Here is a 49,635-nt window from a genome sequence, read left to right on the forward strand (position 1 = left end):
CGTTCGCCGATCACCTGCGAGGTCCGCCTCTACGACGACGAGGATCAGCAGGTCAAGACGCCGGGCGCGCGTGGCCGGATCTTCGTACGCAGTGGCGCGCCGTTCGAGGGCTACACCGACGGCAGGCACAAGCAGATCATCGACGGCTTCATGTCCAGCGGCGACATGGGCCATTTCACCGACACCGGGCTGCTCATGGTCGACGGCCGCGACGACGACATGATCGTCTCCGGCGGCGAGAACGTGTACCCGCAGGAAGTCGAGAACCTGCTGGTCGAGCGGCCCGAGATCTTCGACGTGGCGGTGATCGGCGTCGACGATCCGGAGTTCGGAAAACGCCTGCGCGCCTTCGTCGTCCTGGAAGAAGGTCACACCCTCGACGCCGCCGAACTCCAGGCGCACGTCAAGGCGAATCTGGCCAGGTTCAAGGTGCCGCGCGAGGTGATCTTCCTCGACGAACTGCCCCGCAACGCCACCGGCAAGATCGTGCGCCGCACCCTCATCGACTATGAGGTCTCACAGGGATAGGCCCTGGCTACTACGGAGTAGACAGCGCGGCCGGATCGCTTGCTAGTGTTAGCGACAGCACTGGATCTCGAAGACGCGGTCCGGCCTGCGGTTCTGCGTGGGCTCGGTCTGCCGGAAGGCTGTTCGATGTCTCTGTCTCTGCCCGCGCTAGGTACTACCGCCCGACGTGCCGGTGACTTCGCGCTCGGCGTCAAGGTCATGGTCGATCGCAAGCTGTTCAATCCGCTGCGCCTCGACCACGCTGCCCGTTCGTTCCGCAATGTCTCGAAGTTCGGCCCGTTCGCCGGCGTCGTCATGCACGCCGCGCAGAGCAGGCCGCAGGCGGGCGCGATCGTCGACGAGCTGGGCGAGATCACCTTCGGCGAACTCGACGCACAGTCCAACGCCTTCGCCCGCGGCCTGCGCGCCAGTGGGATCAGCGAGGGCGACGTGATCGCGGTGCTGGCCCGTGACCATCGCGGCATGGTGCTGAGCCTGCTCGCGGCGGGCAAGCTCGGTGTGCGCGCGGTGCTCATGAACACCGGGTTCGCCAAGCCGCAGTTCGCTGATGTCGCCGCCCGCGAGAAGGTCAAGGCGGTGCTGCACGACAGCGAGTTCCTCGACCTGATGAGCGCCATCCCCACCGAGATCCCGCGGGTGCTCACCTGGGTCGACGAAGCGCACGGGGCCGACCCGTCGATCCCGACCGTGGCCTCGCTGTCGGCGGATCGTTCGACCGCCGCGATCACCGCACCGAGCAAGCCCGGCGGCATGGTGATCCTGACCAGCGGCACCACCGGCACCCCCAAGGGCGCACCGCGCGACAAGGTGAGCCCGTTCGCGTCGGCGCAGTTCGTGGATCGGGTGCCGCTGCCCAACAACGGCACCATGATCATGGCGGCGCCGATCTTCCACGGCACCGGCCTGTCGCAGTTCACCCTCGGGCTCGCCTTGGGAAACCGGGTCATCTTCCAGCAGCGCCGGTTCGACCCGGAGCAGACGCTCGCCAATGTGGTGAAGTACCAGGCGGATTCGCTGGTCGTGGTGCCGACGATGCTGCAGCGCATCCTCGATCTGGACGAGCAGGTGCTGGCGAAGTACGACCCGTCGACGATGAAGGTCATCTTCGCCGCGGGCTCGGCGATCGCCCCCGACGTGGTGACCCGCACCCTCGACTACTTCGGCGACTCGCTCTACAACCTCTACGGCTCCACCGAATGCGCGGTGATGACCGTGGCCACCCCGGAGGATCTGCGCAAGGCGCCGACCACGGCGGGCAAGGCACCGGTCGGCATCCGGATCGTGCTGCTCGACGAGAACCGCAAGCCGATCACCGCGCCGAATGTCACCGGAACGATCTTCGTGGACAACGGGTTCGCGTTCACCGGTTACACCGATGGCCGGACCAAGGAAATGGTCGACGGCATGATGTCGAGCGGTGACGTCGGCCATTTCGATGCCGACGGTCTGCTCTACATCGACGGCCGCGACGACGACATGATCGTCTCCGGCGGCGAGAACGTCTTCCCGCTGGAGGTGGAGAACCTCATCGCGGGCCGCGCCGATGTGTTCGAGGCCGCGGTGGTCGGCGTCGACGACCACGACTACGGCAAACGGCTGCGCGCGATCGTGGTGCCCGGCCCGGAGTCCAAGCGCGACGCCAAGGAGATCAAGGAATACGTCCGCGAGAACCTGGCCCGCTACAAGGTGCCGCGCGAGGTGATCTTCGTCGACGAGCTGCCGCGCAACGCGACGGGCAAGCTGCTGCGCAAGCCGCTGATCGAGATGCCGGTCGAGTCCGACTGAGAACGGCTGGACGTAGCCCGCTCTATTGCCGCCGAGCGGGCCTCGTCCGTCGACTATCATCAGCGCGTGATCATCGGGTTCGAGCAGGCGTCCGCGCCGTCGCGTGCGGTCGGCGCGCGGCTGCGCGGCGCCTGCGCGGGCTCGATGTCGGGCGCGCTGTCGTTGGCCGCGCACGGGCTGGCCGCCGGTGGGGCGCTGCCGGGCAGCACCGCGATCGTGTTGCTGGCGGCGGCCTCGGCGGTTGTCGGCGCACTGGTCGCCGGGATCGGACCACTGCGTCACGGTGCGCTGGGTTTGGCGGCGGTGCTGCTGGGTGGTCAGCTGGTCGGCCACACCACGATGAGCTGGTCGGGGCACTCGCACTCGGCTGACGATTCGCTCGGACTCGGCATGCTCACCGCCCACACCGTCGCCGCGCTGCTCGCGGCCGTCGTCATCGTCGGCGCCGAGGCCGCCTACCGGGTCGGCGGCGCTGTGCTGGCGCGCATCCTGCCGCTGCGCTACCGCACTCCCCGCATCCCCGACCCGGCGCCGTTGCGCCTGGCCCACCGCGACCGCGTCATCCTGCGAATCTTCGCCACGTCGTCGCTGCGAACCCGCGCTCCCCCGCTCGCTGTTCCTTTCTGACCTTTCCCTCACCCGGTGCACGGGCTCGTCGTGCGCTGTCCCCGTGTCGAACACGCGCCTCATTGTCGCCTCCCTACGCTGACGTCACCCGTTCTCTCGACGTGGGCGTGGCACTCGACGTACGCCGCCGATCGGCCGTGTTCGTCCGGCTCCGCTCGGACGAAGACCGCGCCTGACGATCGGCAGGCTCCACGCCGCACCAGGTCGACGGCCTTCGCGCGCCGTCGTCGATGCGGGTGCCGAGCCGTGCCTTGTCCGCGCGCACCGGGTTCCAGTACTCCAGAAATGAATCAGCATGAGCATCACGGACACTCGTCCGGCCGAGGAGAACTCCCCCTCGGCACCACCGATCCCCGGTGACAGTCCACGTTCCGGCGCACGCCGGGGCTTACGCCTGTCTCCGCTGGCCCTGCGCCTGCACTTCTACGCGGGGTTCTTCGTCGCCCCGTTCATCCTGATCGCCGCGCTCACCGGCGCGCTGTACGCGATCGCGCCGACGATCGAAGGGTTCGTCTCGCGCGATCTGCTGCAGGTCGACACCACCGGGCCCGACCAGGCCCTGTCCGCCCAGGTCGGCGCGGCGGTCGCGGCGCGCCCCGACCTCGCTCTGGTCGCGGTCGCCCCCGCCCCGAACGAGGGCGACACCACGCGCGTGCTGTTCAACGATCCGGCGCTCGGCGATTCCGAGCGGCTGTCGGTGTTCGTCGACCCGCACACCGCCCAGCCGGTCGGCGAGTCGGTGGTCTACGGAAGTGGTGGCGCGCTGCCACTGCGCACCTGGCTCAGCGAGTTCCATCGCAGCCTGCACCTGGGCGAGCCCGGCAGGCTCTACAGCGAGCTGGCCGCGTCGTGGCTGTGGGTGATCGCGCTGTTCGGGCTGGTGCTGTGGGTGCACCGGGTGCGCAAGCGGCGCGACCGCAGGTCGGCGCAGTGGCTGCTCAAGCCGGATCTGTCCCAGACCAGGCGTCGAAAGATGAACTGGCACGGCGCGATCGGCGTCTGGATCCTGCCCGTGGTGCTGCTGCTCTCGGCCACCGGCATGACGTGGTCCACCTATGCCGGTGAGAACGTCACGACGCTGCGCGAAGAACTCAGCTGGACCACCCCCGCGGTGAGTGTGAAACTGCCGGGCACCGCCGGTCCCGCCCAGTCCTCGGGCGGCGACCACCACAGCGGGGGACAGACCGGCCCGGCCCCGGTCGACCCCTCGGCACGGATCGCGCAACTCGATCGCGTCTACGAGGTCGCTCGCGCCGAGGGCATCACCCAGGGCGCCGAAATCGCCATCCCGGCGACGCCGGAGAAGGCGTTCGGCATCAAGGAACTGCGCCTGCCCGGCACCTACACCGTCGACTCGCTCGCCGTCGACGGCGCGACCGGCACGGTCACCGACCGGCTGGCGTTCGCCGACTGGCCGCTGATGGCCAAGCTCACCAACTGGGGCATCGCCTTCCACATGGGTCTGCTGTTCGGCCTGGTCAACCAGCTGTTGCTGCTCGCGATCATGGTCGGCCTCGTCACCGTGATCGTGCTCGGTTACCGCATGTGGTGGCAGCGTCGACCCACCCGCAGGACTGCTCTGCCCGTCCCGCCACGGCGTGGGGTGCTGCGCCGCACGTCGCCGTGGATCACCGTTCCGCTGGTCGGCGCGGCGGTCGCCGTCGGCTGGTTCCTCCCGCTCATCGGCGTGAGCTTGATCGTTTTCCTGCTCATCGATGTCGCATTGGGCCTGGCCGCTCGCGCGGACACGGTGTAACGCATGGCTAACTATCGAGGAAACATCCCATGTAACCCCTGACCCTCGATGATCGGAGCTTGCCCATGAGAACCTCAGCTCGCGCAGTAGCGATGTGCTTGGCCGCTCCGGCCATCGCGGTCGCCTTGACCGGTGTCGCCGCGGGGACGGCCGCCGCTGATCCCGGCTGCCAGGGGTCGATGAACGGCCCGTGGGCGTTCAATGGTGGGTGTTACGGCGGCGAGGGCACCTACCGGCTCGAGGTCGACTGCATCGGTTACAACATCGCACCCTTCGCCGTCGGGCCGTACACGATCCGCCAGGACCTGCCGGTCGGCCAGGCGGGCACCGTGGCGTGCTTCGGTCCGAACTGGTCCAGCGCGGGGTGGGCCGTCGGCTCGCGGATCTTCCGGCTCTGACACCCGCATCGCGACGCCGAACCCGACACGATCGGTGGCTGGTTCGGATTTGCGGTGAAAGGATCAGCGGATGACGCTGTCTCGCCGACAACTCCTGCACGGCGGCATCGGCGGTTCGATCGCCGCTGTCGTGGGGGTATCCGCGGTGAGCAGTGCGCGGTTCGCCGCGCCACGGCGGCTCGGCGAACCGTTCTCGCTCGGGGTCGCGTCCGGCGAACCGACCCCGGACGGAGTGGTGCTGTGGACGCGACTCGCCCCCGATCCGCTCGCACCAGACGGGTACGGCGGGATGACGGTCGCCCCGGTGACCGTCGACTACGAGGTCGCCGAGGACGAACGATTCACGAAAGTCGTGGTCACCGGCTCAGCGGTGGCGACCCGCGAGCTCGGGCACAGTGTGCATCCCGAGGTCGCCGGGCTGGCACCGGATCGGTGGTACTACTACCGGTTCCGGGCCGGTTCGGCGATCTCGCCGGTCGGGCGCACCCGCACCGCGCCCGCGCTCGACAGCCCGACCGCGCGGCTCCGGTTCGCCTTCGCGTCGTGCCAGTCGTGGAGTTCGGGGTACTACACCGCCTACGAGCACCTCAGCGCCGAAGATCTCGACCTCGTCGTGCATCTCGGCGACTACATCTACGAATCCTCCTGGGTGCTGGCCCGCCGCGGTGCGCACCTGCCACCGCAACTCGCCGGCGAGGCAGTGGATCTGGCGGGCTACCGACTGCGCTATGCCCAGGCCAAAGGCGAAGCGCCGCTCCAGGCCGCGCACGCGGCGTTCCCCTGGCTGGTCACCCTCGACGATCACGAGCTCGACAACAACTGGGCCGGTGACAGTCCCGGCCTCGGCTTCGACGTGTACCGCCTCGCGCCGCTGTTCCGCCGTCGCAAGGCCGCTGCGTTCCAGGCCATGTACGAGCACCAGCCGATGCGCTTGGCGCAGCTGCCCGCAGGCCCGTCGATGCACCTGCACCGCCGCTACCGGTTCGGCGATCTCGCCGAATTCACCATGATCGACACCAGGCAGTACCGCACCCCGCAGGCGTGCGGTGACGGCTCGGCGGTCGTCGGATGCGCCGACCGTTTCGCCACCGACCGCACCATTCTCGGTGCGGCCCAACGCGACTGGCTCGTCGACGGCTTCGCCACTTCGCCTGCCCGCTGGCAGGTGCTCGGCAATCAGGTCGCCATGGCCCAGTCCGATTACGACCCCGGCCCCGACCTGCTGCTCGGCACGGATGCCTGGGACGGCTATGTCGCAGACCGTAATACGGTGCTGGCCGCAGCCACCGACCACGCGGTCGACAACCTGGTCGTGATCACCGGCGACCGCCACGAGAACTACGTCGCCGACCTACGCCGCGACTACGCCGATCCCGAATCACCGGTCGTGGCAACAGAATTCACCGGCACATCGATCAGCACCGGCAGCGACGGCGCGGATCTCACCGACGCGGGTCGTACGCTGCTGGCCGCCAACCCGGACCTGAAGTTCTACAACCGGCAACGCGGCTATGTTCGCGTCGACCTCGACCATCGCCAGTGGCGCAACGACTTCCGCGTGGTCCCCTACGTGAGCCGTCCGGGTGCCCCGATCAGCACGCGGGCGAGTTTCGTTGTCGAGGACGGGATCCCCGGCACGGTCAGGTCAGCCTGAGGTCAGCTGCCCTTCGGCGGCACCGGTCAGCAACGCGCGCATCGTGTCGCCATAGCCTCGACGCTACCCGCGCCCCGCACACCGACCCGGGCGCGCACGCGTCACGGATCCGGGGTGAATTCCTCCATCGTCATCGCCGCACCCTCGGGGACCTGGACCGGGCGTAGCAGCGCCCAGCCGATGAACACGACGGCGAACCCGATCATGCCGAGCCCCGCCCAGAGATTCACATCGATCCCGCCGGTCTTGACCTCCTGGGCCGCGCTGTCCTGCACCAGCGAGGTGATCACCAGGACGACGCCGTAGCTGCCGAGCAGCGCACCGACAATGGTGCGGATATCGAAAAGCATGGTGCTGACTCCTTATCCGACGATGATGTTGAGGGCGATCACCAGCACGAGGGCTATCCCGGCGAGCAGGGTCGGCCGCTGGTACCAGGGCAGCGAGTCGGCATCGGCGTCGGTGCGCATCGCCTTCGGTGTCTCGGAATACACCAGGCCGACCAGTTCGGCGGGCGGCTTCGGCCTGGTCACCAGGGTGACCGCGACGCTGACGGCGATGTCGACCACGAACGCGGCGCCCGCGGCAACGAAGCTGGCGCCCTGCCCGGACAGGTTCGTCACCCCGGTCTCGTTGAGCAGGAACACGAACACGGCGGCGAGCGTGCCACTGACCAGGCCGACCCAGCCCGCGGTCGGCGACATCCGCTTCCACAGCATGCCGAGGATGAACGTCGCGAACAGCGGTGCGTTGAAGAAACTGAACAGGGTCTGCAGGTAGTCCATCATGTTGCTGAACCCGCCCGCGATGAACGCGGTGAAGATCGCCGCCACCGTCGCACCGACCGTGGCCAACCTGCCGACCTTCAGGTAGTACCCGTCGGGACGACCCTTACGGACGTACTGCTGCCACAGATCGAAGCTGAACACGGTGTTGAACGCCGAGACATTGGCCGCCATTCCGGCCATGAACGCCGCCAGCAGACCCGCGATCCCGACACCGAGAAGGCCGTTCGGCAGCACCTCTTTCATCAAGAACAACAGCGCCTGGTTGTAGGTGACATCGCCCTCGAAATCGGGATTCGCGGTGACCTGCTGCTTGTACTCGATCATCTGTGGCACCAGGACCGCGCTGATCATGCCGGGGATCACCACGATCAGCGGGATGAACATCTTCGGATAGGCGCCGATGATGGGGGTGCGCTGCGCGGCCGAGATCGAGTGAGTGGCCAAGGCACGCTGCACTTCTACGAAGTTGGTTGTCCAATACCCGAAGGAGAGAACGAATCCCAGACCGAACACGATGCCCATGATCGAGGCGAAGTTGTCGGTGAATCCGCTCATCGCGTTGCCCGGCCAGGTCTGCAACTGGTCGGCGCCACCCGGTGAGCCGGACACCTTGTCCTGCAAGCCGTCCCAGCCGCCGACACGGTGCAGGCCGACCAGGGTCAGCGGCAGCAGTGCGGCCACGATCACGAAGAACTGCAGCACCTCGTTGTAGATCGCGGCCGAGAGCCCGCCGAGGGTGACGTAGGACAGCACGATCACCGCGGCCACGACCACCGAGATCCACAGCGGCCAGCCCAGCAGCACATTCACGATGGTGCCGAGCAGATAGAGGTTCACCCCCGCGATCAGCACCTGGGCCACCGCGAAGCTCAACGCGTTCACCAGGTGCGCGCCGGTACCGAAGCGCCTGCGCATGAATTCCGGCACCGACCGCACCTTGGAGCCGTAGTAGAACGGCATCATCACCACGCCGAGGAACAGCATCGCGGGCACGGCGCCGATCCAGAAGTAGTTGAAGGTGGGGAAGCCGTATTGGGCACCGTTGGCCGACATGCCCATGATCTCCACCGCGCCGAGATTGGCGGAGATGAACGCGAGACCGGTGACCCACGCGGGCAGCGAGCGCCCCGACAGGAAGAAGTCGATACTCGACGACACCCGGCGCCGGGCGATGAGGCCGATGCCGAGGACGAAGACGAAGTACAGGGCGACCAGCGCGTAGTCGACGGGGGCGGCGTCGAGCCGCAGTGTCGACGAGGCTTCTAGGGTGGCGGGCGAAAAGGCAAGCGGCACAGCGTGTCCCTCCTGGCCTGGAGCCGGACGGCACACGAGCGTCGTTCACACGGCGCGGGTCGCGTCGTCCGTCGAACTGTTTCGGGTGCTTCCCACTGTGCGCGCCCGTCCTGCGCCGCACAGCGAAATCGCACAGAACAAAATGGACAACTGTTCACTCCAGTTTGCGCGCACCCGCGGCAGGCTCGACGGCGAAGACGCGGGGCGGGGCGAAACCAGTGGTAGCGAACCGGTTCATGATGTTCTCGGCCACCCGGTCGGCGTGCTCGACCAGGGCGATGATGCTGCCGCCGAAGCCACCGCCGACCATGCGCGCACCGTGTGCGCCCGCGTCGAGTGCCGCGTCGACCGCGAGATCCAGCGCGGGCGCGGAAACCTCGAAGTCCTCGCGCAGCGAGTGGTGCGAGGCCGTGAGCAGCGCACCGATCGACCGCGGGTCCGCACCGGCGCGCAGCCGGTCGACGACCGCGAGCACCCGCGCGTTCTCGGTGACCACGTGCCGCGCGCGACGCCGCAGCACTCGATCCCGTAAGTGTGGCAGGTCTTCGGAGGTGGCATCGCGCAGGGCGGACAGCTTCAGCGCGGCGGCGGCGGCTTCGCACTGGGCTCTCCGCTCGGCATATCCGCCGTCTGCCAGATCGTGCGGGTGGCCGGTGTCGGCGACGATCAACGCCAGCCCGGCAGTGGCGAGATCGAACGGAATCTGCTCGGCGGCAGTCGATTCCGAGGCGGTGAAGGCGCGGATGTCGAGGAACAGGGCGTGGCCCTCGGTACACAGGATCGAGGCGGACTGGTCGAGCAGGCCCGTCGGCACTCCGGCGAAGCTGTTCTCCGCCGCCCTGGCGATCTCGACCATGCGCCGATCGGTGAGCGCGGGCACGAACAGGTCGCGCAGCGCGATCGTCACCGCGCAGCACAGGGCCGCCGACGAGGACAGGCCCGCGCCGATCGGCACCGCACCGTCGAGTTCGAGGTCCACCCCGCTGAAGCGATGACCACCGCGGATGAATTCGTTGACGACGCCGAGCGGATAGCGGGCCCATCCGGGCAGCCGATCCCGTTGTGCCGCAAGAGCATCTGCGCCCACCTCGACGACCTCACCGGGCCGCTGCGCCGAGGTGAGCCGCACCAGCCCGTCACCGCGCGGTCCGGCCGCGCAGACGACGCCGAGCGGCAGGGCGATCGGCAAGACGAACCCGTCGTTGTAGTCGGTGTGCTCGCCGATGAGGTTCACCCGGCCCGGCGCGATCCACTTCTCCACCCGTACTTCCCTTCCGCTTCCTGCGACGATGTCATCACCGAACACCGCGGCGGGCAACTGTCGAGCACCGGGTACCGAATCGGTATGCGGGAATGCTCTCAACGCATCGACAGCAGGGCCGTGGACGTGTCATGATCGACTGAGTTGTAAAGGTTTTGAGCGTCGGCACTGCCGGCTGGGGATCGTGCTCGGACAACAACACTCGGTGCTCTCGGCCGATACTTCGAGTGATTCACCGGCCTCACATTCGAATCGACGCTCGTCGCGTGCGCAGCAAGATCGAGGGGGGCTGATGACCATCAGCGAGACACGCTACGGGAGCCTGCGACGGTGCGCGGTATCGCTCGGCGCGGCGGGGGCCGTGCTGATCGCGCCGCTGGCGGGCGGCCGGGCGCTGCCGTTTCTGCTGCTCATCGTGATCGTCGCGGGATCGCTGGCGATGATCGGGTACGGCATGTACCGCCATCGGCCCGCGCACCGGCTGCCCTGGTACCTGCTGGCCGCGTCGGTGCCGCTGTTCGCCACGGGCACCGCGATACGCGCGCTCGGGCTGCACCCGAGCTGGCACCCGGTCGACGATCTGTGTACGTTGGCGGCCTCGCTGTGCCTCGGCGTGGCCGCCGTCGGCTGGTTGCAGCCGCACCGACTGCGCAATGCCCGCGACCTCTGGCTGGACTCGACGCTCATCGGGCTCAGCGCGCTGCTGGCCTCGTGGACATTCCTGATCTCGCCGATCCTGCGGCACAGCACCGGGTTCGTCGATACCGCACCGGCCGCGAGCTATCCGCTGATCCACGCGCTGCTGGCTACCGTGCTCGCGCATTCGCTGGCGACGGTGGTCCGCTCGGAGACATCGCTGCGGTTGTTGCAGGCCGCATTGATCGCCGTACTCATCGGTGGGTTGATCGAAAGCCTCACTGCCGCAGGCACGATCGCGGTCGATCCCGAATTCGCGCTGGTGCCGCAGCAGTGGGCGTACCTGCTGGCCGGGCTGGCCGCGGTGCAGCCGACGATGGGCGGGTTGCGCGACGCCGAGAGTGTGGGACCGCATCGATCGCGGCAACGGGCCGGGATGATCGCGGTGGCACTGGTGGCGGCCTCGCTGGTGAGTGTGGTCGGCGCCGACCTCGGCGTGGTCGACCGCGTGGTGATCTGCGCGCTGCTCACGTTGCTGTTGGCCGGTGTCCTGGTGCGCAGCGAACGCGCCATCGCGCGCAGCACACGCAGCGAACGCCGCGCCCAGTACCAGGCCGACCACGACCTGCTCACCGGGCTGTTCAACCGGGCCGCGCTGCTGCGCGCACCACACCGCTATCGCGATCAGTGGGCCGGAAAACCACTGTGTCTGCTGTTCATCGACCTCGACGGCTTCAAAATGGTGAACGACAGCTACGGTCACGCCGTCGGCGACGAACTCATCGCCAACGCCGCGTCCCGCATCCGCCGCACCACCGCCAGCGCCGACCTCACGGCCCGCTACGGCGGCGACGAATTCGTGGTCCTGGCACCACGCAGCCGCACCGAAGCCGCCGTGCTGGCCGAACACATCCTCGGCGCCTTCATCCGCCCCTTCGAACTGAGCTGCGGTGAAATCCCCATCACCGCCAGCATCGGCGTCGCCTGCCTGACCACCCGCCCCACCGAAACAACCATCTACGACCTGATCCGCACCGCCGACGCCGCCATGTATCACGCCAAGGAATATCGCCTCGGTCTCAGCTTCCACGACGAACTGAGAAAGCCGTCGACGCGGCGGCGCATCTCCGCCTCCCCGCGGATTCAGCGGGTGGCCCAGTAGGTCAGTCCCCCAACTCCTCCAACAGCTTCCGAGCCGCCTCCAGCTCGGCCTGCAACTGCGCGACCTTCGCCTGCTGAGCCCCCCGAGCAGCCTCCAGAATCCCGGCCACCACTTCCTCTACCTCGGGGTGCAGGATCTTCGCGGCCTGAGCGACGGCCGCACTGCTGACCGCCAACCCCTTCACACTGCGCTTCTTACCGTTGATCACATCGACAGTCCACTCACCGTCGGCGGTTCCGGTGAGGGTCACGGTCACCTCGGCCACCTTGGCCTTGCGCACCGCGGGAGCCTTCGCCGGCCGCGGCGCTGCCGGGGCGGGCTTGGGATCATCGGCTACCGGGGCGAGCGACCTCGGCGCGGGCGTAGCAGCGCTCGGCAGGGTCGACGGCTGGGTCACAGTGTTGTCCTTTCGGTTGCTCGGCGCGGGGGCACTGTCCGGGCGGGTCCGTGCGGATCCGCCCGGCGCTACGGTAGTCCCGCGGGCCGGCTTGGTCAGCGTCACCTCGCTCGGGCCGAACGAGAGCACATCTTTGGAACCGGTGGGCCGCACCTGCAGGAAGTCGCCCGCGGACGGATCGTCGAGCGCGACAACCTTGCCCGACTTCCCCTCGGCGACACCGACAGCGGCGGCGGTGAACCACACCATCGGCGGTTTGCCCTCGGCGAGCTCGCCTGCGATACGCGCGAGCTCGGCGTCGGATAGTACCGGCGGTGCTGATCGGCGGGATGCGGACTTGGTGCTCGGCGAGGACATCGTGGACTCCGGGGGTTGGTGCTACAGCGTGGTCTTCGCACCGATGATGCCGCACAGCACCGACAAGTTCTCCCCCGAGCCGCCCACACGGCCCGAAACACCCTCCTGCGCGAGGATTCCGGGCCGCGCCACTCTCAGCCGAGAGTGGCGTTGCCGCGCGTTGTCGGCCGGATGTTCTCGCGCACCGCGGCCACATCGCGATAGCCGTTGACCGCCATCAGCAGGTCCGCTTCGGCCGCGTAGCTGCGCAGCAGATGCACCAGGCCGCGCACTCCACCCAGTGCGAGCGCGTACACATACGGCCTGCCGAGCCCGACCATCGTCGCGCCGAGTCCGAGCGCCTTCACCACATCGGCGCCCGAGCGCACCCCGGAGTCGAACAGCACCGGCACCCGATCGTCACAGGCGGCCACGACCGCGGGCAAGGTCTCCAGCGCACTCAGCCCGCCGTTGGCCTGGCGCCCACCGTGATTGGAGCAGTAGATGCCGTCGGCGCCGAAGTCGATCGCCTTGCGCGCGTCCTCGGGATGGGAGATGCCCTTGAGGATCAGCGGCAGATCGGTGATCGACCGCAGCCAGCCGAGGTCATCCCAGGTCAGCGAATTGCCGAAAGTCGCGATCCAGTGCAGGACAATCAGTTTGGGATCGTCGGAGCCGACCATCTGCTGGAAGACCGGGTCGCTGGTGTAGTTCTTCAGCACGTGCCCACGCAGCTGCGGGAAGTTCCCACTGGCCAGGTCGCGCGGACGCCAACCGGGCACCCAGGTGTCGAGGGTGACCGTGATCCCCGCGTACCCCGCGGCCTCGGCGCGGTGCACCAGGCTCTCGGCGAGCTCACGGTTCTTCGGCGTGTACAGCTGGAAGAACGAGGGCGTGTCGCCCGCGTGCGGGCGGACGTCCTCGAGCGGATCCTCCATCAGCGTCGAATACATCGCGGGCACACCGGTCTGTGCCGACGCCTCGGCCACCGCGATGTCACCGTGGCCCTTCTCGCCGACCAGACCGATCACCCCGACCGGTGCGAGGAACAGCGGACTGGCGAACGTGTGACCGAAGGCGGTGACGGCGAGGTCGCGCTCGGTGGCGCCGACCAGCATTCGCGGCACCAGACCCCAATCGGCGAACGCTTCGGCGTTGCGCCGCTGCGTGAGCTCGTCGCCCGCCCCGCCTGCGATATAGTTCAGCAACGAATCCGGCAGTGCCGCAGTGGCTTTGCGCTCGAGCGTCGCGTAATCCATGGGAAATTCGGGCTGGATCCCCCCGAGCGCGGCCAGGTAGATCTCGTTCTGATAGTCGGCGAACTGACTCATTGCTGCACTTTCGCACGCCGACCGGGGTTCACGGACCGCAGGGTGGATGTAAGGTGCGTCATACTCGAAAATACGAGATTGTGAGTGCCCCTGCCGTGACCGTCGTCGAACACTCGGCCGCGCCCGCCGACCCGGACGCTCTACTCGCCGACCTCTTCCATTGCGATGCCATCCGTCACCTGACCCGCCTCGCGCTCGGGCTGTCCCAGGATTCGATGGATCTGCTGACCTCGGTCACCGATCGTCTGCGGGCGGCCGAGGGCGCCCTACGCGATCCGCTCACCAGCGACCTCGGCTTCGACTGAACGTCACTGTCGCCGCGCGGTGAGCACCGCCAGATCGGCGAGCCGATGCGCGCGGGCGATCTCCGCGGGGGTGAACGGTTCGTCGGGGCGTACGAAACCCCAGCGACGATCGTCACGGTCCAGTTCCAGCAGCGTGCCCTCGCCCGGTTCGCTCACCTGGGGCGTACCGGGCGCGAGGTAGCGCGCGCCCAGCAGTTCGGCGACGGCCAAGGGTAATTCGTCCGGATCGCCGACGATGCGGGCGGCGATGGCCAGTGCCTTGGTCTGACCATCGATCAGCGACAGCACGGTCGCGGGCCAGACCCGCACTCCGGACCCTCCCGCGTGTTCCGCGGCGGAGGTGATCGCGTGCGCGGTGACCTCGGCGGGCGCGGCGACGACGAGTTCGTCGAGGACGGCGTCCTCCAGCTGGTGCACGTGCACGGTGAGAATGTTGGCGTCACGGTGGGCGAGATGTTTGGCCAGTGTCTCGAGCGCGCCGGGACGGTCGGCCAGGCGCACCCGGATCCGCCAGAGCGCGGGCGCGGAGTCGATGCGGTCGCGGTGCCGTAGTTCCGGGCTGTGCAGCCAGCCGCCGAGCATGCGCATCGCCGACGGCTCCACCACCCAGATCACCAGGATCGTGGTGGTGACCGTGAGCAGGGCGACGGTCAGCAGGTACGGCGGGTGCACATGGACGACCAACGCGTGCAGCGCCAGCTCCACCGGGAACACCGCCGCGAGTTTGGCCAGCGTGAGCCTGGTCCGGCCGGGATGCGGCAGTCTGCCGCATACCTCGCAGGCCAGGACCGTGACACGGGGTCGCACTGCGAATCGCCACATGGGATCAGCGTCTCCGGCCTTCGTGTCGATCTTGGACGAGGTGCGTAACAGCGACGTGAAAGCGCGCGCCAAAGCCGTTGACCTGCACCGATTTCCGCAGTGATGTCGAGCACCCGCGCTGTTCGGGTGTGACTGCCGGCACCATTTTCTCGATAGTCGAAGAGCAACATTTGTGACTCGCCTCACCAAAATCCATTGACAAACCCACATAAATGGGCATAAAACAACATAAGTAAAGATTCACCGAGACCGGAGGAACTCCATGTACGCCGAGGAACGGCAGCAGGCGATCGCGACCCTGATCGGGCATCGCGGGCGCGTCTCCGTCGCCGAACTCGCCGACCAGTACGGGGTCACCACCGAAACCGTGCGTCGCGATCTGGCGGTGCTCGACCGACTCGGGGTGATCCGGCGGGTGCACGGGGGCGCGGTCGGTTCCGGCGCGCTCACGACCTTCGAACCGGGCACCGCCGAGCGCGACAGCACTCGCGCCGCGGAGAAGGACCGGATCGCCGAACTCGCGCAGCGGTACCTGCCGCGAGCGGGCGGCAGCGTGCTGTTCGACGCGGGCACGACGACCGTGCGGGTGGCCGCGGCCATGTCGGCCGACCTCGACCTGGTCACCGTCACCAACTCGCTGCCGGTCGCCGCGCGCCTCACCGGGTTCACGGGTGTGCGGTTGCACCTGCTCGGTGGGCGGGTTCGCGGCGTCACCCAGGCCGCCGTCGGCGCCGAGACCTTGCGACTGCTCGGCGAATTGCGGGTCGACGTCGCGTTTCTGGGCACCAACGCGCTGACCGTGCGACACGGGCTGTCCACCCCCGATCCGGAGGAAGCCGCCGTGAAACGCGCGATGATCGCCGCCGCCGACCGGGTCGTCGTGGTCGCCGACGCGAGCAAGATCGGGCGCGAGGACTTCGTGCGCTTCGGCCGTGCCGCCGAGGTCGACGTCCTGGTCACCGATACCGACATCCCGGCCACCGCACACGCGGAACTGGTCGCCGAAGGAATCGAGGTGGTGCTCGCATGATCGTCACGCTGACTGCGAACCCGAGTGTCGACCGCACGATCACCCTCACCGAGCCGTTGCGGCGCGGGCAGGTGCATCGCGCGGCGAGTGTCACGTCGCACCCCGGCGGCAAGGGAGTCAATGTCGCGCGGGTGGTGTCCGGGGGCGGGGCGGCGGTCACGGCGGTGCTGCCGGGGGCCGACGACGACCCCGTGGTGCACGGATTACGCACGGCGGGCATCGAATTCCGCGCGGTGCAGGTGACCGGTGGGCCGAGGGTGAATCTGACCATCGCCGAATCCGACGGCACCACGACCAAGATCAACGAGCCCGGCCGTCCCTTGACTGCGCGCGATCTGGCCGAGCTCACGGCGCTGCTCGTGGAGGTGGCCACGGGAGCCGAGTGGATCGTGCTGTCCGGATCACTACCGCCGGGCGTGCCCGTCGACTGGTACGCGCAGCTCGTCGCGACGTTGTCCACACCGTGCCTGTCGCCGAACAGAACGCGTGGCCCCCGCGTCGCCGTCGATACCTCCGATGCTCCGCTGCTCGCCCTGTTCGCCGAATCAGTCGGCGCCACACCGGATCTCATCAAACCCAACTCGGAAGAGCTGGCTCAGCTCACCGGTCTCGACGCCGTCGACCTCGAAAACCCCACGGCCGCGGCCGAAGCCGCCGTGAAACTGATCGACCGTGGCGTCGGCGCGGTGCTGGCAACCCTGGGCGCGGCGGGCGCCGTCCTGGTCACCGCCGAGGACGCGTGGTTCGCCGCCGCCCCGCCGATCGTCGCGCGCAGCACTGTCGGCGCGGGCGACTCGGCCCTGGCCGGCTACCTGCTCGCCGACCTCGCGGGCGAACCCCCCGCCGACCGCCTGCGCACCGCCGTCGCCTACGGCAGTGCCGCCACCGCGCTCCCCGGCACCGGACTACCCGGCCCCGCCGACATCGTCCTCGAAGCCGTCACCGCGCACCCACTCACCGCCGACCGACCATCGGCCCCGGCATGAGCGTCCCCACGATCGGCGTCCGGCGCCTTCGCCCATCGCCGAACTCGGACCGCTGCGACTTGCGCGTTCGTCCGCCGCTGATCCGAGATCCGGCCGCAGACGGCGATCACCACCGCCACACGTCCATCACCCAGCGCTACCCCACCGGCCGACGCCGATAACCGCGCCGATCGACACCGCTGGACCCGACAAGCTCCTGCTCCACCCCCACTCCGGAAAGACACGACGATGGCCGATTCGATCATCACCCCAGACCTGATCGCGCTCGACGCCGATCTCGGCGCCGACAAGGGCACCGTGATCACCGCGCTCGCGGACAAGCTCGCCGCCACGGGCCGCACGACCGACGTCGCCGCGGTGGCCGAAGCCGCCCTCGCCAGGGAGTCGCAATCGGCCACCGGGCTACCCGGCGGCATCGCGATCCCGCACTGCCGATCGACCGCCGTCACCACCGCCTCGCTGGTTTTCGCCCGACTCGCACCCGCCGTCGATTTCGGCGCTCCCGACGGGCCCGCCGATCTGGTCTTCCTGATCGCCGCTCCGGAAGGCGCGGGCGCGGAGCACATGAAATTGTTGTCGTCGTTGGCTCGCGCACTGGTCCGGCCTGCCTTCGTCGCCGACCTACGCGCCGCCGCGACACCGGCAGACGTGGTCGCCCTGGTCGACGGCGTCATCAATCCCCCACCGGCCGCGACCACACCTTCCCCCGGTGGCACAGCGGCGACGGGATCGGCTGGTACGGCCGGGTCCGGTTCGCCCGCCGACGGCGGAACGGGGACCTCCTCCGCTGCGGGCGAGAGGGACGCGACTCCCGTCTCCGAGTCATCGGCCGCCGGAGTCGGCGCGGCGGCAGCCGGTACCGCCGCAGTGGGCGTGGCTGGTTCCGGCGCGACAACCGATGGCGCGACGACGGCCCCCACCGGACACCCGGGCGACAACCCAGCGTCAACTGGAGGCGATGCACCGGCCGTCGGCACGGCGAAGTCCGGTGCGCCGAAGAGGATCGTCGCGGTCACCGCCTGCCCGACCGGCATCGCCCACACCTACATGGCCGCTGACGCCCTGGTCGCCGCGGGCGAACGCGCCGCCGTCGACGTGGCGGTGGAAACCCAGGGCTCGAGCGGGGGCGACACGCTCGACCCGGCCACGATCGCCGACGCCGACGCCGTCATCTTCGCCACCGATGTCGGGGTGAAGGACCGAAGCCGGTTCGCGGGCAAGCCGGTGGTCGAGTCCGGCGTCAAACGCGCCATCAACGAGCCCGACACGATGATCGCGGAGGCCGTCGCGGCGAGTACCACCGCGAGTGCCGCCACCGTCGGCGGTACCGCGCCCGCGCCCTCGCAGGCGGCGGCCAAGGGCATCGGCTGGGGCACCCGCCTGCGCCAGATCCTGCTCACCGGCGTCAGTTACATGATCCCGTTCGTCGCCGCGGGTGGTCTGCTGATCGCCCTGAGCTTCCTGCTCGGCGGCTACGAGATCTCCGACAGCGCGAAGACGATCGTGCTCGACAACTCGATCACCGACCTGCCCGACGGCGGTCTGGCCACCTATGTCGGCGCCGTGCTCTTCCAGATCGGCTCGCTCGCCTTCAGCTTCCTGGTCCCGGCGCTGGCCGGGTACATCGCCTTCGCGATCGCCGACCGTCCCGGCCTGGCGCCGGGTTTCACCGCGGGCGCGATCGCGGTCTTCGTCGGCGCGGGTTTCCTCGGCGGCCTGGTCGGCGGTCTGGTGGCCGGATTCGCGGCGCTGTGGGTGAGCAAGCTGTCGGTGCCCACGTGGGCGCGCGGGCTCATGCCGGTGGTGGTCATCCCGCTGCTGGCGTCGGCGATCGTCGGCATCTTGATGTTCGTCCTGCTCGGCAAGCCCCTGGCCGCCGTGACCAACGGGCTCACCGACTGGCTCAACGGCCTGTCCGGCACCTCCGCCATCGCGCTCGGCGTCATCCTGGGCGTGATGATGTGCTTCGACCTGGGTGGTCCGGTCAACAAGGCCGCCTACTCGTTCGCCGCCGCCGGACTCTCGGTCACCGATACCGCGACCCTGCGGATCATGGCCGCGGTGATGGCCGCGGGCATGGTGCCGCCGCTGGCGATGGCCTTGTCGACCGTGCTGCGCCCGCGCCTCTACACCGAGGCCGAACGCGAGAACGGCAAGGCGGCCTGGCTGCTCGGCGCCTCGTTCATCTCCGAGGGCGCGATCCCGTTCGCCGCCGCCGACCCGCTGCGGGTGCTGCCGTCGATGATGGTCGGCGGCGCGGTGACCGGCGGACTGATCATGGCCACCGACGTCACCTCGAGCGCACCGCACGGCGGCATCTTCGTGTTCTTCGCGATCGGGCACCTCGGCTGGTTCCTGGTGTCGCTGGTCGCCGGCACGCTCGTCGCCGCGGCCTGCGTCACCCTCGCCAAGGAACTCACCGGTAAGCAGTCCGTCGCCCCCATTCTCACCACCGCGTAATCCATTCGCACACAAGGAGATATCCCATGGCAAGCACCACCGTCACCGTCGGCTCCTCGGTCGGCCTGCACGCCCGCCCCGCGGCCCTCATCGCCGAAGCGGTCGGCGCGGCAGGCGTTCCCGTCACCATCGCGGTCACGGGCGGCGACCCGGTAGACGCGGGCTCCGCGCTGATGATCATGACCCTCGGCGCGGGCCAGGGCGCCGAGGTGGTGATCACCAGCGACGATCAGCCGACTCTGGACAAGATCGCCGAGCTCGTCGCCAGCGACCTCGACGCCTGAACCGACCCGGAGAAACGGAAAAGGCCCGGAACCAGTGGTTCCGGGCCTTTTCTTTGTAGCGGGGACAGGATTTGAACCTGCGACCTCTGGGTTATGAGCCCAGCGAGCTACCGAGCTGCTCCACCCCGCGTCGGTGTGAACACAACATTACACACAGGTTCACGCAGGCGCCAAATCGCGAGGTCAACACGGGTTTTATCACCAAAAAGCTCAATCATCGACGGGCAACACCGCATATCGAACCCCGCGACTGTGGCAGCCATCACATGTTCCGGCAATCGCCCGCGGCGAGGCCGAGTTTCAGTGAGTGGCGTCACTATCACCTCGTGATCCCGAACACATAACGGCGCAATAACAGACTGATCGGAATCTAGGTATTCCCACTGGTTATGCAGTGTAAACATCGAAAAGACGACTATTCCATTCATAGAATCCGCTAGTTATCAAGATGTGATCGGCGTCGATTCTTTGGTTAGCGTCTCCCCCATGACTGAGACCCGGAAATTCAGCACCCGCGCCCTTGGCGTCGCCGCCATCGCCGGCGCCCTTGTTGCCGTTCCGTTCGGCCTCGCCACCGGCACCGCCTCCGCCGCCGCCTACAACTGGGACGGCGTCGCCCAGTGCGAGAGCGGTGGCAACTGGGGCATCAACACCGGCAACGGTTACTACGGCGGCCTGCAGTTCTCGCAGAGCACCTGGGCGGCCAACGGCGGCCAGGGTTCGGCGCACAACGCCAGCAAGGATGAGCAGATCCGCGTCGCGGAGAACGTGCTCGCCAGCCAGGGCGTCGGCGCCTGGCCGCACTGCGGCCAGTTCCTCCAGTCGGGCGCATCCGAGCCCGAGGTGGTCGAGGAGCCCGCCGTCGAACTGCCGGTCGAACTGCCCGCCGGGGCCAAGACCGACGTCCAGGCTGCCGTCGACCAGGCCAAGGCCACGGGCAAGGCGCTGGCCGACCAGTACGGTGTCGCGGGTCAGTACCAAGCCCTGCTCGACGCCAACGCTCCGCTGATCGCCTCGATCGGCGGCTGATCCACCGTTCCCCCTGCACAAGAAAGGCCCCGTCGACCAGACGGGGCCTTTCTTGCTGCTATGCGGCGGTCGGCTACCGGCCGCCTGCGTCCTGATACGCCTTCACCGCGGCGTCCAGCTCTTCCAGCGCCTTACCGAAATCGGTGAAGTTGCCCGTCCGCATCGCCGTGCGCACCGCCTCGATCTTGCGGCTCAGCTCGGCGGCCGCGGCCTCCTGCGTCGATCCAGCGGGCGGCGTCGTCCCCGGCTGCGGCGTGGTGCCGTTACCGGGCGGAGTGACCGTGCCCTGGTCGACCGGCGGGATCGCCCCCGGTTTCGGCTTCACCGACGGATCGCCACCGAACGGCGTCGCCAGCGAACCCGCACCCGGCATCACCTGGTTCAGCGCCTCGGCCAGCGTCGGCGCGTAGCCCACCTTCACGCTGCCCGCCGCGTCGCGATAGCTCACCAGCACGCGAAGCAGCTGCGGGAAGGTCGACGAACCGGTGTTGCGCTCGTTGTAGAACGGCTCCACGTAGAGGATGCCGCCGTCGGCCACCGGCAGCGTGAGCAAGTTGCCGTAGCGGATCTTGTTCGAGTTCGACAGCAGGGTTTTCTCTCGGGAGACCGCGTCGGCGGTGGTCATCGAGTTCTGTGTCTGCTGCGGGCCCTGCGTCTGCGTTTCCACCGGCAGCTGCAACACGGTGAACTTGCCGTACCCGTCGGGGTCCGACCGCACCGAGATGTAGGCCGAGAGGAACTGCCGGTTGTAGCCGACCATCGCCGAGGTCAGGTTGAACACCGGCTTGTTGGTCTTCGGGTCACCCAGCAACACGTAATACGGGGGCTGGTTGAACGTGCCGCCCTCGATGGTCGGATCACTGGGCACCGACCAGAACGCGTTGTTGGTGAAGAACTCACGCGGGTTGTCCACGTGGTACTTCGTGAGCATGTCGCGCTGGACCTTGAACAGGTCCTCCGGGTAGCGGAAGTGCGCGCGCAGCTCGGGCGAGATCTCGCTCTGCGGCTTCACCGCATCGGGGAACACGCCGCGCCAGGCCTTGAGCACCGGGTCGGTGGTGTCGGTCTCGTACAGGGTGACGGTGCCGTCGTACGCGTCGACGGTGGCCTTCACCGAGTTACGGATGTAGCTGACCTCCTTGCGCGGGATGACCCGCCCGGTCTTCTTGTCGATGCTGTCCTCGACCGCGCCGTCGAGCGACGTCGGCTGGGCGTAGGGGTACTTGTCCAGCGTGGTGTAGGCGTCGACGATCCAGACCACGCGCTCGCCGACGACCGCGGGGTAGGCGTTGCCGTCGGTGGTCAACCACGGCGCGACCTTCTGCACCCGGTCGCGCGGACCGCGGTTGAACAGGATCTTGGAGTCCTCGCTGATCGCCGACGAGAACAAGATGTTGCGCTCGGCGTACTTGGCCGCGAAGGCCAACCGGTTGAACCAGTTCCCGATCGGCACGCCACCGCTGCCGTCATAGGTGAACTGCGCCTGATCGGAGTCGTACTCCCGCGGCGCCTGGCCCTCCGCGGTGCCGACGATGGCGTAGTCGGGATCGGTCTGCGCGATCAGCTCGCCGTAGTAGATCCGCGGCTGCTCGACCTTGATCTGCTGGTCTTCGACCTTGGTGAACAGGTCGCTCACCATGAACAGCGGATAGCCCGAATCACTGCCGCCCGTGGCACTCTGGGCCTCGGACTGCGGCTTGTTGACCCGGTTGGCGGGCGCGGCGACGAAGCCGTTGCCGTGGGTGTAGACGGTGTGCTGGTTGATCCAGTCCTTCTGGTTGCCCGACAGCGCGGCCGGATGCAGCTCACGCGCGGCCACGATGTAGTCCTGGACGTCGCCGTTGAGGCTGTAGCGGTCGATGTCGAGCGACTCGGGGAAGCCGTAGAAGTTCTTGCGCTGCTGGAGCTGGGTGAAGGTCGGCGAGAGGATATTCGGGTCGAGCAGTCGGGCGTTGCCGATGGTGGCCGCGTCGGCAGGCACCTCGAGCGGGCTCTTCCTGCTCTCACCCTGGTAGTTCTGATACTCGACCTTGTCGTCGGTGATCCCGTACGCCTCGCGAGTCGCCTGGATATTGCGCTCGATATACGGACTTTCCTTCTCCGCGGCGTTGGGGCGCACCGAGAACTGCTCGACCACCATCGGCCACACCGCACCGACCAGGATCGACGACAGCACCAGCAGCGCGGCCGCCATCGCGGGAACCCGCAGATCGCGCAGCACGATCCCGGCGAAGAACGCCATCGCGCAGATCACCGCGATCGACAGCAGGATCAGCTTGGCGGGCAGCACCGCGTTGATATCGGTGAACGACGGACCGCCGAACGTCGGCTCCTTACGCGTACTCGACAACAGGTCGTACCGGTCGAACCAGTACGCCACCGCCTTGAGCAGCACGAAGATTCCCGCGATCACCGCGAGCTGCACGCGCGCTGCCCTGGTGAGGGTGCCTTCACGCCCGGCCAGCCGCAAGCCGCCGAACACATAGTGGGTCACCAGGTTCGCGAAGAACGCGATCACCACGGCGACGAACAGCCAGTTCAGCACCATCCGGTAGAACGGCAGATCGAAGGTGTAGAAGCCGATGTCGAGATGGAACTGCGGGTCCTGCTGACCGAACTCGCCACCGTGCAGGAACAGCTGCACCGTCGCCCAGTTCGACTGCGCGACCAAACCCGACAGTACGCCGAGCAGCACCGGGATACCGACGCCGAACAGCCGCAGCTTGCTCATCACGGTCGTGCGGTAGCGCGCGATCGGATCGTTGGGCCCCGCGACCGGCACGAAGACCGGACGTGACCGATAGGCCAGCAGCAGCGCCGCCCAGACCACCAGGCCGACGAGCAACGCGACGACCACGAACAGCATCAGCCTCGTGCGCAACACGCCGAGATACACACTGCGATAACCGACCTCACCGAACCACAACCAATTGGTATAGGCATCGGTGAAGCGGGGCCCGAGCAGCAGCAGCGCCGCGAGGACGACTGCTGTCACCAGCAGCACACGGCTGCGTCGGGACAACGAAGGTAAGCCGGTGGGGGGCCGCATGCCCACGGTGCCACTCTCCATGCTCCGGCGGTTCCACACCGTGATCGGCGCAGTCACCGCAGTCCGAATATTGCGGGTGATCCGTTGCCGGACCGTTTGCGCCCACTCTACGGAAATCGGACACCGTGCAAGCGTCTGGGCCGAAAATGATTGGATGTGCGGGTGACCGAAGACGAGCACGCCGAAGTTCTCCTCGCCCGCTGTGTGCGCGAGGTCGTCGAGTTCGCCGACGCCGAGGGCTGGGGAAACCCGCCGCAGATGTTCGCGTTGGTGCCGACCGCCGACCTGGCCGCGGCCGAACCGGACCTGCAAGACCAGCTCGACGACGGCAGCGAGCTGACCCCCGTGGCCCAGGAAGCCTTCCCCGACGACATCACCGGCGGGTCGATGGCGCTGGACGAGTTCCTGGCCACCACCACCTGGCCGCCCGCGGTCGAAGGCTGCGTGCTGGTGCAGGAGATCGTGGTGCTGCCGCCCGACGCCGAGAGCGATCTCGACGAAGCGCTGGTTCCGCTACTCGCCGATGACGAGGCCGCCGACGCGGCCGGGCGCGCCGCCGCGCACGCGCACCCGGGTCGGCGCGACGCCCGGCTCATCGCGGGTGTGCTGCGCCAGGGCGCCACCCTGTGCCTGCTGCAGATCCGTCCCGAGGACGACGACGGCTTCGGCGACCTCGACCTGCGCACCTACCCCAACCTGGCACCGGGCCTGGTCGAGGCCCTGCATCACACGCTGGAGTGACTACTTGCAGCCGATCGGCTCGCGACCCGCGTTGATCTCGGCCAGTCCGGCGATCGCGCTGTCGAGGGTGTCGACCTTCACCAAGCGCAGGCCCTCCGGAGCACGCTGACCGGCCTCGTTGCAGTTGTCGGCAGGGACCAGGAAGGTTTCCGCGCCTGCCTCGCGCGCCGCGATCATCTTGTACTGGATGCCACCGATCGGACCGACCTTGCCGTCCTGGTCGATGGTGCCGGTGCCCGCGACGAACTTGCCGCCGTTGAGTTCGCCCGGCGAGAGCTTGTCGATCAGCGAGAGGCTGAACATCAGGCCGGCCGACGGTCCGCCGATATCGGCGAGGTTGAACTCGACCTGCAACGGCGGACGTCCGCCTTCGCCCGGGGTGATGCCGAGGTAGCCCTTCGCCTCGTCGCCGGGACGAGCCGCCAGGGTGATCGGACTGGTCAGCTCGAGATCGCCGCGACGGTGGACGACGGTGATGGTGGCGCCGGGCGCCTTGGTGCCGACGATGTCGATCACGTCCTTGGGCGCGGTGATCGGGGCGCCGTCGATGCTGATCAGCTCGTCACCGACCTCGAGCACGCCGTTGGCCGGGCCTTGCTCGCCGAGTCCGCGGACCAGCACGACCGTCGGCATCTTCAGGTAGTGCAGCGCGGCGACCTCGGCATCGCTCTCGGAATCCTTGAAGTCCTGCTGGTTGGACTTGTCGACCTCCTCGCGTGACACGCCGGGCGGGTACACCTCGGCGCGCGGGACAAGGCCGTGCTCACCGCTGGCCCAGAACCCGAACGCCTCGAACAGGTTCAGCCCGTCGCGCACCGACACGGTCGTCATGTTCAGGTGCCCGCTCGTGGGATCCAGTGGCGCGCCGGTGACATCGACCACCTGCTTGCCCTCGACCTGGCCGAGGGTGTCGAAGGTGGGGCCGGGGCCCAGCGCGACGAACGGCACGGTGACCACGCTGCCTGCCACACCGAGCACGAGGACAGGGACGAGGGCGACGATCAGGGTGAGGATCCGACGATTCACTCGGACCACAGTAGTGATCAACGCCCGTGACCGACGGCAGTGGCACGCTTTACGGCGTGGGCGTCGTCGCGCGATTTCGCGATGCGCGAACACCGTGGGCCCGGGGGTCCCGCGTAACGTAAGAGGTATGAGCGATCTCCCCTTCGGCTTCTCGACCGGCGACGACGACGATTCCGGCAAGCGTCGCGACGAGGGCAACGGACCCGGCGGAAACGATCCGTTCGGGTTCGGAGCGGGCGGCGCCGGCGGTGCGGGCGGCTTCGATCCGTCGCAGCTGGGCCAGATGCTGAGCCAGCTCGGGCAGATGATCAGCGGCATGGGCCAGGGCATGGGTCCCGGCGGCGCGCAGTCCGGCCCGGTCAACTACGACGTCGCCAAGCGACTGGCCCGCCAGCAGCTCGGCTCCACCATCGCCCCGATCGCGTCGGGGACCACGACCGCGGTGACCGACGCGGCGCACCTGGCCGAACTGTGGCTCGACGGCGCCACGGTGCTGCCCGCGGGCGCCACCAAGACGGTCGCGTGGACCCCGAACGACTGGATCGAGGAGACGCTGCCCACCTGGAAGCGCCTGTGCGATCCGGTGGCCGAGCAGATCTCGGGCATGTGGACGGCGCAGTTGCCCGAGGAGGCCAAGCAGTTCGCCGGGCCGATGGTCGGCATGCTCGGCCAGATGGGCGGGCTGGCGTTCGGCTCCCAGCTCGGTCAGGCGCTCGGCCAGCTGGCCAAGGAGGTGCTGACCTCCACCGATATCGGTCTGCCGCTGGGCCCGGCCGGCACCGCCGCGCTACTGCCGACCGCGATCTCGGCGTTCAGCGAGGGGCTCGAGCAGCCCGAGAGCGAGATCATGGTCTTCCTGGCCGCCCGCGAGGCCGCCCACCAGCGGCTCTTCGCGCACGTGCCGTGGCTGCGTCAGCAGGTGCTCGGCGCCGTGGAGGACTACGCGCGCGGCATCAAGATGGACTTCTCCGCGATCGAGGAAGCCGCGCAGGGCATCGACCCGATGTCGCTGAGCGACCCCTCCAAGCTGGAGGAACTGCTCTCCCAGGGCACGTTCGAACCGCAGACCACGCCCGAGCAGAAGCAGGCGCTCGAGCGTCTGGAGACCCTGCTGGCGCTGATCGAGGGCTGGGTCGATGTCGTGGTCAGCGACGCGGTGGGTGAGCGTCTGCCGGGCGCGAACGCGCTGTCGGAGACACTGCGCCGCCGCCGGGCGACGGGCGGACCCGCCGAGCAGACATTCGCCACGCTCGTCGGCTTGGAGTTGCGACCGCGCAAGGTGCGTGAGGCCTCGGCACTGTGGCGGCGGCTCACCACCGACGCGGGGATGGAGCGGCGCGACAAGGTGTGGGAACACCCCGATCTGCTGCCCGATTCCACCGATCTCGACTCGCCCGCCGGGTTCATCGACTCCATCATCGGTGGCAGCACCGGCGCTTTCGACGACCCGCTGGCCCAGCTGGCCGCGACCGAGGCGCGGGAGCGCGACGCGGCCGGTCGCGGCAAAGCCGAGGCCGAGGAGTCCGATTCCGACGAAACCCCGCGCGACGAGGGTGATTCCGACTCGGATTCCGGCAAGGCCTGATCCACCTCGCCGCCGAGGTCGGTGAGAAACTTCCGATCTCGGTGGCGCAACACGGTTCCGAGGCTAACGTTCGTCGCGAAACGCGGCGACGACCCGCGGTACAGCGGTTGTTCACACTGCGGAATCCGTCGGCCGACACGCCGAAAGCCTGTGGATAACTGCACTTTCGGCGCACCTCGCGCCGCTGTCGGATGCCGATACTTCTGGCATGACGACCACTTCCCCACTGCGCGGGCCGATGCTCAACCCGCGAGTGACCACCCTGGTTCGCCCGTCCGGCACGGTCCAGCTCGGCTGGGACCCCGAACGCGCACTGCTGCTGGAAACCACCGATCACGACACCGGTACCGTGCTCGCCTTCCTCCGCCTGCTCGACGGCTTGCAATCGCGGCCCCAGATCATCTGGCGGGCAGGTGAATTCGGCATCAGCCCCGATCGCACCATGGGCATGCTCACCGCGATCGAGCGTGCGGGCCTGCTGCTCGAGCCCGAACCCGCGCTGGGCAAGATCCGCGGTATCACCGTGCACGGCCTCGGTCCGCTCTCGGACGCCGTAGCGATCGGATTGCGGCGCATGGGTTTTCGCCCCACCCGCTCGCGCGCGTACCGACCCGACAGTCCGCCCGGTACCGCCACGGGCGATCTGGTGGTACTCACCGACGCGTTGATGATCGACCCCGGACTGTCGGTGGATCTGGTGTTGCGCCGGGTGCCGCACCTGCAGGTCCGAGTTCGCGACGGGGTCGGCGTGGTCGGCCCGCTCGTACTGCCCGGCGAGACCAGCTGCCTGCGCTGTGCCGACCTGACCCGGGCCGGATTCGATCACGACTGGCCGCATCTGGCCGCCCAGCTACTGGGCCGCACCGGGCACGCATCCCCGGCGGGCATCGCGGCGACGACCGCGCTGGCGCTCGGCGAACTGGAGGCGATCGTCGCCTGTTCACCGCGGCGTCCACCGCACACTCTCGACGCCACCGTGGAATTGAACCTCGACACCCACGAGATCCAGCGCCGGCCGTGGCTGCCGCATCAGGAATGCGGGTGCCGGAACATGACCTCCCGCGCGCCGGAAACCGCTCGGTGACGGGCGTCGCATCAGCCGGTGTGAGCATTCTTATGGCACACACCCCGCGAGTTCGGCCATGATTGGTACCGTGTCCGAGATCGTGCGCCGCAGTTCCAGCCGCAATGCCAAGTTGGCCAAGATTCCGCTCGGCATCGCCGGACGAGCCGCTGTCGGGTTCGGCAAGAAGCTCGTCGGTGGTGACAAGAAGCAGATCAACGCGAACCTGAACCAGAAAGCAGCCGAGCAGCTGTTCACCGTGCTCGGTGAGCTCAAGGGCGGCGCGATGAAGTTCGGGCAGGCGCTGAGCGTGATGGAGGCCGCGGTCCCGGAGGAGTTCGGCGAGCACTATCGCGAGGCGCTGACCAAGCTCCAGGCCGCCGCACCGCCGATGCCCGCCGAGACGGTGCACCGCGTGCTCGACCAGCAGCTGGGCACCAAGTGGCGGGAACGCTTCGCGTCCTTCGACGACACCCCGGCCGCCTCGGCCAGTATCGGCCAGGTACATCGCGCGGTCTGGTCCGACGGCCGCGCGGTGGCGGTGAAGGTGCAGTATCCGGGCGCCGACGACGCGCTGCGCGCCGACCTGAAGACGCTGTCGCGGATGACCGGGCTGCTCTCGTCGGTGATCCCCGGCGCCGATGTGAAGCCGCTGCTCGCCGAGATCACCGAACGCACCGAGGAAGAACTCGACTACCGCATCGAGGCCGCCAACCAGCGCCGCTTCGCCGCCGCGTTCGATGGCCACCCCACCATCGCGATCCCGAAGGTGGTGGCGGGCGCCCCGAAGGTGATCGTCACCGAATGGCTCGACGGCACCCCGGTGTCGGCCCTGATCAAGGCAGGCGCGGAGGACCCCGAGGGCACCCGGGCGCAGCGCAACCGGATCGCCGAGCTGATGGGAACCTTCCACTTCAGCTCGCCCGAACTGGTCGGCCTGCTGCACGGCGACCCGCACCCCGGCAATTTCCTGGTGCGGGCCGACGGCACCTTGGCCGTGCTCGACTTCGGCGCGTGTGCGCCGATGCCGGACGGCTTCCCGGAGATCCTGGGCCGCATGCTGGCCCTCGCTGTCGCCGACGAGCACGCGGCCCTCACCGAGTTGCTCTACGAGCACGGCTGGGTCATTCCCGGCCGAGTGGTGACCCACGAGGAGATCGAGGCGTACCTGCGCCCGTTCAGCGACCCGATTCGCACCGACACGTTCCACTTCACCCGCTCGTGGATGCAGCGGGTGGCGGGCAAGGCCTCCGAGTTCTCCAGCCCGGAGATGAAAACCGCTCGCGCCCTGCAACTTCCGGCCGAGTACCTCACTGTCTTCCGGGTGCTCGGTGGCTCGGTCGGCATCCTGGCCCAGCTCGACGCGGAACTCGGCTTCATGAACCTGGTCCGCACCTGGGTGCCGGGCTTCCGCGCCGAACAGGCGTCGTAGGGCGCCCCTCACCCGGGGCGTCTCAGTCGACGGAAGCCCTGGACGAGCGTCGGCCCACCGTGCACAGCACGTGCACCGCGATGCCGACCACGGCGGCCATGGTGACTCCGCTGCCGAGTAGTAGCTTCAGATCGGCGGGGAAGCCGCGATAGAGGGCGGGAACCAGAATCGGCAGCAGGCCCGCGGTGAGGGCCGCGGTGGTGGTGAGCAGGGCCGCGTCGTCGTTCAGGTCGACTTCGCGGAACAGGCCGATCGCGGAAGCGATGATCGTGGCGAACACGATGGCCGCCGTCGCGCCGACGACAGGGCCGGGTAGGGAATTCACGATCCGGCCGACCGGCGCGACGAACGCGGCCAGGATCAGCATCAGGCCGGTCAGGGCGGTGACGTAGCGACTGCGAACACCGGTGAGCCGGATCAGCCCGATGTTCTCACCACTGGTCACCATGGTCGGTCCACCGAACAGCCCGGAGAACAGGGAGGTGACAGCGTCACCGCGGATCGTGCGCCCGACCGTCGGCGCGGTGTCGATCTGCTTGCCGACGACCTGCGCGTTGAGCACCGTTTGCCCGGTGGCCTCGGCCATCGAGCCGATGCTGAACACCAGCAGCGGCATGGCCGCCAGCAGGTCGAAATGTGGTGCGCCGAACAGCAGCGGCTCCGGCAGTTGCACCAGCGCGTCACCCGGGGCGAGTGTGAATCGGCCGAGCGCGGCCGCCACCGCGGTCCCGACCCCCATCCCGATCAGCACCGACACGCGTCGCCAACCGGGAGGCAGGAAACGGTGTGCCAGCACTGTCGCCGCGATGGTCACCCCGGCGATGGTCACCGACCTGACCGGGGTGGGGTCGTCGGCGGAGGTGATCAGATTCGCGCCGACCTTCACCAGGTTCACCCCGATCACCAGGATCATGCTCGCGATCACGACCATCGGCAGGAACCGCACCAGCTTGCGCGCGATCGGCACCAGCGCGATGCCCGCGACCGCGGTGATCAGTACCGCGCCGGTGGCGGTGGCGGGGTCGTAGGTCTGCGCGGTCTGGATGAACAGCACCACCGCCGCGCCACCGGGCAGCATGACGAACGGCAGCCCGGCTCCGAGACCGTATCGGCCCCCGGACTGCAGGATGGTGCCGATACCGCTGAAAAGCAGTGCGCCACAGAGCAGGGCGCGGGCCGCCTCGTCGTCCAGGTGCAGGCTGCGGCTGATCAGCAGCACCGAGGTGAGCGGCATCGCGATCATCACCACCAGGTGCTGTAACGCACCGGCGAAAGCCCTTCCCGCGGGCGGAATCTCGTCGACCGGCGCCACCATCGGTTCGGTCACCGTAGCCATGGGAGTTCCTCGGCGCGGTAACGGTAGGCACGGAAGATCGCGTTGGAGATACCCGGAAACACCTGGGCGGTATCGGGATCGGGGTATTCGGTGAACGAGGGCACCACGTACTCCCAGCAGATCTCCCGTTCCGGGGTCACCTCGAAGATCCGGCCGAACGCCGCCTCGGTGATCAGCGTGTTGCCGTTGGGCAGCCGCTGTGCGCCACCCATGAAGGGAGTGAAGAACGCCTCACGCGGGGAGTCCTGATAGGTCCACCCGACTTCGCCGGTAGCAACGTCTATTTCGATGACGCGGCTGTAGGTGACCGACTCTCCGGTGCGGAAGGTGCCGTTGTCGAACACCAGGATCTGGCCGTCGCCGAGCGGGGTGGCGTGATGCTGTTGGGCGACGGTGTCGCGGTCGGCGAGCTCGGTGACCGCGCCGGTGCGCCGATCGATCAGGATCACCGCGGAGACACTGCGCAGACTGGCCACCACCGTGTGCGCGTCGAGCGGGTACACGCTGTTGATCAGCGGCCAGTGCTCACGCCAATAGTGGGGCTGCAGCGCGAATTGCGCGGGATCGAGATGCTCGACGGCACGCCACTCCCAGATCGGCGCGCCGTCGGGTCCGACCTCGCGGATCACATCGGACCAGACGATCCCGTCGGCTTCGGTGCCCGGCACACCGCCCTGGATCCGTGCCGCGTCGGCGCCGGTGAGCGGCTGCACTGCGGCGTAGAGCAGGCGCCCGTCGTCGTAGTGGTGGGCGTCGTGGTGGGCCAGATCGTCGCGGATCTCGGATAGTTGGGCACCGGTGTGGTCGTAGCGGGCCATCGAACCGCCGGAGTACTTGCGCCACATGGCGAACAGGGGTGCACGGGCCAGGGTCGCACCGTTGTAGGCGAGGGAGCCGTCGGCGAGGATGCGGGCGTGTCTGCCCGGGCGGTAGGGCAGGTGCCACTGGTGGACGATCGCGCCGTCGAGGTCAACCAGGTCGACTCGACCGTTGCCCGCCAGCGGCGCGTAGAGCGTGAAGCCGGGCGAGGCCAGCTCGGCATCGCTGCCGATCAGCCCGATGCCCCGGCGCTTGAGGGTGTTCTGTTCCATGCCGCCTCTTCCTGAATATTCGACCCCACTGAATATTCAGTAGAATCGCGCACACGGGAACCGTTCCGATCATGGTGCGCGAAACCGGCTCACCCCCTGGTCGGACACCGAAACAGCGGACCAGCACCGGTTGCGGGCACTGAAAATTCACTACAGTCACAGGCACAGCCAGGACCGAGGACACGGAGGCGATCAGTGGCCAGTGAGCACATCCGGAATCGACAACTCGGCACCGTGATCCGCGATCGGCGCCTCGCCGCCGAATACACCCTCGCCCGCCTTGCCACCGAAACCGGTCTGTCCCAGTCATTTCTGAGCCAACTCGAGAACGGCCGGACCAACACCAGCCTGCGCTCGCTCCAGCTGATCGCCGATGCCCTCTCGACCACCGCGACAGCCCTGCTGGCCGCGGCCGACGACACCGCGCCCGCGGCCGTGGTCCGCGCCGCCGACGGCACCGCCCTGCCCCAAACCGAGCCCGGCGCGGGCACCGTCCGGTCCCTCGTCCACGGTGACCGCGACCTGCGCGCCCTGGAATTCACCGGCGGCACCGATCGCGGTGACCGCGATTTCGTCCACCGATCCGACGAGATCATCCACGTGATCCGCGGCCGGATCTCCCTGATCGCCGACGGCACCGAACACGACCTCGGCGCCGGTGACACCTATTACTGCCGCGCGGGTGAGAAGCACAGGTGGTGGGCGCACTCCCCGGACACCACCACGTTGGTCCTCGCCGTCGCCGACGGTCGCACCGTCAAACGCGCATCCCGCATATAGCAAAACGAACCGCTCACCATGACGAGGTGAGCGGTTCGCTTGCGATACAACCCTTTTCCCGGGTTCATGCCACGATCGCGACCTTGCGCGGGCGACCGCGGGGGCGCTTGCGGGCGATCACGACACCCTGGTCGAAGATCTCACCGCCCCACACGCCCCACGGCTCGGCACGATCGATGGCCGCGGTCAGGCAGCCCTTGCGGATCGGGCAGGCCGCGCACAGTTCCTTGGCCTGCTCGAGATCGGTGGGGCTCTCGGCGAACCACAGATCGGGGTTTCCGCCCCTACAGGGCAGAGTCTTGGTGACCTCACGGACGCGAGGGGTCTGCGCCACGGTTCGGCATGTCACGTCAGTAGTGGCCGTCGGCCAGTCCTGGGCGGTGAACACGTCGTTCTCCTTCAGCTCGTTTGCAGCGGTCGAATGTTCGGTGTGCGAACCCGGTGCCAACGGCTGAGGAGCCGAAATAAAGATGGCCACGGTTTTCGCTTCTCGCGATCCGTGGCCAGGAGGTCTGGGAGGTGTTCCCTACCTAGTTCGACATCTCTGTCGAGACCTGATCACGGTCGCTGGGTGGACGCGGAGGCGGATTGCGCCGGTGAACTCCGGTGCGTAACCGGCTTCCTCGGCGATTGCTGCCGGTGCCGCGACGGCGGTCGGCTGCCAACCCACGTTGGGCTTGTCCTGGAGACGAATCGGAGTGTGCTGACGAACGACAGTCATCGGCACAGCTTTGGCATCGCCGGACAGGCCGGTCCCCTGCAGAGCGAGGACCCCCCGGGAGGCGGACATGACAAATCCGTTCACCAGGACGCGATTGCTCATCGCATCGAACGTGGTGTTCGTGTTCGTGTTCATGTGTCTGCCTCCCTCCTGAACTCGTGTGTGAACAATTACCGCGCACCGGGATCACTCTCGGTGCGTGTTCTCCACCATAGGCAATGATCGAGAACCGAACAACTTATTTTCTACCTGGGGTTTTGTGCTGTTGCCCGCAAACGTGACGCAACGATGGCGAGCACATCGGCACCGTACTGTTCGATCTTCTTCGCGCCGATGCCGGCGATGGCCGCCAGCGCGGCGTCGTCGGCGGGCAGCTGTTCGGCGATGGCGGTGAGGGTGGTGTCGGTGAACACCACGAAGTCGCGCCGCTGCAACGCTTCGGCCTTCTCGGCTCGCCATTCCTTCAGTGCCTCGAGCAGCTGCGGGTCGACTTCGCCCGGGCAGCGCCTGCACCGGCCGAGCATGGTGGCATAGGTGCCGATCAGCGGCTTGAGGCACACCCGGCACAGTGGACGCGGGGTGTCGGCCTTGACCGGGACTTCCACGGCGATCCGCGAGGCCGCCGAACTGTCCGGAATCAACCCGTTGAGGAACCGCGACCGGGTCACCGGCCGATAGTCACCGCTCGCTTGCAGCCGCCTTTGGGTCCACGACAGGCTCAGATGTTCGCGTGCCCGCGTGACGCCGACGTAGAGCAGCCGGCGCTCCTCCTCCAGCCCCGCTTCGTCGACGGGCGCGTTCTTCCGGCCGAGCACATGGAAGATCGGCAGCGTGCCGTCGGTGAGCCCGGCCAGGAACACCGCGTCCCATTCCAGGCCCTTCGCCGCGTGCAGCGAAGCCAGAGTGACACCGTCGACGATCGGCGGATGCTTGGCCTCGGCGCGGGTCGCGAGCTCGCGCAGCAGCGCGGTGAGATCCATGTCGTCGTCGTGGCTGACCAGTTCCTCGGTGAGCTGCACCAGCGCCAGCAGCGCCGACCAGCGTTCCTTCGCCTGCGCACCGGCCGGTTCCTCCGCGGTCAGCCCGACCGGCGCCAGCGCGGCCCGCACCAGCGTGATCAGCGACGACCCACTGCGCGCCGCGTCGGGCAGATCGTCGCGGGCGTCGACCTGGCGCAGCGCCGACACCGCCTGCCGCACTTCCTGACGCTGGAAGAACCCCTCGCCGCCGCGCACCTGGAACGGGATCTCCCGCGCCCCGAGCACCTGTTCGAACGGTTCCGACAGCGCGTTGGTCCGGTACAGCACCGCGATCTCGGACGCCGGGGTTCCGGCGGCGATCAGCTTCTCGATCCGTCCGGCGACCGCGACGGCCTCGGCCTGCGCGTCGGCGTACTCGGCGAATTCCGGCTCGGGCCCGTCGGGCCGCTGACCGATCAGGGCAAGGCGGGTGCCCGCGATGCGTCCGCGCGCCGCACCGATGACCTGGTTGGCCAGCGACACCACCTGGGGTGTCGACCGGTAGTCGCGTTCGAGCCGCACCACGGTGGCGTCGGGGAAGCGCCGGGAGAAATCGAGCAGGTAGGACGGGGTGGCCCCGGTGAACGAGTAGATGGTCTGGTTCGCGTCGCCGACCACGGTCAGGTCGTCGCGCTCGCCCAGCCACGCGTCGAGCACTCGCTGCTGTAGCGGCGTCACGTCCTGGTATTCGTCGACGACGAAACTGCGATAGCGACCGCGGAATTCGTCGGCGACGGCCGGATAGTCCTCGAGTGCGGCCGCGGTGTGCAGGAGCAGGTCGTCGAAGTCGAGCAGCAGGCCGTCGGCGGAGGCTTTCGCGGATTCGTAGCCCTGGTACACCTCGGCGACCTTGGCGACGTCGGCCGGCGCGTCACGATGATGTCTGGCGGCAGCGGCCGGATAGTCCTCCGGGGCGATCAGCGACGCCTTGGCCCATTCGATCTCGCTGAGCAGGTCGCGCACCATTTCGGTGGAGGCACGCAGCCCCGCCCGCTGCGCGGCCTGCGAGACGATGGGGAACTTGCTGTCGATCAACCGCCACGGCACATCCCCCACCACCTGCGGCCAGAAATACCGCAGCTGCCGCAGCGCCGCGGCGTGGAAGGTACGCGCCTGCACCTGCCCGGCATCGCCCCCGAGTCCCATCGTGCGCAGCCGATTGCGCATCTCGCCCGCCGCGCGTGCGGTGAACGTCACCGCCAGCACCTGGTCGGCCTTCACATGCCCGCCCGCGATCAGGTGCGCGATCCGATGCGTGATCGTCCTGGTCTTACCGGTCCCCGCACCCGCGAGAACACAGACCGGCCCCCTCGGTGCCCGCACCGCGGCGGCCTGTTCCGGGTCGAGGGCGGTGAGATCGAGTGCTGGCACGCGCACCATCATGACAGCGCCCACCGACAACGTGCCGCGACGCCCGCGGATGCGGGGGCAAGGAACACAGCGCCATCTCGCGACGTTGCACATCCCGTGACTGAAGCAACCCCAGATCTGACGATGTACTCGACCACCTGGTGCGGCTACTGCCGGCGCCTGCGGACCCAGCTCGACGAGGCGGGCATCACCTACTCGGTGATCGATATCGAGGACGATCCCGCTTCGGCCGAGTTCGTCGGCAGCGTCAACAACGGCAACCACGTCGTGCCGACGATCAAGTACCGCGACGGCTCCACCGCGACCAACCCGTCGCTGGCCGCGGTCAAGCAGGCACTGGCCGCCCAGCAGGCCTGATTCGCCGCGTCAGTCCGCCCAGGACTCGATGATCGAGCGCGCGATCGAGATGGACCCGGGGACGAGCAGCCGGGCGCCGGGTTCGCGCGCCGACCAGTCGCCGAGCCGCAGTGCCGCGCGGACCTCCTCGCGGGTGAACCAGTGCGCCTCGGCGATCTCGCCATCGGAGAACACGAGTTCCTGGGCGGGGTCGCCGACCGCGGCGAAGCCGACCATCAGCGAGCGCGGGAACGGCCACGGCTGGCTGCCGAGATACTCGATCTCGCGCAGGTCGACACCGACCTCCTCGCGGACCTCGCGTTCCACGCAGTGCTCCAGCGATTCACCGGCTTCGACGAAGCCTGCCAGCAGTGAGAACATCGTCTCCGGCCAGCTCTGCTGACGGGCCAGCAGCACCCGATCGGCGCCGTCGTGGACCAGGCAGATCACGGCGGGGTCGATCCGTGGGAACTCTTCCTCGCCTGCCGCGGTCAGCCGCGACCAACCGCCGCGCGCCGTCGTGGTCGCCGTGCCGTCGCCGCCGTGATACCCGGCCCGATCGTGCCAGTTGAGGAGCGCGTACGCGGTGGACAGCAGTTCCGCGGTGAAATCGTCGACAGCGCCGAGGGTTCGCAGATCCTTCAGGGTGCCGTCCAGATCGTTCGCTCGCACCGCCCACAGGTGGCTGCCATCGGCGGCACCGAGGAACACCGCGCCCTCACCGGGCTCCTGCGCCACCGAGACGGCAGCGTCGAGGACGATCTTGCCGTCCTCGACCCGCACTTTCCCCCGCGCGTCGATACGCAGAATCTTCGCTTTCCCCCACCCTTCGCGCAGGGCGCCGGGATCGAGCCGGGCGTGCTCGGCCCGGTCGATGGTGGAACGTGACAGCAGCGGAACGTTTTTCAGCCGGAACGACACGATCCGAGCATAGAGCGAAGGCGCGGGTGCGGGTGCGCCCGGGCGGCCGACTACTTTCCGGCGCGACGGATGTAGAGCAGTTTGTCGCCGGTGTCGAGGGCATCGACCTCGGGTTCGCCGACCCTGATCAGCGCGCCGTTGCGCACCACACCGAGCACGATATCGCTGAGATGGCGCGGCGATCCGCCCACTTCGGTCGTCTCCACCTCGCGTTCGGCGACGGCGAAGCCCTGCTCGGGTGTGAGCAGGTCCTCCATCATCTCCACGACCGTCGGCGTGGTGGTGGCGATACCGAGCAGCCTGCCCGCGGTCTCCGAGGACACCACCACCGAGTCGGCGCCGGACTGGCGGACCAGGTGGGTGTTCTCCGCTTCGCGGATGGCCACCGAGATCTTGGCCGTCTTGTTCAGTTCGCGCGCGGTGAGCGTCACCAGCACGGCGGTGTCGTCGCGATTGGTGGCGACGACGACCGCGGCGGCACGCTGCACACCGGTCAGTCGCAGCACATCGGACTTGGTCGCCGAACCGTGCACGGTCACCAGGCCCGCGGCGGCAGCGGCCTCGAGCGCGATGGGATCGGTGTCGACCACCACGATGTCGGACACCTGGATCCCGTCACCGACCATCGCATCGATCGCGGTCCGGCCCTTGGTGCCGTAGCCGACGACGACGGTGTGATTACGCACGGTGTGCCTCCATCGCTGAATCTTGAATGCCTGCCGCGACCGTTCGGTCAGCACGCCGAGAGTGGTACCGACCAACACGATGAGGAACAGGACGCGCAGGGGGGTGATGACGATGATGTTCACCAACCGCGCCGACGGGGTCACCGGGGCGATATCGCCGTAGCCGGTGGTCGACAGCGACACCGTGGCGTAGTACATCGCGTCCAGGAACGACAGCTCGTCGCCGGTGTTGTCGCTGTAGCCGTGGCGGCCGACGTAGACCACTGTCGCGGCGGTGAACAGCAGTGCGATCGCGAACAACACGCGACGGGTGAGCGAAACCCATGGGCTGGACTGCGCCGCCGGGATCCGCAACAGACCGACCAGGGCGTAGTCGGGACTGCTGCTCAACCCGACCGGGTTGCGCGTGTCACCGAACATGCCTGCTCCTGTATTTCTGGCGGCTGGCGCCGCGGGTTTTCGGCCTGGGTACCTTGGTCTTCCCTCCCGCCGGGCACTCCTTCGTCGCACCCTCTGGTCAGTCCAGATCAAGGCGGCCGAAAACCCGGCGGCGACCGCAACACTATCGGCTCAGTGAACCTCGTGTGGATCGGTGTCGGCGTTTTCCGGTGCGGCGTCGCGGATGAGGCGCTCCAGCTCGGCGGGGCCCGCCAGTCGCGCGGGGGCGATGGTGCGGCCGGAGCGGATGTAATGGAATGCGGCGCCGACACGTTGGAGCATCCGGTCCTCGGTCTCGCCGGTGCGCGCGGCCATCAGGCGGGCCCAGGCGAGGCGGTAGACAGCCAGCTGCACGCCGACGGCGGGCTCGTCGGCGGGGCCGGGTTCGGCGCCGGTCTTCCAGTCGACCACGATCCAGCGGCCGCCGGGTTCGGCGAAGACGGCATCCATGCGACCGCGAATCACCGTGCCCGCGATGCTGGTTTCGAAGGGCACTTCCACGTCGACCGGATTGCGGTGCGCCCACGGTGAGCGGCGGAAGGCGGACTGCATGGCGGCGAGTTCCTGGTCGGCGCGTCCCATTTCGGTGGTGCTGTCGGCGGCGCCGGGCAGTTCGTCGAGGCCGAGCAGCTGTTCGGTGCCGAACCAGGATTGCACCCAGGCGTGAAAGGCGGTGCCGCGCCGGGCCATCGGGTTCGGGGGGTACGGGAGCGGGCGGCGCAGACGGGCGGCCAGGCGGGTCGGGTCGGCGCGGAGTTCGACGAGGGCGGTGGCGGGGAGTTGGCCGGGAAGTTCCACCTGCTGTTCGGCGAGTTCGGCGGCGGTGAATTCGGCGAGGAGGGCGTCGACATCGTTGACCCAGCCCTCGGGGTCGTCGATCTCGGCCTGATCGTCGGCGGTGCTGTGGGCCACCGATGTGCCGCTGCGCAATTCGTCGAGTGCTTCGCGGACGAGGGCGGCGCCCTGTTCGATGGGATCGCGACGGTTGCCCAGTGGGTCGCGTGGCCACGGGGCGGTCGGCGGGTTGTCGGCGAACGGGTTCACCGCGTCCGGTGGTGGCTTGTCGTCCCAGCGGGCGACGGTGGCGACGCCGTAGGCCTCGCTGCCCGGGTTCTCGTTCGCCTCCTTGAGCTCGAGCAGGAAATCCGACGGACCCTTCTGCGAGGTCCCCGTCTCGGGCCAGTAGTAGGCCGAAACCAGCAGGACTCGTTCGGTTCTGGTGAGCGCCACATAGAACAGGCGCCGTTCCTCGTCGAGCCGGCGGCTCTTGAGCGCGTCCTTGTGGTCGGCGATCGCGTGTTCGAGTTCGGAGCGGTCACCCACGGCGCTCAAGTCCAGGACGGGCACGCCCTCGGACGCGTCCGGCTGGGCGCGGTCGCCGCGCAGCGTGGTGGGGAGTTCGGTGAGCGCGCCGAGCCAGGTGCTCAGTGCGGTGGTCGACGGGAACACCGTGGCACTCACGTGCGGCACGGCGACGACTTCCCATTCCAGGCCCTTGGCGGCGTGCACGGTGAGCACCTGCACCCGGTCGCGCGCGACCTCGACTTCGCCTGGCTCCAAACCGTTTTCGACCGATTCCGCCGCGGTGAAGAAGGCGAGCAGGCCGCTCAGTGACGCCCGGGAATCGGCCGCGTACCCGGCGACCACCTCGGCGAAGGCATCGAGGTGCTCGCGTCCGGCGCCACCACCGGCGATCGCCCGCCTGGCCTGGGTCTCCACCCCGACGCCGATCGTCCGTTCGACATCGGCGACGAGTTCCACCAGCGGCTGCCCACTGCGTTCGCGCAGTGCGGCCAGCTCCTCGCTCAGGGCAGCGATCCGCGCGAACCCGGCCTCCGAATACTGGTCCGCCGCACCGGGGTCGGCGATGGCGTCGGCGAGACCGGCTTTCTCGGTCGGTTCGGGCGCGACCTCGCGCAACGCCGTCGCGAGTCCGGCCGCGTCGGTGATGGCGTCGGTGGCACCCGACCCGCTGCTGATGGACAGCATCTGCGCTCGCCGCGCCAGTGCGGCCAGGTCCGCCACCCCGATCCGCCACCGGGCCCCGGTGAGAATGCGGACCGCCGCGCTTCCGGTCCCCGGCTCGGCGATCAAGCGCAGAGTGGCGACGATATCGGCGACCTCCGGCGTCGCCAGCAACCCACCGAGTCCGACGATCTCCACCGGCAATCCCTGCTCGCGCAGGGCCTCTGCCAGCGGCGCCGCATCGGCATTGCGCCGGATGAGCACCGCCGAGGTGGGCGGCGGACCCTCGTTCTCCCGCGCCGTCGCCCACTCGCGCGCGATCCGCTCGGCGATCCAGTCCCGCTCCTGCGCGATGGTTTCGGTGAGCGCGAACTCGACGACCCCCGCCTGCGATTGCGGTTTGGCCCGCAACGCGTCCACGGTCGCCCCACCGGCCGCCCGCGCCACCGCCCGCAGCGGATCGGCCACCAGGTTCGCCAGCGCCAGCGCTTCGGGCGGGTTCCGCCAGCTGGTCAGCAGCGGCAACACCGGCGCGGGCACCCCTGGCGCAGCGGGGAAGTCCGTGGCGAATCGCGGCAGGTTGGCCGCCGAGGCGCCACGCCACCCGTAGATGGATTGCATCGGGTCACCCACCGCCGTCACCGCGAGCGCACGCGAGAGCGGGGCGGATTCCCCCGGCACGGTGCGACTGCTGCCCTCGCGGGCCGTCGGCTCGCCTCGCGGCCGTTCGCCGCCACGCGCACCAGCGCTAGACATCCGCGCGCCAGGGTGATCGGCCGGCGACCGGGTGCCCGCGATGGCATCTTCGCGCTCATCCATCGCGAACAACGTGTCGGCTTCGCGTGTTCGAGCCGGGTGCTCCTCACCCCGGATCCGCACCGGCTCTCGCTGCCGATCTCGTTGTACCGCTTCGGCATTGCCGAACAGCGCCGACAACAGCACCCGTTGCGCGTGTCCGGTGTCCTGGTATTCGTCGAGCAGGACCAGTGTGAACCGCGCGCGCTCGGCGGCGGCGACTTCCGGATGGTCGACAGCCAATTGCGCGGCCAGCGACATCTGGGAGCCGAAATCCAGTGCGCCACGGCGGTTCAGCGCGTCGGCGAGCTGGCGAACCAGCGGGAGCAGGGCCACGCGCTCACGTTGCGCGGTCACCACGCCGACCAGTGCCTGGCTCGGTCCGCCGCGTTGCCGGGGGCCCGCGGGCAGCGTGTAGACGAGTTTCTCCAGCTCCGCGTGTGCCTCGGCCAACTGCTCCGGTTCCACCAGATGTTCGGCGAGCTGCCCGGACAGGGCGAGCACCGCCTCGGTCACCGAGACCGGCGTGCGATCGGTGTCGAGATCGCCGTCCCAGGAACGCACCACCTCGTGCGCGAGCTGCCACAACTGGGTCTGGGTGAGCAGCGCCGCCGAGGGCTCCACCGGCAACAACAGTCCGTGCGCGGTGAGCAGCCTGCCCGCGTACGAGTGGTAGGTGCTGATCTCGGGCTCGGCACCGGCGACGATCGTGCGCAACGCGCCACTGGGATCGATCTCACGCAGCAGCGGCGCACCCGCCAACCGGGCGAGCCGGGTCCGGATCCGGGAGGTCAACTGCTGGGCGGCTTTTCGGGTGAAGGTCAACCCGAGTACTTCGTCCGGAGCGACCAGCTGGTTGGCCACCATCCACACCACGCGCGCGGCCATCGTCTCGGTCTTGCCCGCGCCCGCGCCCGCGACGACCAGCGTCGGCTCCGGCGGCGCGGCGATGACCGCCGACTGCTCATCGGTCGGGGGCGGCAGGCCGAGCGCGTCGGCCAACCGTTGCGGGGTGACGCGCACACCGCTCACTCGTCGGTCACCTGCCGTCCGGTGTCCTGCACCGGGCAACTGCCCGCGACCGGGCAGTGCCTGCACCCGTCGTTGCGCACCGCCAGATAGCCGGGCCCGCGCGTCGCGTCGGCCGCGTCGTGAATGGTGGTGCGCCACTGCTCGAGGCCGTCGCCGTCGAGCGCGCTCTGTGTCCGTTCGGCCGCGCCGGTCTTGCGGTTCGGCTTGGCGACATAGACCAACCGCGCGCCACCGGGGTCGGCCACGGGGGCAGGTTCGTCGGACTCGTCCTCGTCCAGCGCCCCGTGCGCGGCGGCCACCTGGTAGGTGGCCAGCTGCGCGTGATCGGCCACCGCCTTCTCGCTGACCGGCGTCTTGCCCGTCTTCACATCGACGATGACGAAGCGTCCCTGCGCATCTCGTTCGAGCCGATCGATGCGCCCCCGAATGCGTACGGCCCGTGCGCCTTCCGTGCGCGCGGGCAGCACACAGTCCACCGGCACCTCCACCCCGGCCTGGGTGAGCTCGCCGCGCGTGGTGCGCACCCAGGCGAGGAAGGTCTCCAGCATCGTCTCGGTGCGGCGTAGTTCCTGGCGCGAATGCCAGCCGTCGGCCGGGTCGACCGTTTTCCACGCCTGATCCAGCGCCGCCCGCACCTGCGCCTCGGGGACATCGCCCGCCAGCGCCTGCACGAGCGTGTGCACGAGATTGCCCTTCACGGCGTGCGGGTTGTCACCGTCGGTGCCACCGTGCCGTTCCAGCGCCCATCGCAGCGGACAGGTGCGCAGCAGTTCGACCGTCGACGGTGACAACCCGATCGGGGAGTCGTCGTCGTCCCAGAGTTCGCGCTGCGAGCTGAGTTCGGCGGTGCCGTACCAGTCGCCGGGGTCGGTACCTGGCACGCCCGCGTCGGCCAGCCGCGCCAGCTGCCGTGCGGCGCGGTCACGCCGTTCGGGGTCGGCACCGGGATCACACACCACCCCGCGCAGTTCGGCGACGAGCGCGTGCATCACCAGCGCCCGTCCGGGATCGGCGACCGGCAGCGCGCCGGGTTCGCCGCTGTCGTCGTCGCCGACGAGTTCGGTGAGAAACCGCGAGGGCACCAGATCCTGGTCTCCCGCAGCGGATTCGACGGCGGTCACCAGCAACGACCGCCGCGCGCGGCTGCACGCCACCAGCAGCAGCCTGCGTTCCTCGGCCAGGATCGGCGCGGCGCGGCTCACGGTCGCGCTCGGATCGACCCCGGCGACCAGGTCGACGAGATCCTCGGTGTGCAGCAGCGTGCCTCGCGAGCGCGGGTTGGGCCAGATGCCCTCCTGCACGGCCGCGACCGCCACCACGTCCCATTCCCGGCCCGCCGCGGCGTGCGCGCTGAGCAGGGTCACCGCCTCACCCTCGGCGGTCAGCGGCCTACCCTGTTGCGCGAGCTGCTGGTGCAGCAGATATTCGACGAAGCCGTCGATGCTCGCCTTGGGCAACCGGTCGACGTAAGCGGCAGCGGCATCGAACAATTCGACAGCCGCGTCGAGGTCGCGGTCGGCCTGCATGCCCGGCGCCCCGCCACGTCGCGACTGCCGGAACCAGCGTCGCTCCAGCCGCGAATTCGTCCACAACGTCCACAGCACGTCTTCGAGCCCCTGCCCCCTGGCCTGGGTCTGTTTCGCCTTCGCCACCGCGCGCAACACGCGACGCAGTGGCGCCGCCTCGACCTCGGTGAGCCCGTCGAGCAGCCGTTCCTCGCCGATACCGACGATCAGGTCGCGCAGCACCTCGGCCGAGGACTGATCGACCAGCGGCACCGCGGGCGACTCCGGGCGCACGGTTTCCACGACGGTGTGCGCGGCGGGCGGGTTTTCGGCATCGAGGAGGTCGATATCGTCGGGCAGCCGTTCGGCGATGTCCCAGTCCGGTTCGGGTTCCGGGCGCAGCGGATCCTCGGGGTCCGGGGGCGGCAACCATTCGTCGTCGATCGGATCCGGTTCGGGTTCAGCGATTTCCGGCGCGGGCACAGCTTCGTCCCAGAGCAGGAACTGGTCGGCTCCATCGACCAGGGGCTCGGCGAGCGCACCCGTGCGTTCCAGGTCGAGCACGCTGCGCCGCACACCGCGCCGCAACCTCCGCAGGGCGATCTGGTCGGCCCCGCCGAGCGGCCCGGACAGCAGATCCATCGCGTCGTCCGACGAGAACATCGCATCGATCGCCCGGCGCGAGCCCGGCCGCGACGCATCCCCCGCCAGCAACACCCGCAGCGCCAGCACCATCCACGCCGCCCCGCGCCGGCGTGCCAACGGCTCGGCCACCGCGGGCCTGCGCACCGGCACCCCGGCCGCCAGCAGGGCCCGCCGTAACGGCGCCAGCGACAACGGCACCGACCGCACGATCACTGCCATCGCCGACCACGGCACACCATCGGTGAGGTGCGCGCGGCGCAGATGGTCGGCGATCAGCGCCGCCTCCTTCGCCGGCGTCGACAACACCCGCACCCGCACACTCGACTCGTCGGCGGGAGGCAGATCGGCCGGGGGCGTCCAGGCGTCCTCGGGCGGCGGTTCGTCCCCGGGCGGCAGGTCCTGCGGCACCGGCCACAGATCTGGTTCGGCGCTCGGACCGGCGTGGGCGAACAGATCGACGGCGCCCTCGAGTGCCGGGTCCTGGCCGACGACGGGCTGCCCCATGGGCTCGGGTGGTTCGTTCTCCTGTCCCGGCAGTACCCGGTGCCGCGCGCTCCCCGGCAACCTCGCCGCGATGCGCGCATTCGCCAAGCGGATCGGCGCGCCACTGCGATGGTTGTGACGCAGGATGATTCGCCGCGGCGCGACGGTGTCGAGGTCGGTGAGGAAGTGCGAATCCGCGCCGCGGAAGGTGAAGACGGCCTGGTCCGGGTCGCCGGTGACGACGGTGCTCGCGCTGCCGCTGCCGATGGCGCGCACGAGTGTCGCGGCCTGCGGGTCGAGGTGCTGGGCGTCGTCGACGAGCAGGTAGCGGATCCGATCCCGTTCGGCGGCGAGCAGATTCCGGTCTCCGGCCAGGGCATCGAGCGCCGCGCCGACCAGTTCCGCGGCGTCGAGCGCGGGCGCGGTGGCCTCCGGCGCGGCGACACCGACCGACCACCGCAGCATCGAGGCCTGTTCGTACCGCTGGAAGAAGCGCCCGGCCGCCACCCACGCGTCGTTGTCGTGCTCGCGACCGAGCGCCATCAGGTCTTCCGGGCCGAGCCCGCGCTCGGTCGCGCGCAGCATCAGGTCACGCAGTTGCTCGGCGAACCCGCCCAGTGCCAGTGCGGGCTGTAATCGCGGCGGCCACAAACCGCCCGCCCCGGCTTCGATGTCGGCGAGATCGCCGCGCAGCATCTCCCGCAGCACCGCGTCCTGTTCGGCGCCGGTGAGCAGCCGCGGCGGCGGATTGCCGTGCAGATCCGCGTGCCGGCGCAGCACCGAGAACGCGTAGGAGTGCAGCGTGCGCACCATCGGTTCCCGGCTCGCGCCCGGAATACCACCCGCGGCGGGCCCCAGCTGGTGGGTGATCGCATCCCGCAACGCCGCGGCCGCGTGCTTGGTGTGTGTGAGGACCAGCACCGACGCCGGGTCGGCACCATCGGCGATCCGCGCGGTCACCAGGTCGACCAGCAGCGCGGTCTTGCCCGTCCCCGGCCCGCCCATCACCTGCCAGGGCCGCCACCCGGGGCGCGGCGGCGCGGGCTGGGCCTGCTCGGCGAACAGCGCGCGAACGGACGCGCCCCAGGCCCGCGGCCGGGGCGCCCGCGTTGTCCGGCGCACGAGTCGCACCGAGCTATCCGATCGCACCACATCGGCTATTGCAACAGACCAGTCCGACACACCGGCGCACCCCTACCGCGAGGGCCGTACTGCGGGACCGCGCGCGACCGGCCAGAATGGCAGTCGTGTCGTCGCTTCATGTGCACCGATTCGGCCCCGCCGACGGTCCCGCCGTCCTCGCCCTGCACGGTCTCACCGGCCACGGCAACCGGTGGGAAACCCTCGCCACCGAGCATCTGCCCCAGGCCAGGATCATCGCCCCCGACCTGCGCGGACACGGCCGCTCCACCTCGCTGCCGCCCTGGGATCTGGAAACGATCGTCGCCGATCTCGCGCGGCTGTTGCGCGCCGAGACCGACGGCCCGGTCGTCGTGGTCGGCCACTCCTTCGGCGGCGCCGCCGGCATCCATCTGGCCCGGCAGCACCCCGACCTCGTGCGGGCGCTCGTCCTGCTCGATCCCGCCATCGGCATCGACGCGAAGCTGATCGAGCAGGTCGCCCTCGCCAACCTGGCCTCCCCCGATTACACCGATCTCGCCGAAGCCCGCTCCGACAAGCAGGTCAGCGCGTGGGGACCCGACGAGGTCGATCCCGAGGTGCTGGAACGGGAGTTGGCCGAGCACCTCGTGCCGACCGAGGGCGGCCGGGTCGGCTGGCGCATCTTCCAACCGGCGATCACCTCGTACTGGGGTCAGCTGGCGCGACCGTTCGTGTTGCCGCCCGCCGACCTGCCGACGGTGCTGGTGCGCGCCGCCAAGGTGCAGCCGCCGTATGTCACCGCGGAGTTCCTCGACGCCCTCACCGCCCACCTCGACACGTTCACCGCCGAGGTCTGGGACTGCGACCACATGGTCGCCCAGGCCCGCCCCGCCGACACGGCCGCGCTGATCGCCGCGGTGCTGTAGCCCGATGGCCGTCACGACGGAGGAACAGGTGGAGAAGGTCCGCGAACTGGTCGCCGCGATTCCGCCCGGCCGGGTCGCCACCTACGGCGATATCGCCGCCGCGGCCGGGCTGTCCTCGGCCCGCACGGTCGGCTGGATCATGCGCACCGATTCCGCCGACCTCCCGTGGCACCGTGTCATCGGCGCGTCCGGACGTCCCGCCGCCCACCTGGCCGCTCGTCAGCTCCGGCTTCTCGGCGAGGAGGGCGTGCCGATCGTCGACGGCCGGGTCGTTCTGCGGACGGCGCGTCTCTGAGCACGCTGATCGTTGCTCCGCGTCCGCCCACGGACTTCCCTGTAGGAGCGGCCCGCGCAGCTGCGGGGTCTCGAGCATCGGGGCCGCGCCTACTAGCATGACTTTCGTGCCGATCACCCGATTCCGAGTCAGCCGATGACCGCCGATGCGATCGTGCTCGCCGGTGGGCGAGCCAGTCGGATGGGTGGGGTCGACAAACCGGCGATCATGATCGGTGGGCGGTCGATGCTCGATGCCGCGCTGGATGCCGTGCGCGACTGTGCCGAGGTCGTCGTGGTCGGTCCGCATCGCCCCGAACTCGATGCGCGGTTCGGGCAGGTTCGTGAGGTGCCACCGGGTTCCGGCCCGGTCGCGGCGATCGGCACCGGGCTCACCGCACTCGGCTCCACCGCGCCCTTGGTCGTCGTGCTCGCGGCCGACATGCCCTTCCTGACCGATGCGACCGTCCACGAACTGCTGCGCAGCGCAACCGAGTCCACCGCTGACGCCGTTTTCGCGATCGATGCTTCCGGTCGCCCGCAATACCTCGTCGGTGTCTGGCGACGCAGTGCGCTGGTGGCGGCACTGGCCGGACTGGATTCACTGGTGAACCAGCCCATGAAGGCCATCGTGCCCGCCGAGACCGTCCTGGTCGAGCTGCCCGACATCGCCGACTGCGATACCGAGGAAGAGGTCCGTCGCGCGCGCGAATCCTTGGCCACCGACCGCGCGTCGGACCGCCTCGATCTCACCGAAGCGCGCGAGCGTATCGGTTCCGGCCTGACACCCCTGGTCACCTACGAGGCCGCGCTGGACGAGGTCTCCGGTGCCGCGCTGGCCGCCGCGATCACCGCCGCGGGACCACTTCCCCGCTTCGATGTCTCGGCGATGGACGGTTACGCCGTGTGTGGCGACGGCCCGTGGCAGTTGCGCCGCGACGTCGGATTCGCGGGTGGGGCGCGGCCGGCGGGCCTGCTCCCCGGCGAAGCGGTGCGCATCGCCACCGGCGCCCACGTTCCGGACGGCACCACGTCGGTGGTGCGCGACGAATTCGCCGCGATCACCGGCGACGAGCTGGCCCGCCTGCCCGACAGCCCGATCCGCGGCGATGTCCGAAAAAGCGGTGAGGACAGGAAGATCGGCGACCTCGTGGCACCGGCGGGCACCCGGGTCACCGCCGCCCTGCGCTCGGCAGCGGCCTCGGTGGAGGTCACCACAGGTACGGTTCGCGGACCGGTGCGTGCGCGAATTGTCATGACCGGCGACGAGATTCGCAGCACCGGCCCGCTCCAGACCGGCCAGACCCGCGACTCGATCGGGCCCGTCCTGCCAGATCTGCTCGCGGGCTGCGGCGTTCGCGTCACCGACCGAGTCCATCTGCGCGACACCGCCCATGGCTTCGACGACATGCTCACCGGCACCTCGGATTTCGACCTGCTGGTCGTGGTCGGCGCCACCGGCGGCGGCGCGGCCGATCAACTCCGTACCGCCATCGCCCGAGCCGAAGCCCGCGTCCTGGTTCCCCGACTCGCCCTGCGCCCAGGCGGTTCCACCGTCGTCGCCGAACTCCCCACCGGCCAGACCGTCCTCGGCCTTCCCGGCAACCCTTTCGCCGCCATCGCCGTCCTCCTCGCCCTCACCCCCGCGATCGTCGCCGCCCGCAACGGCTCCCCCCTCCCCCGAAGAATCCTCGGCTCGCTCCACAACGCCGCCGACATCACCGCCCCGATCCAGCGCATCACCCCCGCCCGCTACGCCCCCGACGGCGGCTGGCTCGGCGACCCCACGGTCCGCACCGCCCACCTCGCCGGCCTGATCGACCGCGACGGCCTGGTCATCGTCCCCCCGAATGCCACCGACGGCTCGATCGTCGAATTCATCCCCCTCCCCTCCTGACGGCGACTCCTGACAATGGCCGAGGTCGAATCTCGCGCACTCGCCGCAATTCTCGCATTGTCACAGAACGGCGAAGTCCGGATTAATTGGCCGGAGCACGCCCGCACATGCTTGACACGCCGCATTCACACAGGTCAGAAACCTATTTTTGCCGCAGGTCTATCCTCGCGCCGTAATGGTGCTTATTGTTGGACGGGTCAGGCGTGGGACGCCCCGCACGCGAGGTGGATTGCGTCGGACAGTGCGTTGAAGGCTTAATCACTTATCCCTCGGAAAGGACCGTGTGGAGATGGCTGACAAGTCTAAAAAAGCACCGAAGAAAATGCCCAAGCAGATGCCGCGCCAGCAGCAGGAGCAGCGGCAGGAGCAGGGGCAGGACTCGCAAGGGATGACGCGAGCAGGCCAGGACGATCGGCGTGAACAGCGCCGCCCCGGCCATCACTGAAATACGTGAGTCGACGAGCCCCCCGGCTAGCGACCCGCGGGGCGGCCCCGGCAAGCCCCGATGCTCAGTAGCGCGCCAGCCCCCGCTCCCGCCCGCCCCCCCCCA

The 49,635-nt window shown here is 69.0% G+C and carries 40 protein-coding genes and 1 tRNA gene (1 of these 41 cut by a window edge); 23 read left to right on the top strand and 18 right to left on the bottom strand.

Annotated features, from left to right (window positions below):
- From ACWGCN_RS12010 to ACWGCN_RS12035, 6 genes are all read left to right on the top strand, one after another.
- A protein-coding gene (locus ACWGCN_RS12010; RefSeq protein WP_378991369.1) for an acyl-CoA synthetase crosses the window boundary here: on the top strand, window positions 1–528 show its end. Its footprint begins 1,101 nt before the window's first position; only the last 528 of its 1,629 coding nucleotides appear in the window; its start codon lies beyond the left edge, outside the window; it ends in the stop codon at window positions 526–528.
- A 126-nt stretch (window positions 529–654) separates the two neighbouring features.
- Entirely contained in the window at window positions 655–2,313 is a 1,659-nt protein-coding gene (locus ACWGCN_RS12015; RefSeq protein ID WP_378991368.1) for an acyl-CoA synthetase, read from the top strand.
- A gap of 66 nt (window positions 2,314–2,379) precedes the next feature.
- Window positions 2,380–2,940, top strand: coding sequence for a hypothetical protein (locus ACWGCN_RS12020; protein WP_379314187.1), 561 nt, complete (start codon window positions 2,380–2,382; stop codon window positions 2,938–2,940).
- A 295-nt stretch (window positions 2,941–3,235) separates the two neighbouring features.
- Entirely contained in the window at window positions 3,236–4,696 is a 1,461-nt protein-coding gene (locus ACWGCN_RS12025; RefSeq protein ID WP_378991366.1) for a PepSY-associated TM helix domain-containing protein, read from the top strand.
- 65 nt (window positions 4,697–4,761) lie between these two features.
- On the top strand, window positions 4,762–5,094 hold the full coding sequence (locus ACWGCN_RS12030) for a hypothetical protein (protein ID WP_378632903.1): 333 nt from the start codon (window positions 4,762–4,764) through the stop codon (window positions 5,092–5,094).
- A 70-nt stretch (window positions 5,095–5,164) separates the two neighbouring features.
- On the top strand, window positions 5,165–6,748 hold the full coding sequence (locus ACWGCN_RS12035) for an alkaline phosphatase D family protein (RefSeq protein ID WP_452459619.1): 1,584 nt from the start codon (window positions 5,165–5,167) through the stop codon (window positions 6,746–6,748).
- Window positions 6,749–6,849: 101 nt separating this feature from the next.
- Here the strand turns inward: ACWGCN_RS12035 and ACWGCN_RS12040 are convergent, their stop codons facing one another.
- The 3 genes from ACWGCN_RS12040 to galK all read right to left on the bottom strand — a co-directional run bounded on the left by ACWGCN_RS12040 (window position 6,850) and on the right by galK (window position 10,090).
- Window positions 6,850–7,098, bottom strand: a complete 249-nt coding sequence (locus tag ACWGCN_RS12040) for a hypothetical protein (RefSeq protein WP_378991363.1) — start codon at window positions 7,096–7,098, stop codon at window positions 6,850–6,852.
- 12 nt (window positions 7,099–7,110) lie between these two features.
- On the bottom strand, window positions 7,111–8,829 hold the full coding sequence (locus ACWGCN_RS12045; RefSeq protein WP_452459620.1) for a sodium:solute symporter family protein: 1,719 nt from the start codon (window positions 8,827–8,829) through the stop codon (window positions 7,111–7,113).
- 154 nt (window positions 8,830–8,983) lie between these two features.
- On the bottom strand, window positions 8,984–10,090 hold the full coding sequence (galK, locus tag ACWGCN_RS12050) for a galactokinase (protein WP_452459621.1): 1,107 nt from the start codon (window positions 10,088–10,090) through the stop codon (window positions 8,984–8,986).
- 292 nt (window positions 10,091–10,382) lie between these two features.
- On the opposite strand from galK, the gene ACWGCN_RS12055 reads away from it, so the two are divergent.
- The gene (locus ACWGCN_RS12055) at window positions 10,383–11,888 is read left to right on the top strand and encodes a diguanylate cyclase (RefSeq protein ID WP_452459622.1); all 1,506 of its coding nucleotides are present in this window, start codon (window positions 10,383–10,385) and stop codon (window positions 11,886–11,888) included.
- 1 nt (window position 11,889) lies between these two features.
- Here the strand turns inward: ACWGCN_RS12055 and ACWGCN_RS12060 are convergent, their stop codons facing one another.
- Window positions 11,890–12,642, bottom strand: a complete 753-nt coding sequence (locus tag ACWGCN_RS12060; RefSeq protein WP_378991358.1) for a DUF6319 family protein — start codon at window positions 12,640–12,642, stop codon at window positions 11,890–11,892.
- A gap of 134 nt (window positions 12,643–12,776) precedes the next feature.
- The gene (locus ACWGCN_RS12065; protein WP_379312863.1) at window positions 12,777–13,952 is read right to left on the bottom strand and encodes an alpha-hydroxy-acid oxidizing protein; all 1,176 of its coding nucleotides are present in this window, start codon (window positions 13,950–13,952) and stop codon (window positions 12,777–12,779) included.
- A gap of 80 nt (window positions 13,953–14,032) precedes the next feature.
- Here ACWGCN_RS12065 and ACWGCN_RS12070 point away from each other — a divergent pair, with 80 nt between their 5' ends.
- On the top strand, window positions 14,033–14,257 hold the full coding sequence (locus tag ACWGCN_RS12070; RefSeq protein ID WP_378632882.1) for a hypothetical protein: 225 nt from the start codon (window positions 14,033–14,035) through the stop codon (window positions 14,255–14,257).
- 3 nt (window positions 14,258–14,260) lie between these two features.
- Here the strand turns inward: ACWGCN_RS12070 and ACWGCN_RS12075 are convergent, their stop codons facing one another.
- The gene (locus ACWGCN_RS12075) at window positions 14,261–15,079 is read right to left on the bottom strand and encodes an amino acid-binding protein (protein ID WP_452450702.1); all 819 of its coding nucleotides are present in this window, start codon (window positions 15,077–15,079) and stop codon (window positions 14,261–14,263) included.
- A 262-nt stretch (window positions 15,080–15,341) separates the two neighbouring features.
- Here ACWGCN_RS12075 and ACWGCN_RS12080 point away from each other — a divergent pair, with 262 nt between their 5' ends.
- The 4 genes from ACWGCN_RS12080 (at window position 15,342) to ACWGCN_RS12095 (ending at window position 19,839) form a co-directional block, all read left to right on the top strand.
- Window positions 15,342–16,109 carry a DeoR/GlpR family DNA-binding transcription regulator gene (locus ACWGCN_RS12080; RefSeq protein ID WP_452459623.1) on the top strand — a complete coding sequence of 256 codons (768 nt, stop codon included), beginning with the start codon at window positions 15,342–15,344 and terminating at the stop codon, window positions 16,107–16,109.
- Window positions 16,106–17,095 carry a 1-phosphofructokinase family hexose kinase gene (locus ACWGCN_RS12085; protein ID WP_452459624.1) on the top strand — a complete coding sequence of 330 codons (990 nt, stop codon included), beginning with the start codon at window positions 16,106–16,108 and terminating at the stop codon, window positions 17,093–17,095. The genes ACWGCN_RS12080 and ACWGCN_RS12085 overlap by 4 nt, the downstream gene beginning before the upstream one ends.
- 228 nt (window positions 17,096–17,323) lie before the next feature.
- Window positions 17,324–19,555 carry a PTS fructose transporter subunit IIABC gene (locus tag ACWGCN_RS12090; RefSeq protein ID WP_452459625.1) on the top strand — a complete coding sequence of 744 codons (2,232 nt, stop codon included), beginning with the start codon at window positions 17,324–17,326 and terminating at the stop codon, window positions 19,553–19,555.
- Window positions 19,556–19,581: 26 nt separating this feature from the next.
- Window positions 19,582–19,839: an HPr family phosphocarrier protein gene (locus ACWGCN_RS12095; RefSeq protein ID WP_101466146.1), complete on the top strand. Its 258-nt coding sequence runs from the start codon at window positions 19,582–19,584 to the stop codon at window positions 19,837–19,839.
- 56 nt (window positions 19,840–19,895) lie between these two features.
- Here the strand turns inward: ACWGCN_RS12095 and ACWGCN_RS12100 are convergent.
- Window positions 19,896–19,969, bottom strand: a tRNA-Met gene (locus tag ACWGCN_RS12100).
- A gap of 356 nt (window positions 19,970–20,325) precedes the next feature.
- Between ACWGCN_RS12100 and ACWGCN_RS12105 the strand changes: the two genes are divergently transcribed.
- Window positions 20,326–20,868: a transglycosylase family protein gene (locus tag ACWGCN_RS12105; RefSeq protein WP_452529014.1), complete on the top strand. Its 543-nt coding sequence runs from the start codon at window positions 20,326–20,328 to the stop codon at window positions 20,866–20,868.
- A gap of 73 nt (window positions 20,869–20,941) precedes the next feature.
- Here the strand turns inward: ACWGCN_RS12105 and ACWGCN_RS12110 are convergent, their stop codons facing one another.
- Window positions 20,942–23,923, bottom strand: a complete 2,982-nt coding sequence (locus ACWGCN_RS12110; RefSeq protein ID WP_378652411.1) for a UPF0182 family protein — start codon at window positions 23,921–23,923, stop codon at window positions 20,942–20,944.
- 156 nt (window positions 23,924–24,079) lie between these two features.
- Between ACWGCN_RS12110 and ACWGCN_RS12115 the strand changes: the two genes are divergently transcribed.
- Window positions 24,080–24,658 carry a PPA1309 family protein gene (locus ACWGCN_RS12115; RefSeq protein WP_266292347.1) on the top strand — a complete coding sequence of 193 codons (579 nt, stop codon included), beginning with the start codon at window positions 24,080–24,082 and terminating at the stop codon, window positions 24,656–24,658.
- On the opposite strand, the gene ACWGCN_RS12120 is transcribed toward ACWGCN_RS12115, so the two are convergent.
- Entirely contained in the window at window positions 24,659–25,684 is a 1,026-nt protein-coding gene (locus ACWGCN_RS12120) for a YlbL family protein (RefSeq protein ID WP_379315126.1), read from the bottom strand.
- A 127-nt stretch (window positions 25,685–25,811) separates the two neighbouring features.
- Here ACWGCN_RS12120 and ACWGCN_RS12125 point away from each other — a divergent pair, with 127 nt between their 5' ends.
- The 3 genes from ACWGCN_RS12125 to ACWGCN_RS12135 all read left to right on the top strand — a co-directional run bounded on the left by ACWGCN_RS12125 (window position 25,812) and on the right by ACWGCN_RS12135 (window position 29,764).
- Window positions 25,812–27,269, top strand: coding sequence for a zinc-dependent metalloprotease (locus ACWGCN_RS12125; protein ID WP_387447087.1), 1,458 nt, complete (start codon window positions 25,812–25,814; stop codon window positions 27,267–27,269).
- Window positions 27,270–27,477: 208 nt separating this feature from the next.
- Window positions 27,478–28,353 (top strand): TOMM precursor leader peptide-binding protein, encoded by an 876-nt coding sequence (locus tag ACWGCN_RS12130; protein WP_452459542.1) that lies wholly within the window; start codon window positions 27,478–27,480, stop codon window positions 28,351–28,353.
- Window positions 28,354–28,411: 58 nt separating this feature from the next.
- On the top strand, window positions 28,412–29,764 hold the full coding sequence (locus tag ACWGCN_RS12135; RefSeq protein WP_452459541.1) for an ABC1 kinase family protein: 1,353 nt from the start codon (window positions 28,412–28,414) through the stop codon (window positions 29,762–29,764).
- 22 nt (window positions 29,765–29,786) lie between these two features.
- On the opposite strand, the gene ACWGCN_RS12140 is transcribed toward ACWGCN_RS12135, so the two are convergent.
- Together ACWGCN_RS12140 and ACWGCN_RS12145 are read right to left on the bottom strand one after the other, a co-directional pair.
- Window positions 29,787–31,100, bottom strand: coding sequence for a uracil-xanthine permease family protein (locus tag ACWGCN_RS12140; RefSeq protein ID WP_452459540.1), 1,314 nt, complete (start codon window positions 31,098–31,100; stop codon window positions 29,787–29,789).
- Window positions 31,088–32,191, bottom strand: coding sequence for an aryl-sulfate sulfotransferase (locus ACWGCN_RS12145; RefSeq protein ID WP_452459539.1), 1,104 nt, complete (start codon window positions 32,189–32,191; stop codon window positions 31,088–31,090). Before ACWGCN_RS12145 ends, ACWGCN_RS12140 begins: the two co-directional genes overlap by 13 nt.
- A gap of 195 nt (window positions 32,192–32,386) precedes the next feature.
- Between ACWGCN_RS12145 and ACWGCN_RS12150 the strand changes: the two genes are divergently transcribed.
- Entirely contained in the window at window positions 32,387–32,971 is a 585-nt protein-coding gene (locus ACWGCN_RS12150; protein ID WP_452459538.1) for a helix-turn-helix domain-containing protein, read from the top strand.
- Window positions 32,972–33,035: 64 nt separating this feature from the next.
- Here the strand turns inward: ACWGCN_RS12150 and ACWGCN_RS12155 are convergent, their stop codons facing one another.
- From ACWGCN_RS12155 to ACWGCN_RS12165, 3 genes are all read right to left on the bottom strand, one after another.
- Window positions 33,036–33,359 (bottom strand): WhiB family transcriptional regulator, encoded by a 324-nt coding sequence (locus tag ACWGCN_RS12155; protein WP_378632852.1) that lies wholly within the window; start codon window positions 33,357–33,359, stop codon window positions 33,036–33,038.
- Window positions 33,360–33,497: 138 nt separating this feature from the next.
- A complete protein-coding gene (locus ACWGCN_RS12160; RefSeq protein ID WP_452459537.1) occupies window positions 33,498–33,827 on the bottom strand; it encodes a hypothetical protein in 330 nt (109 codons plus the stop codon).
- Window positions 33,828–33,937: 110 nt separating this feature from the next.
- Complete coding sequence (locus ACWGCN_RS12165) at window positions 33,938–36,094, bottom strand: ATP-dependent DNA helicase UvrD2 (protein ID WP_452459536.1); 2,157 nt, start codon at window positions 36,092–36,094, stop codon at window positions 33,938–33,940.
- A 111-nt stretch (window positions 36,095–36,205) separates the two neighbouring features.
- On the opposite strand from ACWGCN_RS12165, the gene ACWGCN_RS12170 reads away from it, so the two are divergent.
- Window positions 36,206–36,439 carry a mycoredoxin gene (locus ACWGCN_RS12170; RefSeq protein WP_143876199.1) on the top strand — a complete coding sequence of 78 codons (234 nt, stop codon included), beginning with the start codon at window positions 36,206–36,208 and terminating at the stop codon, window positions 36,437–36,439.
- A 9-nt stretch (window positions 36,440–36,448) separates the two neighbouring features.
- Here ACWGCN_RS12170 and nudC read toward each other — a convergent pair whose 3' ends face one another.
- From nudC to ACWGCN_RS12190, 4 genes are all read right to left on the bottom strand, one after another.
- Window positions 36,449–37,342, bottom strand: coding sequence for an NAD(+) diphosphatase (gene nudC / locus ACWGCN_RS12175; protein WP_378991624.1), 894 nt, complete (start codon window positions 37,340–37,342; stop codon window positions 36,449–36,451).
- Between the two features lie 47 nt (window positions 37,343–37,389).
- Window positions 37,390–38,445, bottom strand: a complete 1,056-nt coding sequence (locus tag ACWGCN_RS12180) for a potassium channel family protein (RefSeq protein ID WP_378991330.1) — start codon at window positions 38,443–38,445, stop codon at window positions 37,390–37,392.
- A gap of 150 nt (window positions 38,446–38,595) precedes the next feature.
- The gene (locus ACWGCN_RS12185; protein ID WP_452459535.1) at window positions 38,596–42,255 is read right to left on the bottom strand and encodes an ATP-dependent helicase; all 3,660 of its coding nucleotides are present in this window, start codon (window positions 42,253–42,255) and stop codon (window positions 38,596–38,598) included.
- Window positions 42,252–46,010 carry an ATP-dependent helicase gene (locus ACWGCN_RS12190; protein WP_452529016.1) on the bottom strand — a complete coding sequence of 1,253 codons (3,759 nt, stop codon included), beginning with the start codon at window positions 46,008–46,010 and terminating at the stop codon, window positions 42,252–42,254. Before ACWGCN_RS12190 ends, ACWGCN_RS12185 begins: the two co-directional genes overlap by 4 nt.
- Window positions 46,011–46,126: 116 nt before the next feature.
- On the opposite strand from ACWGCN_RS12190, the gene ACWGCN_RS12195 reads away from it, so the two are divergent.
- The 4 genes from ACWGCN_RS12195 (at window position 46,127) to ACWGCN_RS12210 (ending at window position 49,530) form a co-directional block, all read left to right on the top strand.
- Window positions 46,127–46,915: an alpha/beta fold hydrolase gene (locus ACWGCN_RS12195; RefSeq protein WP_452459534.1), complete on the top strand. Its 789-nt coding sequence runs from the start codon at window positions 46,127–46,129 to the stop codon at window positions 46,913–46,915.
- 4 nt (window positions 46,916–46,919) lie between these two features.
- Window positions 46,920–47,210 (top strand): MGMT family protein, encoded by a 291-nt coding sequence (locus ACWGCN_RS12200; RefSeq protein ID WP_378632834.1) that lies wholly within the window; start codon window positions 46,920–46,922, stop codon window positions 47,208–47,210.
- A 135-nt stretch (window positions 47,211–47,345) separates the two neighbouring features.
- The gene (locus ACWGCN_RS12205; protein WP_452459533.1) at window positions 47,346–49,085 is read left to right on the top strand and encodes an NTP transferase domain-containing protein; all 1,740 of its coding nucleotides are present in this window, start codon (window positions 47,346–47,348) and stop codon (window positions 49,083–49,085) included.
- A 289-nt stretch (window positions 49,086–49,374) separates the two neighbouring features.
- Window positions 49,375–49,530 (top strand): hypothetical protein, encoded by a 156-nt coding sequence (locus ACWGCN_RS12210; protein ID WP_156677410.1) that lies wholly within the window; start codon window positions 49,375–49,377, stop codon window positions 49,528–49,530.
- The last annotated feature ends 105 nt before the right edge of the window (window positions 49,531–49,635 follow it).

Source organism: Nocardia sp. NPDC055050 (genome assembly GCF_053608345.1).

Coding starts and splice junctions, on each gene's coding strand:
- ACWGCN_RS12090 (WP_452459625.1), top strand. CDS start 17,324: ATGGCCGATTCGATCATCACCCCAGACCTGATCGCGCTCGACGCCGAT.
- ACWGCN_RS12180 (WP_378991330.1), bottom strand. CDS start 38,445: ATGTTCGGTGACACGCGCAACCCGGTCGGGTTGAGCAGCAGTCCCGAC.
- ACWGCN_RS12125 (WP_387447087.1), top strand. CDS start 25,812: ATGAGCGATCTCCCCTTCGGCTTCTCGACCGGCGACGACGACGATTCC.
- ACWGCN_RS12160 (WP_452459537.1), bottom strand. CDS start 33,827: ATGAACACGAACACGAACACCACGTTCGATGCGATGAGCAATCGCGTC.
- ACWGCN_RS12105 (WP_452529014.1), top strand. CDS start 20,326: ATGACTGAGACCCGGAAATTCAGCACCCGCGCCCTTGGCGTCGCCGCC.
- ACWGCN_RS12165 (WP_452459536.1), bottom strand. CDS start 36,094: ATGATGGTGCGCGTGCCAGCACTCGATCTCACCGCCCTCGACCCGGAA.
- ACWGCN_RS12195 (WP_452459534.1), top strand. CDS start 46,127: ATGGCAGTCGTGTCGTCGCTTCATGTGCACCGATTCGGCCCCGCCGAC.
- ACWGCN_RS12060 (WP_378991358.1), bottom strand. CDS start 12,642: ATGTCCTCGCCGAGCACCAAGTCCGCATCCCGCCGATCAGCACCGCCG.
- ACWGCN_RS12200 (WP_378632834.1), top strand. CDS start 46,920: ATGGCCGTCACGACGGAGGAACAGGTGGAGAAGGTCCGCGAACTGGTC.
- ACWGCN_RS12055 (WP_452459622.1), top strand. CDS start 10,383: ATGACCATCAGCGAGACACGCTACGGGAGCCTGCGACGGTGCGCGGTA.
- ACWGCN_RS12015 (WP_378991368.1), top strand. CDS start 655: ATGTCTCTGTCTCTGCCCGCGCTAGGTACTACCGCCCGACGTGCCGGT.
- ACWGCN_RS12085 (WP_452459624.1), top strand. CDS start 16,106: ATGATCGTCACGCTGACTGCGAACCCGAGTGTCGACCGCACGATCACC.
- ACWGCN_RS12130 (WP_452459542.1), top strand. CDS start 27,478: ATGACGACCACTTCCCCACTGCGCGGGCCGATGCTCAACCCGCGAGTG.
- ACWGCN_RS12025 (WP_378991366.1), top strand. CDS start 3,236: ATGAGCATCACGGACACTCGTCCGGCCGAGGAGAACTCCCCCTCGGCA.
- ACWGCN_RS12095 (WP_101466146.1), top strand. CDS start 19,582: ATGGCAAGCACCACCGTCACCGTCGGCTCCTCGGTCGGCCTGCACGCC.
- ACWGCN_RS12145 (WP_452459539.1), bottom strand. CDS start 32,191: ATGGAACAGAACACCCTCAAGCGCCGGGGCATCGGGCTGATCGGCAGC.
- ACWGCN_RS12210 (WP_156677410.1), top strand. CDS start 49,375: ATGGCTGACAAGTCTAAAAAAGCACCGAAGAAAATGCCCAAGCAGATG.
- ACWGCN_RS12170 (WP_143876199.1), top strand. CDS start 36,206: ATGTACTCGACCACCTGGTGCGGCTACTGCCGGCGCCTGCGGACCCAG.
- ACWGCN_RS12030 (WP_378632903.1), top strand. CDS start 4,762: ATGAGAACCTCAGCTCGCGCAGTAGCGATGTGCTTGGCCGCTCCGGCC.
- ACWGCN_RS12040 (WP_378991363.1), bottom strand. CDS start 7,098: ATGCTTTTCGATATCCGCACCATTGTCGGTGCGCTGCTCGGCAGCTAC.
- ACWGCN_RS12135 (WP_452459541.1), top strand. CDS start 28,412: ATGATTGGTACCGTGTCCGAGATCGTGCGCCGCAGTTCCAGCCGCAAT.
- ACWGCN_RS12205 (WP_452459533.1), top strand. CDS start 47,346: ATGACCGCCGATGCGATCGTGCTCGCCGGTGGGCGAGCCAGTCGGATG.
- ACWGCN_RS12065 (WP_379312863.1), bottom strand. CDS start 13,952: ATGAGTCAGTTCGCCGACTATCAGAACGAGATCTACCTGGCCGCGCTC.
- ACWGCN_RS12075 (WP_452450702.1), bottom strand. CDS start 15,079: ATGTGGCGATTCGCAGTGCGACCCCGTGTCACGGTCCTGGCCTGCGAG.
- ACWGCN_RS12140 (WP_452459540.1), bottom strand. CDS start 31,100: ATGGCTACGGTGACCGAACCGATGGTGGCGCCGGTCGACGAGATTCCG.
- ACWGCN_RS12080 (WP_452459623.1), top strand. CDS start 15,342: ATGTACGCCGAGGAACGGCAGCAGGCGATCGCGACCCTGATCGGGCAT.
- ACWGCN_RS12035 (WP_452459619.1), top strand. CDS start 5,165: ATGACGCTGTCTCGCCGACAACTCCTGCACGGCGGCATCGGCGGTTCG.